Genomic DNA, 57,671 nt, shown 5'->3' on the forward strand with positions numbered 1-57,671 from the left:
CGAGAGGATAATAAAGTTTATAAATTCAATACAAAATTATTGAGTAGTTTTTCTTCGTATTTTTCTTTGTTGAAAGTATATAAGTAAGAACCTTTTCGAGAAGACTGCATGTCTTTTTCTTCCAGTTTATTTAAAATTTCCAAAGAATTTATTTTACTGATGAAATTTCTTTTGTCTAATTCTTTGCTCAAAATGGCTTCGTACAATTCTAAAAGCTGGCGCATTGTGAATTTTTCAGGAAGCAATTCAAAACCAATTGGTTTGATAGAAGTTTTGTATCGAAGTCTTTTAATAGCATTATCGACCATTTCGTTGTGGTCAAAAATTAAATTTGGCGCATCATTAATAGGGAACCATTCTGCATGATAATTCTGAATCAATTCTGCATTATGATTTTCGATATTAATTAAAGCAAAGTAAGAAACCGAAATGGTTCTTTCGACAGGATCACGATCAATTTCGCTGTAAGCATGCAACTGCTCCATATAAATATCGTTAAGACCTGTATAGGTATTTAAGATTCGGGTAGCAGCAGCATCTAAAACTTCATCTCGTTTTAGAAATCCTCCAATTAAGGACCATTTTCCTTTTTCAGGCTCAAAATCTCTTTGAATAAGAAGGATTTTAAGACCATCATTGTCGAATCCGAAAATGATGCAGTCTACTGCCAGTAAAACTTTATCAGCAGAGCTATAACTATTTAACATATATAATTAATTTGGATGGTAAATATATGAACTTCCTAAAAGCTTTCATAATTTATTAATGTAGATTTTACACTTACATAATTAACTCATCAAATGTATAGTTAAAAAGTTACTTTTTACATAAAAATAACATACAAATCCTTTTTTTAAGATTTTTTTAAGAAAAAAACAGGATACTCAAGGATAGTTTTTTATAAAAATATGTTCTGTTTGGTCAAAAACACACAAAAATAAACAATATTTTACTTACAAATATATCGTTTTCTTTGTTTCAATTCATTAAAAAACAGATTATTTATGTTTTTTTTATTCAGGCCTTTTTTTGATTAAAAAACGACTTTTTTATTAAAAGTGTATTTTTTACACAATTAAAATTAAAAAAACAGCTCTTTTTTTGAAAAAACTTTGAATTTTTAAATGTTAATTCAACACTTAATTTATGATATGTGTTTTTTTTCGGCTGTTTTTTTGTGATATTAATTTGTTTACGTGGCTTTTTTTTAGTTAAATTTACAAATGTAAGATTAACACTTATTAACTAAAACCACTAACCAATCTTAACTAAACCATTATGATTACAAAACAAAAATTACTTTTGTATTGCAATTTTCTATTGCCAAAAACAAATTGGATTTTAGCAGTATTGATGCTGTTATTGTCTGTTAATCAATTGTCTGCTCAGGGCAAAACGATAACAGGAGTTGTAACATCGGCACAAGACAATCTTCCTTTGCCGGGTGTAAACATTATAATAAAAGGAACCAAAACAGTTGCTACAACTGGATTTGACGGAGAGTATTCGATTAAAGCATCTCCAAACGATGTTTTAGTTTTTTCATTTATAGGATTTCAGAACAAAGAGGTAGTCGTAGGAGGCCAGTCTAAAATTGATGCGGCTTTAAGCGAAGACACCAATAAACTTAATGAGGTAGTTGTTATTGGTTACGGAACTCAAAAGAAATCGGACTTAACAGGTTCTGTAAGTGTTGTCAATTTAGAATCGGCTAAAAAAGTAGTTGCTTATGATGCCGCTAAAATGCTTCAAGGACAAGTGCCAGGTGTTACGGTACAATCTTCTGGAGAGCCGGGAGGCTTTGTTAATGTGAAAATTAGAGGAATAACTTCATTTAGTAACAACAATCCGCTGTTTGTAATTGATGGTATCATGGTCGATTCTCCATACGACTTTGCTCCAGGAGAAATTGAATCTATGCAGGTTTTAAAAGATGCATCTTCTGCTGCTATTTATGGTGTGCGCGGTGCGAATGGTGTTGTAATTATTACGACTAAAAAAGGCAAACAAGGCAAGATGGACATTAAATTCAAGTCGATTGTAGGTCTTCAAAACGTTGCTAAAAAATGGGATGTTACAGATCGCATTGGTTATCAGAAAATCACTAGCGAGGCTGAAAGAAACAGAGATATTAGAGCAGGTGTTCCGGTAAGTATTGCTCCAGGAAATGATCCAAATAGCTCATCATATATATCAAATGTAAATACAGATTGGCAGAAAGAATCTTTTCAGACTGGTGTGGTACAAAATCAAGCTTTGACTTTTACTGGAGGTGCAGAAAGTATTGCTTATAGTTTTAATGTTGATTACTTTAAAAACACAAGTTACATTAAAACGCCTCAGGACTATGAGAGATTGTCGACCAACTTAAATTTGAATGGTAAAAAAGGAAAATTTAAATACGGTGCAAAAATAGCCTACACACAATCTGATAAAGAAATTTTTAATGAATACAATGCTGGCCAAACTGTTGTAAGTGACATTTTAGGAGCTATCCCGACCATGCCAGTTTACGATTCAAACAGACTTGGAGGTTACGGAGGTACAGACAATCTGACTCAAAGAGCAATTTCAATGAACCCAATTGGATTTAATAATCTAATTGATAATAACGGGAAAAGAAACCGTTTCATCGGAGATGTTTGGGGAGAAGTAGAAATCGTAAAAGGTCTTAAATATAAATTGGATGTAAGTTATGATAGAACGGATTGGGAAAACAGAAAATTTATGCCGCCAAGTGATTTAGGATGGTATTACATTACCACAAATGATGAAGCATCTCTAGATGTTGAAACTGGAAATGAGTTAAGAACATTCTTGAATAACATTTTAACTTATGAAGTTACATTAGGAAAACATAAAATTGATGCTCTTGCGGGTTGGATTCAAGAAAAAAGAGACTATCACAGATATAATATGAGGGGTGTAGGTTTTACGCCAAACGATATTCCGATGCTGCAATATGCAGATGCTAGAAATGCTTCTGAGTATAAATTTACAATTACTGGAATATCTTATATCAGCAGATTAAACTATTCTTATGATGACAGATATTTAGTGCAGGCAAATTTTAGACAAGATAAAACATCGCTTTTCAGCGAAAAAAATAACTCGGCAAATTTTTACTCTTTCTCAGGAGGTTGGAAACTTAGCAACGAAAAATTCTGGACATTGCCAGAATGGATAAGCAATATTAAACTTAGAGGAGGTTACGGTACATTAGGTAACAATACTATTTCGCAATATTTCTTTGCTTCAACAGTAAACAGTTTTGCTGGTTATGATTTTAATAATGAGCTTGCTCCAGGAACAACTGTAGTGGCGGCGCTTGATCCTAATGTAAAATGGGAGAAATCTACAAACTCAAATGTTGGTATCGAATTAGGTTTCTTAAACAATGATTTACAGTTTACAGCAGAATATTTCATTAAAAAATCAAATGATTTATTATTAGGAGTTCCTCTTCCTTTTTCTACAGGAGCTTTTCCTGCGAGTGTAACAACAAATGCTGGATCAATGAAAAACTCAGGGGTAGAATTTACAGCATCTTACAGCAATCATCATCATAAATTTAAATATGATATTTCTGGAAATTTTGGAACACTGAAAAATGAAGTTACTAAAATTGGCGTAAACGGAAATCCTATCTACGGAGCGGTTTCTAAAACAGAAGTAGGAAGATCTGTTGGAGAAATGTTTGCTTGGGAAGCAATTGGAATTTTCCAAAATGCGGCTGAAGTTGCGTCTTCTCCAACTCAAACAGGAGCAGCTCCTGGAGACGTGAAATTTAAAGATGTAAACGGTGACGGAATTATTACAGACGCAGATAGAACTTTTCAAGGGGTAACAATTCCTAAATATGGCTTCGGATTAAATTTCAGTGCTTCTTATTCTAACTTTGATTTCTCAATGTTCTGGCAAGGTGCAGGTGGCAACAAAGTATTTAATGCGATGTACCGCAATTTAATGATCGGACAATATACAAACCATCATAAAGACGAACTAAATTATTGGACACCAACAAATACTAATACCAATATTCCAGCTCCAGTTATTGGAGATCCAAATGGAAATGCTAGAGATTCAAATAGATTTATTGAAAGCGGTGATTTTGTGAAACTGCAAACAATGGAAATCGGTTATAACATTCCGATAAAAGATAAATTTATTGAAAAAGCTAAGGTTTACCTAAATGGTCAAAACCTGTTGATTATTTCGAAATACAAAGGATACGATCCTGATTTTAACAGCGACGGATTACTTTCAAGAGGATATGATGCAGGATCTTTTCCAAATCCAAGAACAATTTCTTTAGGAGTAGAAGTGAGCTTCTAACCAGGTCTAACCATTAAAACGTATTAAAATGAAATCTAAATTTTTTAGCTATATAACCGTTTTCCTTTCACTAGCCTTGGTAACTACAAGTTGTGTGGATAACGAAGATCTGACTCAATTAGACCCAAATAATGATTCTGTCGATAATTTTTGGAAAACAGATGAAGATGCATTACAAGGTGTAAATGCTGCTTACGGAAGTTTACTAACAGATGGTACTTACATGAGAAGTACGCCATTATTGTTAGATGCAAGAGCCGATGATTCTCGAACAAACAGCCCTTGGGGTTCAATGTATAATGTAGGACATTTCAATTCTAATGTTGCAGATGCATCGATTTATGGATGGGCTTACGAAACCTATTATCAAGGAATTTACCGTGCGAATCAAGTATTAACAAATGTCCCTGAAATTGATTTTGAAGATGAAGCTTTAAAAAACAGAATCTTAGGACAAGCATATTTCTTAAGAGGTCTGTTCTTATTTCACGCTGTAAACCTGTTTAAAAATGTACCTCTTCCAACAGAATTGGCCGTTTATTATCCTCAAAAAACACAAGAAGAAGGCTGGGCACAAGTTATTGCAGACTTTAAAGCAGCAGCAGAATTGCTTCCAAATACTTATACAGGTATCTCCGGATTAGATGCTGGACAAAAAGGACGCGCAACAAAAGGTGCAGCTTTAGGATATTTAGGAAAAGCTTATTTGTTTATCAAAGATTTTACAAATGCAAGAGCAACTTTTAAACAAGTAATAGATTTAGGAGTTTATTCTTTGGTGCCAAATTACCGCGATAATTTCACAACAGCTAACGAAAACAATTCAGAATCTCTTTTTGAAGTACAATTCAGCCGTGATGCAGGAGGAGTTGATTTAGGTTGGGGAGGTGCTCCTGCTTCTGGATGGGGAAAAACTTCTGCAAGAGCAATTACCTATGCGCCACGTGCTTTCGGATGGACAGATGTTCAGCCAACTTGGGCATTATTCAATGAATTTAAAGAAGAAAAAACAAAAACTGGAGAAGATGATCCTCGTTTAGATGCGACTATTTTCTACAATAAACCAGGCGGAATGCAATTGTACGGAAAAGATTTTGCAACATTCTACGCTGCAAGTCCAGCCGATTTAAATGATTTATTCTGTAGAAAATACCAAAATTCTGACGGACAATTTGCAGACGAATACGATTGGCGTTCAGGAATTAATGAGCGTTTGCTAAGATACGCTGATGTTCTTTTAATGTATGCAGAATGTTTAAATGAAACAGGCGATACACCAGGAGCTTACACTTATATTCAGATGGTAAGAGACAGAGCAAATCTTCCTGATTTAGCAACTGCAAAACCAGGAATGTCTCAAGCACAAATGAGAGAACAAATTGGTCACGAAAGATTTTTAGAATTCCCTCTTGAAGGACACCGTTTTGACGATATCCGCCGTTGGGGATGGCTTCAAGATCCTGCTAAATTAGCTTGGCTAAAAGCAAGAGATGCCGAATTTAATTCTTTTACAGCAGGAAGAGAATATTTCCCAATTCCACAATTAGAAATGGATAACAACCCGGGAACTATTCAAAACGATAGTTATTAAAGTTTTTCAGTCACAGTCTCACTACATACTGTAACTGAAAACTGAGACTATGCTAGAATTTGGAATACAAGAGAAGTAATTTTTAACAGTAACTAAAATTAGAACAATGAAAACAATTACAAGTTTGGTTTTATTAGCGATATTATTAGGGAGTTGTCAAAATGAAGATATTGTCCCAACACAGGAAGAAACAGCAGCAGTTGTAAATGCAGAAGATTCACAGATTACCAATTCAACAGCAAAAACAGTCAGCGGAAATGTGCCGTCGCACGATCCGAGTACGATTGTAAAAAGCGGCGTTAATTATTATGTTTTTACTACCGGAGATAATATCCCAATGACATATTCAACAAATTTAACCAGCTGGACATGGGGAACATCAGTATTCTCATCAACGCCAAGTTGGATAACAGGATACGTTCCAGGATTCGTGAAAACGTTCTGGGCGCCAGACGTTGCTTGGTTCAATAACAGATGGAATATGTATTATTCATGCTCGACATTTGGTTCGGCAACATCAGCAATTGGATTGGTTACAACTCCAGCCATTTCGCAAAGCGCAGGAACAACTTGGACCGATAGAGGCGTTGTTGTTTCTTCTTCATCAGCAACTGACGTCAATGCAATTGATCCTTCTATTTTGGTTGACGGAAGCAATGTTTATATGGCTTACGGTTCGTGGCACGCTGGTATTGGAGTTATCCAAATTAATCCTTCGACAGGAAAAACTACAGGAAGCAGAACCATTGTTGCTGGCGGAAACAGTGCGTCTTGGGAAGCTCCTTGTTTAATTAAAGAAGGAAGCTATTATTATATGTTCGTCAACAGAGGAACTTGTTGCAATGGTGTAAATAGCACGTATTATATTGTAGTAGGACGCTCTACAAGTCCGTTTGGTCCTTTCGTTGACAAAAATGGAGTTTCTCTAAAAAGTGGCGGTGGAACAACTGTTCTGGCTACACAAGGAAATTACATTGGTCCTGGACATTTATCTAGAATCACTGGAACGCAAAAAGGAGCTGTTCATTATTATGACGGAGCCGATAGCGGAAATCCAAAACTCGAAATCGTATATTTTACTTGGTCATCTGGATGGCCGACACTTTCTTATTAAAAAATTAAAATTCAGAGGAAAGACTTCGGACTTTCCTCTAAAACAAAAAACCACTATGAAAAAAGCACTTTTAATCTCATTTCTTATTACGTTTTGTAGCCAGTTGAATTTCGCGCAGACGACCATAACCATTAAAAATTCTGCTGATGCACCAACAATTGACAAAAACATTTACGGTCATTTTGCCGAACATTTAGGCCGTTGTATTTACGGAGGATTTTTTGTCGGAGACACTTCTAAAATTCCAAATACAAAAGGAGTAAGAAATGATATTATTGCTGCTTTAAAAGATTTAAAAATTCCAAATTTAAGATGGCCGGGAGGCTGTTTTGCTGATACGTATCACTGGAAAGACGGAATCGGTCCACAGGAGCAAAGACCAACCATTGTAAACAAATGGTGGGGCGGAGTTACGGAAGACAACAGTTTTGGAACGCACGATTTTTTAAATATGTGCGAACTTCTTGGAGCAGAACCGTATTTGTCTGGAAACGTAGGAAGCGGAACAGTTCAAGAATTGGCTGATTGGGTTCAGTACACAAACTTCAGCGGTAAAAGTCCGATGAGCGATTTACGTACAAAAAACGGAAGAAAAGAACCTTGGAAAGTTAAATTCTGGGGAATTGGAAATGAAGCTTGGGGATGTGGAGGAAATATGACAGCAGAATATTATGCTGGAGAATACCGCAAATTCGCTACTTTCATGTCAGACTGGGAAAATACAGGAGGAATTACAAGAATTGCTTCTGGATCAAACAGTTCAGATTACAATTGGACAGAGGTTTTGATGAAAGGAATTCCGTTGAATATGTTAGGTGGAGTTGGAGTTCATCATTACGCTGTAATTGATTGGGGTAAAAAAGGGAGTGACAGAGAATTTACGGAAGAAGGTTATTTCAAAACCATGAAATCGGCTTTAAAAATGGAAGAATTGGTTACGAAACATTCTGCGATTATGGACAAATACGATCCAGAGAAAAAAGTAGCTATGATTGTTGACGAATGGGGAGGATGGTACGAAGTAGAAAAAGGAACAAATCCAGGATTTTTATACCAACAAAACACCATGCGTGATGCGGTTTTAGCTGGAGCAACATTGAATATTTTCAATAACCACGCAGACCGTGTTCGTATGGCAAACTTAGCGCAATGCGTTAACGTTTTGCAAGCCGTAATTCTTACTGACAAAGCTAAAATGATTGTAACGCCAACCTATCATGTAATGAAAATGTATGCTGTACATCAAGATGCTAAATTATTACCAGTAAGTTTCGAATCGCCATCATATACTTTTAATGGAGAAAAACTTCCTGCGGTTTCAGCATCAGCATCAAAAGATAAAAATGGAGCAGTTCATATTTCATTAGTGAATGTGGATGCAAAAAATAAAAATAAAATTGAAATTGATGTGAAAGATTTAGGCGTGAAAAACTTCGCAGGAACGGTTATAACATCAGCTAAATTACAAGATTACAATTCATTCGAAAACCCGAATAAAATTGTTCCAACAGCTTTTAAAGGTTTCGAAAACAAAAAAGGAAAACTTGAAATCACTATTCCTCCTTTCTCAGTAGTTGTTTTAGAAGGAAAATAAAATAGAAGCAGATGAAAAACTTCATTTTAAAAACGATTTCTTTTATCGGAGTTTTTGCAGCAGTAGTTTTAATGGCAAGCTGCTCCAAAGATGATCCGGCATTAGATCCAGAACCGCCAGTTGTAGTTGATCCGCCTGTGGTTACGCCAACATTTAACGGACCAACTTATGCAGACAATTATACGGCATTTGCAAGTTGGGCCAATAGATCGCAATGGAATTTGGCAAACGTTCACGATCCGTCAGTCGAGAAATCGGGAGAATACTATTATATGTATCAAACGGATGCTTCGTACGGAAACACGCATGAGGGCAATGGACATTTTTTCTACAGAAGATCAAAAGATTTAATCAATTGGGAATATATGGGATCTTCGATGACTCAGGCTCCAGCTTGGGTAAAAGATTCTTTAAACAATAAAAGAGCGAGAATGAATCCAGCTCTTCCTCCGATAGAAAATCCAAATTACGGATTTTGGGCGCCTTGCGTTCGTAAAGTGGGGAATGTGTTCAGAATGTATTACAGCATTGTGGTTACAAATCCAATTGTTGGAACAGACACCAATACTTCTTGGTCAGAACGCGCTTTTATTGGTTTGGCAGAAACTACAGATTTGGCATCAAATAATTGGGTCGATAAAGGAATGGTAGTTTGCTCTGAACCTGACGGTGTAAAAAGTTATGTTAGAAACGGAGGAAACGATTGGGATGCCTATTTTAAATTCAATGCCATTGATCCAAGTTTTATTGAAACTCCAGAAGGTGAACAATATTTAATTTACGGTTCTTGGCATTCTGGAATTGCGGCTCTAAAACTTAATCCGACAACTGGAAAACCAGATAAATTAAAAACAATCGACGATTACGGAGTTCGAATCGCAGGCCGTGGAAATGTAAATACAAACCGTTGGCAAGCACTTGAAGGACCAGAGATTATCTACAATCCAGACACACAATATTATTATTTGTTTTTGGCTTATGACGAATTATCGGTCGCTTATAACACACGTGTAGCTCGTTCGAAAAATATTCTTGGACCTTATGTAACCAACACGGGAATGAGTATTACAAACGGAGCAGAATGTTTTCCATTAGTAACACATCCATATCAATTTAAAAATCATACCGGTTGGGTTGGATTTGCGCATTGTGCAGTTTTTCAAAACCCTACAACTAAAGAATGGTTTTATGCTTCACAAGCACGTTTGCCGGAAGGAGTTGCGGGAATTGCGGTTTCAAATGCTGTCATGATGGGACACGTTCACGGAATTCAATGGACAGAAGACGGCTGGCCTGTTATAGAACCAGAACGTTATGCTGGAGTGCCAACAACGACTTTTGCAGAAGGAAATCTGGTAGGAACTTGGGAACAAATTACCATGAATTATCAATACAAAACCATGCAGAAAGCGGTTACGATTTTTCTAACCGCTGACAAAAAAGTAAGCGGTGATATAACAGGAACTTGGTCGTACGATCCTGCTAAAAAAATTGCAATCATAAACGGAGTTAAATGTAATGTAGTCGATGCTTGGGATTGGGAATCGGCAACCAGAAAAGTAACTTTAAGTTATACAGGAATCAATAGTGCGGGATTAGCAGTTTGGGGTAAAAAGATAAATTAGAGAAAATGCCACAGATTAATGGATTAAAAATGATTTTTAAATAAATCTGCGAGAGAAAAAATAGCCACGAATTCACGAATTAAAATGATTAAAAAATTTGTGAAATCTGCTTGAATAAAGATAACCGCAAATTTCACGAATTATGATTTGTAAAAATTCGTGAATTGCTTCGCCTATTCGCTATCGCTCGGGTCGTGGCAAAAAAAATAAAACAAGAATGAAAAACCTATTTACAAGTCTGTCGGTTTTGCTTTTATCGATTGTGGGAACAGCACAATCGGTAAAATTCAACAACCCAATTATTACAGATAAATATACGGGAGATCCTGCTGCATTGGTTTATAAAGACAAAGTGTATTTGTATGCAGGCCATGACGAAGCGCCAAACGATTTTAATTTTTATAAAATGAATGAATGGCTGGTGTATTCTTCTTCTGATATGAAAAAATGGGAATCGCATCCTGTGCCATTAAAAGTAACCGATTTTAAATGGGCGAAAAGTGATGCATGGGCTTCGCAAGTCGTAGAAAGAAACGGAAAATTTTATTGGTATGTAACGGTTGAACACGGCACAATTCCAGGAAAATCGATTGGAGTTGCTGTTGCCGATAATCCGCTTGGACCTTTTAAAGATGCATTAGGAAAAGCATTAATTACCAACGATATGACCAAATTTAGCGATATAAGCTGGGACGATATCGATCCGACAGTTTTTGTTGATACTGATGGACAAGCGTATTTATTTTGGGGAAATACCGCTTGTCATTATGCCAAATTAAAAGAAAATATGATGGAAATTGATGGAGAAATCCATCACATAAAACTGCCAAATTTCACCGAAGCTCCTTGGATTCACAAACATAACGGCTGGTATTATTTGTCATACGCTTATGAATTTCCTGAAAAAATTGCCTACGCGATGAGCAAATCAATTACAGGACCTTGGGAGTTTAAAGGAATTCTGAATGAATTAGCAGGAAACAGTAACACAAATCACCAATCGATAATTGATTTTAAAGGACAATCGTATTTCATTTATCACAACGGAGCATCAAAACCAAATGGAGGAAGTTTTAGAAGATCGGTTTGTGTCGATAAATTATTTTATAACAAAGACGGAACAATGAAACGTGTTGTAATGACCTCTGAAGGGATTCAATAGTTTTCGGTCGCAGTCGCAGTTTTCAGTTTTGATGCAGTAAACGCTTATATGCTCTGCTAAAGTTTTCAGTTGAGGTTTGAACTTAAATTTACTTACATCACTTATATGGTTTACAAAAACATAAAATATGCAATTTCGGTTTTTCTAATGCTCATAACTTCAGTGGTTATGGCGCAGGAAATTGTCGTGCACGATCCTGTTGTTATCAAACAAAAAGACACTTATTATTTGTATTGCACAGGAAACGGAATCAGTGTTTTTAGTTCGAAAGATTTAAAAAAATGGAACAAAGAACCACAAGTCTTCACAGAAAAACCAGTTTGGGCAGATGGTGTGGCAGCTGATTTTAAAAATCATATTTGGGCGCCGGATATTTCATTCCATAACAATATTTACTATCTGTATTATTCGGTTTCTGCTTTCGCTAAAAATACTTCGGCGATTGGTGTGGCGACTAATACGACTTTAGATTCAAAAGACAAAAATTACAAATGGGTCGATCAGGGAATCGTCATTCAATCACAACCAAATCGTGATATGTGGAATGCCATTGATCCGAATTTAGTTTTTGACGAAAATAACACACCTTGGCTTTCTTTCGGCTCTTTTTGGGAAGGATTGAAATTGGTAAAATTAAATCCAGATTTAAAATCAATTGCAGAACCGCAGGAATGGCATACGATTTCAAAACGTAAAAGAAGTTTCGAATTAGCCGATTCTGATCCAGGAGATGGCGCACTTGAAGCTCCTTTTATTTTCAAGAAAAACGGTTATTATTATCAATTTCTTTCTTGGGATTTATGCTGTCGCGGAGAAAAAAGCACTTATAAAGTCGTTGTTGGAAGATCTAAAAATGTAACAGGACCTTATTTGGATAAAGAAGGAAAACAGTTGGATCAAGGTGGAGGAAGTTTAGTTGTCCAAGGTGATGAAAATTATTTTGGAGTAGGACATAACAGCGCTTACACTTTCGACGGAAAAGATTATATGTTTTACCATGCTTACGAAAAGAAAACTAACGGAATACCAAAATTAGTAGTTCGAGAAATGCAATGGGACGCCGATTTGTGGCCTGTTTTAAAATAGAATAGAAGAATAATGAAGAAATACAACTTACCAATTTTAACGATTTTCATGTCATTTCTGGTTTTGGTTTCCTGTAAAGAGACCAAAAATAATGTCGTGCAAAATAAAACATCAGTTTTAAAAGCAGGTTATGAAATAGAACCCGTTAACATTCAAAATGTAAAACTAACCGATTCTTTTTGGCTTCCAATTATCAAAAGAGTGCAGGAAGTAACAATAGAATACGCTATTAAGAAATGTGACGAAGAAGGCCGTTTTGAGAATTTTTTAATTGCGGGAAAACAAAAAACGGGAACAACGAGAGGAGATATGCCTTTTGATGATACCGACGTTTACAAAATTATTGAAGGAGCGTCGAATACTTTAATTAGTGCTCCAAATCCGAAATTGGAAAGAGTTTTGGATTCTATGATTGCCATTGTAAAAATTGGACAAGAACCAGACGGATATATTACCACTTGGAGAACCATAAATCCTGCAAAACCACCAGCGCCTTGGGTTCCTGTAATTGAAGGAAAACGTTGGGAATCTTTGCAGATTAGTCACGAATTATACAATCCAGGACATTTAATCGAAGCGGCAATTGTGCATTACGAAGCAACAGGAAAAACCAATTTCTTAGATATTGCAATAAAAGCGGCCGATATGTTGGTGAGAACTTTTGGAGATAATCCGGGTCAGGTAAAAGGAGTTCCGGGTCATCAGATTGTGGAAACGGGTTTAATTAAATTGTATCAAATTACAGGAAAAGAAGATTATCTGAAATTGGCAAAATACTATTTGGACAATCGCGGAAATCCGAACAATCATAAATTATATGGAGAATATGCTCAAGATCACATACCTGTTATTGAGCAAAAAGAAGCTGTAGGACACGCCGTTCGTGCGGTTTATATGTATGCAGGAATGACGGATATTGTGGCAATGACCAAAGATAAAGCCTATGAAAATGCCGTAAATACGATATGGAATAATATGGTGAACAAAAAAATGTACATCACAGGCGGAATCGGTTCAAGACACGATGGAGAAGCTTTTGGAGCTAATTACGAATTGCCAAATCTTACGGCTTACAACGAAACTTGCGCTGCAATTGGAGATGTTTATTGGAATCACAGATTGCATAATTTATACGGAAAATCAGAATATTTTGATGTGATCGAAAGATCCATGTACAACGGATTAATTTCGGGTATTTCGCTTGACGGAAAACAATTTTTCTATCCAAATGCCTTAGAAGCAGATGGCGTTTACAAATCAAACAGAGGTTCTTGTACGCGTCAGGGTTGGTTTGACTGTTCTTGTTGTCCGACTAATTTGATTCGTTTTATTCCATCGATTCCGGGATTGATTTATTCGAAAACAAAGAATGATTTATACGTAAATTTATATGCCTCAAATAATGCAGCTTTCACATTAGGAAAAACAGATTTGCAGATTTCGCAACAGACTTCTTATCCTTGGAATGGAAAAGTTGGAATCTCGGTTAATCCTAAAAAAGAAAGCAAATTCACCATTAAACTTCGCGTTCCGGGCTGGGCTAGAAATGAAGTTCTGCCAGGAGATTTGTATACGTATAAAAAAGCTTCAACTCAAAAACCAACAATTTCTGTAAATGGAGAAACATTAGTAATTCAGCCTGAAAACGGCTATTTCAACGTAACCAGAAATTGGAAAAAAGGAGATAAAATCGCGCTTAATTTCCAAATGGAAGTTCAAGAAGTAGAGACGAATTCTAAAGTAGAAACCAATAAAAACAAAGTCTCTTTAGAATACGGTCCGTTAGTGTATGCGGTTGAAGAAATTGACAATAAAAAAAATTTTGACAAGATCGATATTTCAGCTTCAGATACTTTCAAAGTAAGAAAAGAAGCGAATTTATTACAAGGTGTAAATGTGATTGAAAATTCAAAATTAAAAGCCATTCCATATTATTCTTGGTCAAATCGCGGAGTTGGGAAAATGAAAGTGTGGATTGATTATAAAAACTGAATTCCTCACCAATAAATTAGATTCAAACAAACCAATATAACATGCAAATAACCGTATTAAAAAATTGGGCACTTTCAGCCGTTGTTTTTGTAAGTGTTTCTTCCTGTTCAGATAAAAAAGCAGAAAAAGAGCTGTCTAAAAAAGAAGTGACTGCTACAAAAACAACTTTAACGAACAAACCAATTGTGTTGCAAAGAGCAGATCCTTTTATCTACAAACATACAGATGGATACTACTATTTTACAGGATCTGTACCAACTTACGACGCGATAGAATTAAGACGTGCAAAGTCTATTAATGAACTTCAAAATGCTGAAACTTTTAGAGTGTGGGAAAAACATAAAAGCGGACCAATGAGCCGTCATGTTTGGGCTCCTGAAATTCATTATTTAGATGGAAAATGGTACGTGTATTTTGCAGCAAGCCAAGAAGATGATATTTGGAAATTAAGACCTTATGTTTTGCAGTGTACAGGTCAAGATCCTTTGCATGACAAGTGGATTGAGTTGGGGCAAATGCAAGCAGCTGAAGCAGATCCAAAAAGCTTTACTGATTTTTCTCTGGACGGAACTGTATTTGAGCATAAAAATAAACGCTATTTCTGTTGGGCAGAAAAAACAGGCGGGCAGTTCGCGGCGTCTAATTTGTATTTAGCAGAAATGGAATCACCCATAAAACTAAAAACAGTTCAATTCATGCTAACGACTCCAGATTATGATTGGGAACGCATCGGTTTTTGGGTAAATGAAGGGCCAGCATTTCTAAAACACAAAGGAAAAATTTACATTACTTTTTCGGCAAGTGCTACGGGTTCTTGTTACAGTATGGGAATGATGGAAACAGATGAAAATGCGGATTTATTAGATAGAAATTCTTGGAAAAAATCTAGATATCCAGTATTAAAAACTAATGAAGCCAAAAAAATTTATGGGCCAGGGCATAACTCATTCACCGTAGATGAAAACGGAGAACCATTGGTAATTTATCATGCAAGGGATTACGAAAAAGCGGTTGGGGATCCAAAAGTGGTGCCTGCGACAGATAAAAGACCGTTGAAAGAAATTATTGCAGATCCGCTTTATGATCCTAATCGTCATGCGAGAATGATGAAATTAAAATTTGATAAAAACGGTACACCAATATTTGAATTTAACTAATCTGATTAAGATTTCTCAGCTAACTCTGTGACTTTTTTGAAGATTAAGATGAAATAATCGCAACATTATAAATGTAACATTGACATTTATTTTTTGTTTTGAACTTAAATCTTTGTTTTGATGCATTTTTTGTAAAAATTAAGGAGCAGAATTTTATTAAGTGTTTTTTGTACACTTATAAATTTTTAATAATTATATTTGTCAATATTTTAAAAATAAAATACGAATGAAAAATTATGTAATAGGATTGGACTACGGAACAGATTCTGTTCGTGCGGTGCTTATAGATACAGAAAATGGGCAGGAGCTGGCATCGAATGTTTCTCATTACAAAAGATGGAAAAACAAACAATATTGTGACGCCTCTATAAATCAATTTCGCCAACATCCTTTGGATCATATCGAAGGATTGGAAACTACGATTCAAAATGTTGTAAAAGAAAGCAAAGTTGATCCGACATTGGTTCGCGGAATTTGTATCGACACAACTGGATCTTCTCCGGTGCCGGTTACAAAAGACGGAACGCCATTAGCATTGACTCCGGGTTTTGAAGAAAATCCAAATGCGATGATGGTTTTGTGGAAAGATCACACTTCTATAAATGAAGCAAACGAAATCAACGAACTGGCAGTAAGCTGGGGCGGAGAAGACGTAACAAAATATGTGGGTGGAATTTATTCTTCAGAATGGTTTTGGGCAAAAATACTTCACATTGCAAGACAAGAAGAAGCGGTTAGAAATGCAGCACACACTTGGATGGAGCACTGCGATTTAATGACGTATTTGTTAATCGAAGATAAAGATTTAAAAACGTTCAAAAGAAGCCGTTGCGCAGCAGGTCACAAAGCCATGTGGCACGCAGACTGGAACGGATTACCACCAGTTGAATTCTTAGAAAAATTACATCCGTATTTAGCGACTTTGCGTGGCAATTTATACGATGAAACTTATACTTCAGATTTAGCGGCTGGAAACTTAAGCAAAGAATGGGCAGACCGTTTAGGGCTTTCTACAGAAACAGTAGTTGCTGTTGGAACTTTCGACGCACATTCTGGTGCAGTTGGAGCTAAAATCGAAGAAAATACTTTAGTTCGCGTTATGGGAACTTCAACTTGTGATATTCTAGTTGGTTCTTATGATGAAGTGGGAACAAAAACCGTTCGCGGTATCTGCGGTCAAGTTGACGGATCTGTAATTCCAGGATTTATTGGTTTGGAAGCAGGACAATCAGCATTTGGTGATTTATTGGCTTGGTACAAAGAATTATTAATGTGGCCAACAGAACATTTGTTAGTTTCTTCATCAACTTTAAATGATGCTCAAAAAGAACAATTAAGAGAAGAATTCAGCGATAAATTAATTGTTGAATTGACGAAAGAAGCGGAGAAAATTCCAGTTTCTGAAAGTCTTCCAATTGCTTTGGATTGGATTAATGGTAGAAGAACTCCAGATGCAAATCAAGAAGTAAAAAGCGCGATTTCAAATTTATCTTTAGGAACAAAAGCGCCTCATATTTTCAAAGCTTTGGTAAACGCAATTTGTTTTGGAGCGAAGAAAATCGTGGATCGTTTTGAAGAAGAAGGTGTGAAAATCGACAGCGTAATCGGAATCGGTGGTGTTGCTCGTAAGTCGCCTTTCATCATGCAGACTTTGGCTAACGTTTTAAACAAGCCAATTAAAGTTGCGGCTTCAGATCAAACTCCTGCTTTAGGTGCAGCAATTTATGCAGCCGTTGCAGCTGGAATTTATCCAAACGTAATCGAAGCAAGTCAAAAAATCGGAAGTGATTTTGACGGAGAATATTTCCCTCAATTAGATCAAGTAGCAGCTTATAACAAATTGCTTGTAGGGTACGAACAATTAAGTGCTTTTGCAGATCCAACTATTAAAATTTCTCAAAATGAGTTCTCTTTATAAAGATTTAAAACAAGAATGTTACGAGGCTAATATGCAATTGAATGCATTGAATTTGGTAGTCTATACGTTCGGAAACGTAAGCGCCGTGGACAGAAAAAATGGTGTTTTTGCCATTAAACCAAGCGGTGTTCCTTACGAAGATTTAAAGCCTGAAGATATTGTAATTGTCGATTTTGACAACAACATTATCGAAGGAACCATGCGTCCGTCTTCTGACACTAAAACGCATGCTTATTTATACAAAAACTGGCCAAATATTGGAGGAGTTGCTCATACACACGCAACCTATTCTGTAGCTTGGGCACAATCACAGCAAGATATTCCGATTTTCGGAACAACACATGCTGATCACTTAACAGCTGATATTCCGTGCGCGCCGCCAATGGCAGATTATTTAATTGAAGGAAACTACGAACACAATACCGGAATTCAGATTTTGGATTGCTTCAAAGAAAAAAATCTTTCTTACGAAGAAGTAGAAATGGTTTTGATTGGAAATCACGGTCCGTTTGCGTGGGGAAAAAATGCGGCAAAAGCGGTTTACAACAGTAAAGTTTTAGAAGTTGTGGCAGAAATGGCATACCTAACTTTACAAATTAACCCGAATGCACCAAGATTAAAAGATTCATTAATAAAAAAACATTACAACCGTAAACACGGAAAAGATTCGTACTACGGACAATAGTGATTTTAGATTTTAGAGTGTAGATTTTAGATTTAGGATTGAAATCTGAAATGAACAAAATAATAAAATAACAATTTAAGATTTCGGATTCCAACAACTTGAAACCTGAAACTTGAAACAAAATAAACAAAAGACATGATAGACATTTCTCAAAAAGAAGTATGGTTTGTAGTAGGAAGCCAGGAATTATATGGTGAAGAAACACTAAGAAAAGTAGCAGAACATTCTCAAATAATTGCAAAAGGATTAGATGCTTCGTCTTCAATTCCGGTAAAAGTGGTTTATAAAGATGTGGTAAAATCTCCATCTCAAATTTTAGATGTTTGTTTGGAAGCAAATACAACTAAAAACTGTATCGGAATTATTGCTTGGATGCACACTTTCTCTCCGGCAAAAATGTGGATTGGCGGATTAAGTATTCTTAAAAAACCATTATGTCACTTACATACACAATACAATGCTGAAATTCCGTGGGGATCTATCGACATGGATTTCATGAATTTGAACCAATCGGCTCACGGAGATCGTGAATTTGGTTTCATCATGTCTCGTTTGCGTAAAAAACGTAAAGTTGTTGTAGGACACTGGGAAGATCAAAGAGTTCAAAAACAGTTGGGAATTTGGTCAAGAGTTGTCTTAGGATGGGATGAACTTCAAAACTTAAAAGTGGCTCGTATTGGAGACAATATGCGTGAAGTTGCCGTTACAGAAGGTGACAAAGTTGAGGCACAAATTCGTTTCGGAATGTCGGTAAATGGGTATGATTCTTCGGACGTTACAAAGCATATCGAGAAAGTAACAGACAAACAACTAGCTGATTTATTAGCCGTTTATGAGTCTTCTTACAACTTAACCGATTCTTTGAAAGAAGGTGGAGCGCAAAGAAGTTCATTGGTTGAAGCAGCAAAAATTGAATTAGGATTAAGAGCTTTCCTTGAAGAAGGAGGATTTGGCGCTTTTACAGATACATTTGAAAACCTTGGAGTTTGGAAACAATTGCCTGGAATTGCAACACAAAGATTAATGGCCGATGGTTATGGTTTTGGTGGAGAAGGAGACTGGAAAACCGCTGCAATGGTTAGAGCTTTAAAAGTAATGTGTATTGGTTTGGAAGGCGGAACTTCTTTCATGGAAGATTACACGTACCATTTTACACCACAAAAATCGTATGTTTTAGGATCGCACATGTTGGAAATCTGTCCATCTATTGCTGACGGAAAACCTTCTTGCGAAGTACATCCATTAGGAATTGGAGGAAAAGAAGATCCAGCTCGTTTGGTGTTCAACTCACCTGCAGGTGACGCTATCAATGTTTCTTTGGTTGATATGGGAACTCGTTTCCGTTTAATCGTGAACGAAGTTGAAGCAGTAAAACCAATGGCAGAATTACCAAAACTTCCTGTTGCACGTGTTCTTTGGGATTGTAAACCAAACTTAGAAGTGGCAGCAACAGCTTGGATTTTAGCTGGTGGAGCGCATCATACAGTTTACAGCCAATCTATCACAACAGAGTATATGGAAGATTTTGCAGATATCGCGGGTATCGAATTATTGGTTATTGATGAGAAAACGACTGTAAGAGAGTTCAAAGATAAAATCAATGCAAACGAAGCGTATTTTCATTTGTTTCAACATGGACTTTAATTCAAGGTACTGAGGTTCTAAGTTGCTAAGATTCTAAGATTTTTTCTTATTTTTAGCTTTTGACATCTAACATTTAACTTTTCACAAAACCAAAAAATATTTTTTATGAATGTATTAAAACGTTGTGTTTTCGGAATTGGCCTTTTGAGTTTGGCTGTAGTTTCAGTTCAGTGTAAAGGCGATAAAAAAGCCGATACAGAAAAAGTTGCAACTGATGAAAAAGCTTTAGTTACCATCGATAAATCGGAATACGGAACTACTGCCAAAGGCGAAAAAGTAGAGAGCTATAAACTGAAAAACCAAAATGGGATGGAGGTTGATATCATCACTTTTGGAGGAAGAATTACAGATTTAAAAGTTCCGAATAAAGAAGGTGTTTCTGAAAATGTAGTAATCGGATTCAGTTCTTTGGCGCAATACGAAAAAGAAAATCCATTTTTTGGAGCTTTAATCGGAAGATACGGAAACAGAATTGCAAAAGGAAAATTTTCACTTGACGAAAAAGAATATCAATTGGCAATTAACAACGCGCCAAATGCTTTGCACGGCGGTCCGCAGGGATTTTTTAACGTAGTTTGGAAAGCCGATGAGGTTAAATCTGGCGATACAGCTTCTTTAAAATTATCTTATTTAAGTAAAGATATGGAAGAAGGTTATCCTGGAAATTTGAAAGTTATTGTAACGTATACATTGACAAACGATAATCAGTTGGAGGTTCTTTACGAAGCAACGACAGACAAAAAAACGGTTGTTAATTTGACACAACATTCATATTTCAATTTATCTGGAGATTTCACAAAAACAATCTTAGATTACGAATTGACTTTAAATGCAGATAAATTAGTTCCGGTTGATGCGACTTTAATTCCGACAGGAAAATTAGATGATGTTGCTGGTACTCCTTTCGATTTCAGAACGCCGAAATTAATTGGAAAAGATATCAATGCTAAAAACGAACAATTAGAAAGAGGAAAAGGTTACGATCACTGCTGGGTATTGAACAATCCTGAAAAAGGAAAAACAATCATTGCAAAAGTATACCACGCGGCAAGCGGAAGAGTTATGGAAATGACTACAGACGAACCTGGAATTCAGTTTTACTCTGGAAATTTCCTTGACGGAACTTTGCCAATGCCAAACGGCGGAACTTTTGCCCACAGAACAGGATTATGTCTGGAAACAGAACATTATCCGGATTCTCCAAACCAGAAAAACTTCCCAACAACGGTTTTGAACCCGGGAGAAAATTATAAAACTAAAACTACTTTTAAATTTTCAGTTCAAAAATAGTTTTAGAATTTGTTTAATTAGTTAGTATAATTCTCTCAAAAACCTCGAAAGCGCTCCTTTCGAGGTTTTTTTATTTTAGATCAAATTTATATTGTTTCCTTCTTATATTTGACAATCATTATTGAGAGTTTCTTTTGATAATATTTCAAATTTTAAGAGAGGATAAACTCTAATTGCTAAATCTGCTAATCTCTTTAAATTATACGATTTTAGAATAAAATAAGTTGAAAATAAATAAATCAGAATGACAATAACTCAAAAAAATGGATTAAAAAAAGCGTTTTTAGGTCTTATTTTTCTCTCTTTTCAATATATTAATGCCCAAATAACTTTAACTCATAATGTTGGAACAACACTTGTAAAGACAGATATGTATTCTTGCGAGAGAGATGAAGGTTGGTCACGATTGTTTACATTGTCAGATTTTGGTGTAGCTCCAAATGAACAATTTGTTATTAAATCTGGAGAGGTCGGAATTAGTAAATCTGAGGAAGGTTCAAATTTATTTTTTTCAGTTTATAGTATCGACGACAACTTCCCTGTTTTCTTTTATTCTTCCTACCCAAGAACTGTACTTGGAAGTCGCAGTCTTAAACCAACGACATTGATTAATGGTGCTCCGCAAATTTTGCGGTTTGATTTTGATGAACCAATAATTGTTCCGGCCGGAACTAAAAGAATAATGGTCACGGTACATAAGCAAAGAGACATTTATAATCCGAAGTCAGGAGAAGTTTTTATAGCTGGAACTGCACAAGATAACGGTGAATCCTGGTATTTAGGCTGTGATTTAGCTCATGGTCTTGCGCGTACTACAGATTTGACTATTCCTGTTCCAAATGCGAATTTTTATATAAATGTAACAGGTGAAGTATTTAATACAAAAAGTTTAGGACCAATCACCAGATTATCACATAATTTAAATGACCAATTAATAGATACCGGTATCCATTCGTGCACATCGTCATACATTTATTGGGCCAGAGCTTTTAACTTAAAAGACTTTGGTATATCAAATAACGAAGAATTTGTAATTAATTCAGGACAAGTTGGAATTAATAAAACGGGTTGGCTGCCCGAAATTAGTTTTAATATCTATGAGATAGATGATAGTTTCCCCTGTTCTTTTTCTGAAAAAAAATTAATAGGAAGTAGTCAATACCAACAACTCAGGCCCAGTATTGATGAGAATTCTCAGATTGTACAAGTAGATTTTAAAACACCAATAAAAATTCCGGCTGGAGTAAAAAAAATTCTGGTAGAAGTTCATAAAGGGATTGTTTATGGAGATGGAGTTGCTTTTATAGCTGGGACAACACAAAGTGAGGATGTATCATGGCAACGAGGTTGTACGGCTTTGCCAGGGTATCTTAATCTTGGAAGCGGCTATGGGTCCACTGCTGATTTTGGAAAACCACAAGCTAATTTTTACATTAATGTAACAGGAAATGTAAATCAGGTTAGAAATAATGTCTTTGAAATGAATGTTTCAAATATTTGTACTGAATTTTTAAAAGAGTTTAGTATTAGCGATCAGTCAAAAATTGCTTCAATTGCATGGAATTTTGGTGATCCGGATTCAGGAGTAACAAATACTTCTACAGATTTATCTCCTTTTCATGATTTTTCAGTAGATGGCAAATATACTGTTACTGCAATAGTTACTGCAAAAGATGGAACTGTTGAAACATTAACAGAAACAATTGACGCAAAGGAGCCTCCAAAAGCATATGGAATTAATGATATTTATGGTTGTGAAAATAATTTTAGTACAGGATTTTCCACCTCTTTTGATACTTCAACGGTAACAAAGCAGGTTTTAGGATCACAAACTGAAAAAACAGTTACTTTCACAGATAGTAAGGGTAAAAAATATGATTTATTACCAAATCCTTTTACGAATACGGTTAAAGATAGAGAAACGATAACAGTAAGAGTAAGTCATAAAGACAATTTATGTTGTTACTCTGAAACTACATTCGATTTAATTGTAAATCCATTGCCGAAATTATCAGCTATTAAAGATTTAGTTGTTTGTGATAATGGAAATGGTTTTGCTCAATTTGATTTAAAACCAACAGAAACAACAATTTTAGGAACTTCAACGAACTTAAAAGTTGAGTTTTATCATCAAAACAGACAGAAGATTCAAGGTTCGCTAAATGCAGTTGCAAATCTAATCGCCAAAGAAGAGACAATTACAGTTAAGGCTGTCAATACTAGTACGAATTGTTATAATGAATCGACATTTAAACTAATAGTAAGTCCGGTTCCTGTTGCAAATCCTTTGCAAGAACTTATTGGTTGTGATGATAACAATGATGGGATTTCGGAATATTTTGACATCTCAAATGTTGAATCTAGTGTTTTAGGAAATCAACAAGGCATGAAGGTTTCTTATTTTTACAGTAACGGAAACCAATTAGCTAGTCCGTTGCCAAATCCTTATACAAATGCAACTAAAAATCAAGAAATTATAACTGTTAGGGTAACTAATATTTTGACCAATTGCTATAAGGAAACCCCATTAGTTTTAAAAACAGCGTCACAACCTCAGATTAACAAACCATCCAATAAATATGCTTGTGACGAAGGAAATGGTTTTGCCACTTTTGATATGTCTAACATCGAAACCGAAATTATAGGAAATCAATCAGGGCTTAGAGTAATGTATTTTGATAATGTTGGAAACCAATTGTCAAGTCCATTTCCAACCTTATTTCGAAATACGCAGCCAAAATCGCAAACAATAAAAGTAAAAGTAGAAAACCAAGTAAACAGTCTTTGCAATTCTGAAACAAGTTTTGATTTATTGGTGAATGAATTGCCCACTGTAAAGATTGAAAAAACATATTTTCTATGTAATTTGGAAGCTTCGCTGCATGTAAATGTTGAAAATAATTTGGATAGTTACAGCTGGAAATTTGGAGAAGGAGATGTTATTTCAAATACTAACAAAGCAGATTTAGTAAATGCAGGAAAATATACTCTTATAGTTGGACAAATTCAAAATGACATTTATTGTGAAAACAAATTTGAATTCGAATTAATAAGGTCGGTACTTCCAACTATCAAAGAAATAAAATATAAAGAATTATCAGAAAGCAATTTTATAGAAATTATTCCAAAAATTGATGGAAATCTTGAATATTCCATTGATGGTATAAATTATCAGGAAAGTAATTATTTTTCTGACGTTGAAGGAGGAACTTACATTGTTTATCTAAGAGACAAAGAAGGTTGTGGTGAAGATTCAAAAGAAGTTACAGTTATTGATTACCCAAAATTTTTCACACCAAATAATGATGGTTATAATGATCTTTGGCAAATAAAAAGCATAAATAAATTTCCAAATTCTAAAATATCAATATTTGATAGATATGGTAAATTATTGAAAGAACTTCATACAAATGATTCGGGATGGGATGGTTCATATAATGGAACAGAATTGCCTTCTGATGATTATTGGTTTAAAGCCAATTTTAATGGTAAAGGTATTTTTTCAGGACACTTCTCACTAAAAAGATAAAAAAAGCAATTCAAAATTTTTTGAATCAAAGTGACAGATAACACAGAAAAATAATAATAAGTTTTTGTTAATTAAGTAAATTCTTTCTTACATTTGAAGGATGACTATTATAAAAAAACCTCTTTATTTATGAAAAAACCAATTAAATTATTACTTCTGTTTTTAACGTCTTTATCGTTTGGAATTGCAAATGCTCAGGTTCAGATGAATTTTAAATTTGACACGCCGTATGGTAAAAATACCGCTGTTGGAAAATTTGCGAAAATCAATGGGGCTAAAATCTATTACGAAGAATACGGAAAAGGTGAACCTTTGTTGTTGATTCATGGAAATGGGGGAAGTATTGAATCGATGGGAAATCAGATTGATTATTTTAAAAGTAAATACAGAGTTATTGTTGCCGATAACAGAGGGCAAGGCAAATCGGAATTGAAAACAGATTCTTTAACTTATGTCCAAATCACAAAAGATATGGAAGCATTAGTTAATCATTTAAAATTAGATTCAATCAGTATTATGGGATGGAGTGATGGAGGACTCGTTGGTTTGCAGATGGGTATTTCTGGAAAGTCGAAAATAAAGAAAATCGTGGCGATGGGCGCCAATTTAAGACCTGATTCTACAGCAGTTAACTCATGGGCTACAAAAGATGTTCAGAACATGAAAAAAATGATTGAATCAAAAATTAAAGCAAAAGACACGAGTGAGAATTGGAATCTACAAAAACAACTTGCCGGACTTCTGGTAGATCAACCTAATATTCCAACTAAAGATTTATCAAAAATAAAATCAAAAGTACTTGTCGTAGCTGGAGATAAAGACATTATTAAAAATGAGCATACGGTTGAAATTTTCGAAAATATATCTAAAGCACAGCTGTGTATTTTGCCTGGAGAAACGCATTTTGCACCAGCTTCAAGTCCGGAAGTATTTAATGCTTTAGCAAATAAGTTTTTAACAGAACCTTTTAAAAGACCGGATTCAGACTGGACGAAATGGGGTAAATAAAATTAAATAAACAGAATTGTGTTTTATTAAACATATATTCAAAAATAGTTTTGAATCTCACAAAGTCGCGAAAACGCCAAGAAAATAAAACTTTGCGACTTTGCGAGATTTATTCATTTACAGCTTAAAATCTTAACTTAGCGAAATGAAACATCTATTTAAAGCACAATTAAACTGGACTTCAAAACAAAATTCATCAGATTCTTCCAAAAGATTCTACAGTAAAAGTCATCAAATTCATATTGAAGGAAAACCTGTTTTATATGTTTCTGCAGCAAAAGCTTTCAAAGGCGATCCGGAATTGTACAATCCAGAAGATTTATTGTTGAGCAGCTTAGTTTCCTGCCATATGATGTCATATTTATATGTCTGTTCTCAAAACGGAATAGAAGTCATCAATTATTCAGACAACGCTGAGGCAACTTTAGAAGTAAATCCAGACGGAAGCGGACGTTTTACAGAAGTTCGTTTAAATCCAAAAGTTACAATCACAGATTCAAATAAAGTAGAATTGGCTGTAGAACTTCATAAAAAAGCCAATCAATTGTGTTTTATTGCTAACTCGTGTAATTTTCCTGTTTTGCATGATGCGAGTTGTGAGGTTTTCACCATATAAGGGATTGTAAGTTCATTTAATAAAAAGAGACTTAAACGTAAAGTTATATTTTCTTATATGACTTATATGGTTCAAAAAAAGACATAAAAAAACCTCTTCCGTTAAGAAGAGGTTTTACGTACCCGGAGCCGGAGTCGAACCGGCACGGTTTCCCACAGGTGTTTGAGACCAGCGCGTCTACCAATTCCGCCATCCGGGCTTAGCAGACGAAAAAACAATCAAAAGTGATTATTTTAACGCAATAGAACGAAGTCATAAATGATGTCGTTCCTTTAACACGGTGCAAATGTAAAAAATAAATTTAAACGAACTACTAAAAATACTTAAATTTTTTACTTTCGGTGTCAATAAATTTTATAAATTTGCAGCTCGTTAAAACGAAGCACACACAACTAACTACATCCGAGATATTTAAGCGTATTGAGCTTTACAGAAATGTTAAAGTTAAATTCTAATAAATTTAGCGGAATAAAACAAACACATATAATGTCGCACCTAGAACCAGAAGCTAAAATTTTTGCTTGTTCACAAAGTGTTTATCTTGCAGAAAAAATTGCAAAAGACTACGGAATTCCGTTAGGAAAAGTAACGATGTCAACGTATAGCGATGGAGAATTTCAGCCGTCTTACGAAGAGTCAATTAGAGGATTACGAGTTTTCATCGTATGTTCAACTTTTCCAAGTGCAGATAATCTGATGGAATTGTTGTTAATGATTGATGCGGCAAAACGTGCATCAGCAAGACACATTACAGCTGTTATGCCTTATTTTGGTTGGGCAAGACAAGATAGAAAAGACAAACCAAGAGTTCCGATTGGAGCAAAGTTAGTAGCAAACCTATTAACAGCTGCAGGAGCAACAAGAATCATGACAATGGATTTGCACGCAGATCAAATTCAAGGATTCTTTGAAAAACCAGTAGATCATTTATTTGCATCTACAATCTTTTTACCATACGTAGAAAGTTTAAAGTTAGAAAATCTAACAATTGCATCTCCAGATATGGGAGGTTCAAAAAGAGCATATGCTTACTCTAAGTTTTTAGAATCAGATGTAGTAATCTGTTACAAGCAAAGAAAAGCAGCCAACGTTATCGACACTATGGAGCTTATTGGTGAAGTAAAAGGACGTAACGTAATCTTAGTAGACGATATGATCGATACAGGAGGAACTTTAGCGAAAGCGGCAGACCTAATGATCGAAAAGGGAGCACTAAGTGTAAGAGCAATTTGTACACACGCTATTTTATCTGGCGGTGCGTACGAGAAAATTGAAAATTCGAAACTAACAGAATTAATCGTAACCGATTCAATTCCGTTAAAGAAAGAATCAAAGAAAATAAAAGTGGTAAGCTGTGCGCCTTTATTTGCTGAGGTAATGCAAATGGTTCACCACAACAATTCCATCAGTGGAAAATTTATAATGTAAGAAGCAATAAGCTGTAGGCCTTAGGCTGTAAGCTTTATTACTTTGTGCAGAAAGCCTAAAGCCTATTGCTTAAAGCTTATAGCAAACAAGAATATTTATTTAATAACTATATTTTTTTACAATGAAATCAATTACAATTAAAGGATCAGAAAGAGAAAGCGTGGGCAAAGTGTCAACTAAAGCCTTACGTAATGCTGGAGCGGTTCCTTGCGTGTTATACGGAGGAAATCAAGCAGTACACTTCTCAGCAGACGCTGCAGCGTTCAAAAACTTGGTTTACACTCCAAACGCACACACAGTTGTGATTGAGCTTGGAAAAGGAAAATCATTCAATGCAATTTTGCAAGATATCCAAGTTCACCCAGTATCAGACAAAATTTTACACATTGACTTCTTCCAATTATTTGATGATAAAGAAATCACAATGGAAGTTCCTGTGAAAATCGTTGGTACATCTAAAGGTGTTCTTGCAGGAGGTGTTTTACGTTTGAACCAACGTAAATTAAAAGTTAAAGCTTTACCAGCAAATCTTCCAGATTTCGTTGAAGCTGACATCACTCCACTTGAAATGGGTAACAAATTATACGTTACTAAAGTTGGAAAACCAGAGTACAAAATTATGCACCCAGAGAACACAGTTGTTGCTCAGGTAAGAATTTCTCGTGCTGCTATGAAAGCTGCTCAAGAAGCAGCAAAAGCTGCAAAAGCTCCTGCAAAAGGAAAGAAAAAATAATTTTTTCAACTCAATACAAAAAGCCTCAATCTTACGATTGGGGCTTTTTTTCTTTAGAGCTGCTGAGGTTCTAAGATGCTAAGGTTCTGAGTTTTTCTTCGCCTAATTTTTATGCGTAAAAGAATTATTTAATTTTCTAATTGCCCCATTTTCTAATTGTTAATTTTTTTTTTAGAAGCAGAAACATCCGTTTTCATAAGAAGTGACATTCCTGCCATCCGCTAAATCTTTTCCTGGTTAAAGAAACCAGAAAAAGGATACCGCTCCTGTCAGGGCTAGCGAGAAAGAGTCTTTTTTTTTAAGTTTTTTAGTGTCGGGCTGAGCGAAGTCGAAGCCCTTACAATATTTAAGATCAAGATTGTCGAGCTTCTTGTGTTCCTTCGACTTCGCTCAGGATGACAATAATTGTATACAAAATAAAATCCGTATCATCAGCGCGCTATTCTCACCAATTCTCTCACAAATCCTCAGCGAACAAAGAGGTTAAACTACAACCAGCAGATAATTGTCTAATTTCCACATTCTCAAATTATCTAATTATTCAATTGGCACATTTTCTAATTCCCTAATTAACCTTACTTTTGCCAAATGATAAAATGGATAACAAAACTGTTTTCATCAACACCAAAAGAAGAGAACATAGACAATATGAAAAAATATTTAATCGTCGGATTAGGAAATATCGGAGCCGAATACGTAAACACCAGACATAACATCGGATTTAAAGTGCTTGATTTTTTAGCTAAAAAAGAAAGCCTTTCATTTGAAACTGTAAAATTAGGTTCAATGGCAGAATACAAATTTAAAGGAAGAACCTTTTTTCTTTTAAAGCCAAACACTTACATGAATTTAAGCGGAAAAGCGGTAAAGTATTGGATGGATAAAGAAAACATTCCATTAGAGAATATTTTGGTCATTACAGACGATTTAAACCTTTCATTCGGAACCATTAGAATTAAACCAAAAGGAAGCGACGGAGGCCACAACGGACTTAAAAACATCAATTTGGTTCTGAATACACAAAACTATACTCGTTACAGATTTGGTATTAGCGATCAATTTAAAAAAGGACAGCAGGTAGATTATGTTTTAGGAGAATGGAATGCCGAAGAAGAAGCAAAGCTGACTGAACGCTTAGAAATTTCTGCGGAAATAATTAGAACATTTGGGACTGCTGGTTTAGAAAATACAATGACTACCTTTAATGGAAAATAAAGATTTTCAGTTATTTATGTAGTAAAAACATAAATTATCAGTTAATTAAATTCAATTATAACGAAATAGTATTTTCAATTCCAAAGTTAAATGTCTAAATTTGGGATAAATTATTTATAAACCATAAAAATCATAATACCATGGCTTTTGAATTACCACAATTACCTTATGCATACGATGCATTAGAACCACATATTGATGCACGTACAATGGAAATCCATCATACAAAGCACCACAATGCATATACTACAAATCTTAACGCAGCAATCGCTGGAACAGATTTAGAAGGAAAAACAATTGAGAATATCTTAATCAACTTAGATAAATCAAACGCAGCAGTTCGTAATAATGGTGGAGGTTTTTACAACCACAATTTATTCTGGACAGTAATGTCTCCAAACGGAGGAGGTTTGCCAACAGGAGATTTATTAGCAGCTATTGAAGCTTCTTTTGGAACTTTTGAAGAGTTTAAAGCAAAATTTGCTAAAGCTGGAGCAACTCAATTTGGTTCAGGATGGGCTTGGTTAACAGTACAAAAAGGTGGAAAATTAGAAGTCGTAGGAACTCCAAATCAAGATAATCCATTAATGCCAGAAGTTGCTGGTAACGGTGGAACTCCAATCTTAGGAATGGATGTTTGGGAACACGCTTACTACTTAAACTACCAAAACAGAAGACCAGATTATATTGAAGCTTTCTTCAGTGTAATCAACTGGACAGAAGTTGCTAGAAGATTTGCTTTAGACAAATAAGAAAATAGAGTAAAGAATATAGAGAAAAGACGAGTATCGAAAGATGCTCGTCTTTTTTTATTTTTAGAATTTGTCTATTTTCTTTGATCTTTTCTCTATTTCTAAAAAAGAGAAAATAAAAAAGGTGGAATTTCTTCCACCTTTTTTGCCCCAAATCTACCATAAACTTAACCTACTATTGTTATGGTCTTATAAAGATACAGCACTTGTTGTTTTCAAAGAAACTTTTCGGATAAAATGCAATAATATCCGATTAAAGACTTGTATTGATGTTTTTTGGATATTTCTAAATTTATTTCAATAAAAAAGGCGGAATTTCTCCCACCTTTTTTGCCCCAAATCTACCATAAACTAACCTGCTAATGTTATGGTTCAGTAAATGTATGACGGGTATTATTATAAAGAAAATTTTTCAGATGAAGCGCAATTAAATTCGATAAAAAGAAGTTAACTAACTGTTTGTTAGGTGGTTGATTGGATTAAATAAAAAAGGCGGAATTTCTTCCACCTTTTTTGCCCCAAATCTACCATAAACTAACCTGCTAATGTTATGGTCTAGTAAATGTATGGCAGTTATTATTGTGAAGAAAAAAAATTAGTTGAAAGGTAAGTATATCCAATTAAAAGGTATAATTGGCTGTTTATAAATAGATTGGGTTTGTTCCAATAAAAAAGGCGGAATTTCTTCCGCCCTTTTTGCCCCAAATCTACCATAAACTTAACCTACTAATGTTATGGTATCTCAAAAGTATCATAGCTTTTCAATTTCACCAAAGAAATAGGATGAACGGCAAAAAAAACCGATGAAATGCACAATTTAACCTTTTGTTAGTATTTTATTAATAAGCTCGAGCATCTTTTCCTTCATAAAAATTCATGAAGGCACGATTCACAACTCTATTTCCACCAGGAGTTGGGTAGTCTCCAGTGAAGTACCAATCACCTAAATTTTTAGGACACGCTTTGTGTAGATCATCTACAGTTTGGAAGATGATTTTTACTTCGGCATTGATTTCTGGTGAGCTCAACATTTCTGCAATTTTATCTGAAATCTCCTCTTGCGTAAATTGATCGTAAATTTCTGTTACATAGTTTACAACATCTTTATCAAGAAAGTTTTCTTGTGCTTTACATTTAGCATAAACTTCATCTACAATATGATATAAGTTTCTTTCTTTCAATAAAGCAAGTGCTGCTCTAAAGGCAACTAAACCTTCTAGTTTCGCCATATCGATTCCGTAACAGTCTGGATAACGAATTTGTGGAGCAGATGAAACGATTACAATACGTTTTGGTTTTAAACGATCCATCATTTTAATGATACTCATTTTTAATGTAGTACCACGAACAATACTGTCGTCAATAATAACTAAGTTATCTTCTGGTTTAATTACGCCATAAGTAACGTCGTAAACGTGAGCTACTAAATCGTCACGGCTGCTGTCTTCGGTAATAAAAGTTCTAAGTTTAGCATCTTTAATTGCTACTTTCTCTGTACGTATTTTTACAGATAAAAGTTCCTGAAGCGTTTCGGCTGTAAGTGTATTTCTGTTTTCCAGAATATAATTGTTTTTTCTCTGATTTAAGAAATCTTGAGCAGCTTCTACTAAACCATAAAATGATGTTTCGGCTGTATTTGGAATATAAGAGAAAACAGCGTTGTCTGTGTCGCTATCAATTGCTTTAAGAACCGCAGGTAAAATTAATTTACCTAGATCTTTACGTTCTTGGTAAATTTCAGCATCGCTTCCTCTTGAGAAATAAATTCTTTCGAATGAACAAGCTTTTTTTACTGTAGGTTCAAGGATTTGCTCCATTGATACTTTACCGCTTTTTTTGATGATTAAAGCATTTCCTGGATCGATTTCCTGAACGCTTTCAAAAGGAACATTAAATACCGTTTGAATAACAGGTCTTTCAGAAGCTACAACTACTACTTCATCATCTTGATAGAAGTAAGCTGGACGAATTCCCGCTGGATCTCTAAATACGAAAGCATCACCATGACCTAATAAACCAGCCATTGCATAACCTCCATCTAAGTTTTTAGCCGAACGGCCTAAGATTTTAGCAATGTCCAAACGCTCAGCAATTACCGGAGAAGCCTCTCTTTTTGAGTAACCTTCAGCTTTACAATCTTGGTATAACTGCATAACTTCTTTATCTAAGAAATGGCCAATTTTTTCCATTACTGTGACAGTATCAGCCATTTCCTTAGGATGTTGTCCTAACTCAACCAGATTTTCGAAAAGTTCTTTAACATTCGTCATATTAAAGTTTCCTGCCAAAATCAAGTTACGGTGCATCCAGTTACTTTGACGTAAAAATGGGTGAACACTCTCGATGCTATTTTTTCCGAAAGTTCCGTAACGTACGTGACCTAAAAACAATTCTCCAACATAAGGAATGTTTGCTTTTAACTCTTTCATATCGTCACCCAATTCTGGATTCGCTTTTAACTCTTCGCTAATGCGTTCGTTAATTTGTTTAAAAACATCTTGTATTGGTTGTGCGTGATTTGAACGAACTCTGCTGATATAGCGCTGTCCAGGATCAACATCAAACTTGATACTTGCAAAACCAGCCCCGTCTTGTCCGCGGTTGTGCTGTTTTTCCATCATTAAATACATCTTCTGAATTCCGTAGAACGCAGTTCCGTATTTTTCTTTATAATATTCAAGCGGTTTAAGCAGTCTAACTAAAGCTATCCCACATTCGTGTTTTAAAGCGTCGCTCATTTTTTTTGTTTTTTTGTGTGTTGTGTAAGTTGTGTGTATTAACGTAATAAAAAAGCCCCGTTTTACCGAGGCTCTTAGGCATTATATTTCTATGTCAAACTGAGTTAACGACTTAAATTGCTGTAATCGAATCGCTACCTCGGCTTTGCTTAATGTTTCCATCCTTTCAGTTCCAAATTTCTCTACGCAGAATGAAGCTAAATTTGAACCATAAATAATTGCATTTTTCATATTGCCAAACGAAATGTTTTCGCTTTGCGCAATAAATCCAGAGAAACCACCTGCGAAAGTGTCTCCTGCTCCAGTCGGGTCAAAAACATCTTCTAATGGTAAAGCCGGTGCAAAGAATACTTCTCTGTTGTGGAATAAAAGCGCTCCGTGTTCTCCTTTTTTGATGACCACATATTTTGGTCCCATATCTTGGATTTTCGCAGCTGCTTTTACTAATGAATATTCACCAGAAAGTTGTCTTGCCTCTTCGTCATTGATTGTAATAACATCTACACGTTTGATAACGTCTAATAATTCTGGAAGAGCGCAATCCATCCAAAAGTTCATTGTATCTAAAACAACTAATTTTGGTTTTTTCTCCATTTGATCTAAAACACTGCTTTGTACCAACGGGTGTAAGTTTCCTAACATTACAACATCAGCATCTTTATAGTTTTGAGGAACTTTCGGCTGAAAATCAGCTAAAACGTTCAATTCAGTAACTAAAGTATCTCTAGAATTTAGGTCATTGTGGTATAAACCGCTCCAGAAAAAGGTTTTTCCTCCTTTTACAATTTCGATGCCAGAGATATCGATATTTTTTGAAGTTAATAAATCTAAATGTTCTTGAGGAAAATCGTCTCCAACTACAGAAACAATAGCCGATTGCAAGTTAAAAAATGACGCTGATAATCCGATGTAGGTTGCAGCACCACCTAATATTTTATCTGTTTTTCCGAAAGGAGTTTCAATTGCGTCGAAAGCAACTGTTCCAACAATCAATAGTTTATTCATTTTATGAATTTCGAATTAGGGTGCAAAGATACTCTATAAGTTACAATATTGCAATGGTTTAGGTTCTCAAAATTTTCTTAAAAAAATGACAACGATTTCGAAGTAAAACTATTGTAAATGAATTGATTAAAATGGGTTTGATTGAAAGCTTAAAATATGTTTTCTAGAGTTAAGTTGCAACTTTTTCGAAAAAAAATGCGATTATTTTACAACTCATACTTCTTATCAAAATAATTTTTTAAAACCCCAATCTGAATCAGCATCATAAAAGGAACAATTAAAAATGCATACAATGTACTTTTTGAAATATGTATTCCTGAAAAGATGTTTGCAATTTTATCTGTGTATGTTTTTCCTATTTCTACATTATTTTCTGCTCCCGCAAAAAGAATATTGTAAGCAACTAGCAGCATTGCCACTAAACCTATAAAAATCCATGTCGATGTTGAAATTAAAGGCTTGTATGGTTTTATTTTTGCTTTTTCGGCAACAAAAATTTGCGACATTAAGTTCGAAGTAAAGTCGGCAGATGGCGATTGCAGTGTGTTTTCAGCCATCATTTTGTCAATAAGATTTTCTAAGTTTTTATCGCTCTCTTTCATAATACTCAACTATTTCGGGTTCTAACTGCTTTTTTAAAATAACTGCTAATTTTTGTCTGCTTCTAAATAATTTTACTTTGACATTATTAGCATTTATATTCATGATTTTTCCAATTTCCTCCAAACTCTGATCTTCAAAATAAAATAAAGTCAGCAGGAAATTTTCTTCACTTGGTAACAAATTTAAACATTTTTGAATTGCCTGCTTGCGTTCTTTATCTTCTAAAGCGCTCAAGGCATTATCCATTGTTTTAATTAAATGAGAAGAAAATTCATCGATTGAAATGTTATTATCTTCTTTTTTGTTTTTCTTCAAACGATCTAAACAGGTATTGTAGGCAATTTTATAAATCCAGGTAGAAAATTTCGAATCTCCTTTAAATTTATTCAAAGAATTATATGTCTTTATAAAAGTATCTTGCGCAACTTCTTCTGCTTCTTCCCTATTTTTAACCATTTTGAGTGCCAATGTAAAAATCATATCCTTATAACGATCGACCAGCACAGCAAAAACATTCGTTTCTCCATGCAGAATTTTATCGATATAATGCTGATCATTTAAAGTACTCATATTATATAAGACGACGTGTCTTTTGTTTAGGTTACAGAAATTTTAAAATAAATTCCAAACTAATAAAATTCCAATTTTTAAATCCCCAATTCCAATTGATGGAACTATATATAGGTGAACTTTGTTAAAGCTTAAAACTTTTACAAGGTTTCAAGGATTAAAATTAATTGATTATCAGTAAGTTTTGATCTCGAAGTTTCGGAAGAAATTTAAAATTTGAATTTTTTTTCAAATTCTTGTAACCTCAATTTAAAAGGTGTCGTCATATGGAGTATCAATCAATTAAAAAATATAAAATCATGGGACCAGAAATTTTAGTACCACTTAGTTTTTTTGCAATGATCTTTGGGATCGTTTATTTAGTTTACTCAACAAGAAACAGAGAACGTTTAGCACTTATAGAAAAAGGTGTTGATGCCAGTATCTTTTTTCAATCAAAAACAAATAGAGTTTCGGTATGGAAAATTCTTGTAGTAAACCTGGCATTTTTATTAATCGGTAGTGGTGTTGGAATTTTCCTTGCTTTGGTAATTACAACTTACACTTCTCTTAATGATGGCGCTGTTTATCCTTCAATTATTTTCATAATGGCAGGTATCGGACTTTTGGTTGGGTTTAAAACGGCAAAAGATCTGGACAAAGAATAAAGATTTTAGTTAGTAATGAAAAACGCATCAATTAATTGATGCGTTTTTTTTATTCTTTAGATCCGATAGTTTCGTAATATTCATCAACAGAAAGTTTCGGTTGCATTGAAGCCATTACGGCCAATTGATCGCAACGTTCGTTTTGCGGATGATTGTTGTGGCCTTTTATCCATTTAAAATCTACTTGGTGTTTGCGGTATGCAATTAAAAAACGTTTCCATAAATCTGGATTTTTACGGCCGGCAAATTTCTTTTTTTCCCAACCCATAACCCATTTCTTTTCAACAGAATCTACCACATATTTAGAATCGGAAATTACTAAAACTTTCATGTTCGGTTTTTTTAGCTTTTCTAAACCAACAATTACGGCTAGAAGTTCCATTCTATTATTGGTAGTCAAACGAAAACCTTCGTAAAATTCTTTTTTATGTGGAGTTCCGACTAATTCCATTACGACTCCGTAACCTCCATTTCCTGGATTTCCTTTTGCAGCGCCGTCTGTATATATATGTACTTCGTGAGACATTTAATTATTTTAGATTGTAGATTTCAGATTTTAGATTGATCTAAGATTGAGTCCAATTATTGTTTTGTGTTTTAAACCATATAAGTCATATAAGGGCATATAACCTACTTGAATGATTTCTAAGCTAGTCAAAGCGCATATAAGTTATATAGGGATATGAATTTTTGGAATAATTTCGTAGCTATTAAAAGCATATATAGGTTTGCTTTTAAATGAACTTATATGACTTATATGGTTTAAAATTAATTTTAGTTTTTAGAATTTTCCTCAAGGATTTTATGAATAATCTCAGGAAAATGTTTTTGTTCCAATTCATGAATCTTCTCTGCAACTGTTTCTGGAGTATCTTCATCTGTTAAGGCAACATTCGCTTGAAAGATAATTCCGCCCTCGTCATAGTTTTCATTTACATAATGAATAGATATTCCAGTTTCTTTTTCCTTATTGTTTACAATTGCTCTGTGTATGTGCATTCCATACATTCCTTTGCCTCCATAATTAGGTAAAAGGGCAGGATGAATATTAATTATTTTGTTTGGATACTGTTCGATTATGTTTTCTGGGAACTTTAGTAAAAAGCCAGCCAAGATTATCAAATCCGGGTCGATTTCCCGTACTTTTTGCAGTACTTTTCTTTCTAAAAGTTCGTTTTTTGAGAAGATTTCGACAGGAATTTGATGATTTTTTGCTCTTTCGATCACTTTTGCCGAAGCATTATTTGTAAAGACCGAAACGACCTTTGCAATTTCAGTGTTCGAAAAATATTTTATAATGTTCTCTGCATTAGTTCCTGATCCTGAGGCGAAAACGATAATTTTTTTCATAAAGTTGTGTGTTTTGAGAGTGCAAAAAACGGAATAAAAATCGAAAATAAATAGCTTTAAAAGACCTTTCTTGAAATTAATTTTATAAATTAGTGTTACATTTATTAACTAAATCATGGTTTTAAAATAAAGTTTTTTATTTTTGCCAACAAATTAAATTCTAAAATTAAAGATTATGTCAGACATTGCATCAAGAGTAAAAGCGATTATCGTAGACAAATTAGGTGTTGACGAAAACGAAGTTGTAACAGAAGCAAGCTTCACTAATGATTTAGGAGCTGACTCATTAGACACTGTTGAGCTTATTATGGAATTCGAAAAAGAATTTGATATTCAAATTCCAGACGATCAAGCAGAAAACATTGCTACTGTAGGTCAAGCTATTTCTTATATCGAAGAAGCAAAAAAATAATAATACCACACCCGATTTCTAAAAATCCCAATTTTTGAAATTCCAAGTTCCAATTGGAATTTGATTTTTGATTTTTGAAATTTTTAAGAGTCGGGTGTTATTATTTTTTTTAATTTTAAATTTCGATTGATTTTCAATCAAACAAGATATAATTTTATTGTAATACCCATGGCTCTTAAGTAACAATAAGTTAAGAAAGCGTGGGTTTTATTTGTTTAAAGTACAAAAAACATATTTATGGCATTAAGGCGAGTTGTTGTAACAGGATTAGGTGCACTTACTCCTATTGGGAATAATATCCAGGATTATTGGAATGCACTTGTGAATGGGGTTAGCGGAGCCGCTCCGATCACATATTATGATACAGAGAAGCATAAAACGAAATTTGCCTGCGAAGTGAAAAACTTCAATATTGAAGATTACATGGATCGCAAGGAATCTCGTAGACTAGATAAATTTGCACAATATGCTGTTGCTGCCAGTGATGAAGCTATTAAAGATGCTGGAATCACAAATGATAACGTTAACAAACAAAGAGTTGGTGTTATCTGGGGAGCAGGAATTGGAGGTTTAGAAACTTTCCAAGATGAAGTATTGTATTATGCAAAAGGGGACGGAACTCCAAAGTTCAATCCTTTCTTTATTCCTAAAATGATTGCTGATATCGCTCCTGCGCATATTTCTATGCGTAACGGATATATGGGACCAAATTACACAACGGTTTCTGCTTGTGCATCTTCTGCAAACGCATTAATCGATGCTTTCAACTACATTCGTTTAGGAATGTGCGATGTTATTGTTTCTGGTGGTTCTGAAGCTGCTGTTACAATTGCTGGTATGGGAGGGTTTAGCTCAATGCACGCTTTATCTACAAGAAACGAAAGTCCAGAAACGGCTTCAAGACCTTTTGATGCAACCAGAGATGGTTTCGTTTTAGGAGAAGGAGCAGGAGCATTAGTTCTTGAAGATTATGAGCATGCTAAAGCTAGAGGTGCAAAAATCTACTGCGAAATCGGTGGTGGAGGTATGTCATCTGATGCTTACCACTTAACTGCACCACATCCAGAAGGAATTGGAGTTATTGCTGTAATGGAAAACACATTGAGAGATGCTGGAATGACACCTGACCAAGTTGATCACATTAATACTCACGGAACTTCAACTCCATTAGGAGACGTTGCAGAGTTAAAAGCGATTAGTAAAGTTTTTGGAGATCATGCTAAAAACATCAATATCAACTCTACAAAATCAATGACAGGACATTTACTTGGTGCTGCTGGAGCTATCGAAGCTATTGCTTCTATCTTGGCAATGAAACACGGAATTGTTCCTCCAACGATTAACCATACAGTTGTTGACGAAAACATTGACCCATCTTTAAACCTTACTCTAAACAAACCTCAAAAAAGAGAAGTAAATGTTGCGATGAGTAATACATTTGGTTTTGGTGGACATAATGCTTGCGTATTGTTTAAAAAATTAGTTGACTAATTTCTGTATATGAATATTATCAAGAAAATATTTTCTAAATCCCGTTCTCTAGAAGACGGGATTTTTTTTGACACTATTCAGAAAATTCTTGGTTTTCCGCCTACAAATGTTGATTTTTATCGGAGAGCTTTCACACATCGCTCATCTAATAAATTAGACCAAAATGGACATCCTATTAATTATGAACGTTTAGAATTTTTAGGAGATGCTATGTTAAGTGCCGTTATTGCTGCGCATTTATTTAATAAAGCTCCAAATGGCGACGAAGGTTACTTAACCAAAATGCGTTCTAAAATTGTGAGCCGAGAACATTTGAACGAATTAGGAAAAGATTTAAATTTAGTACAGTTTGTAGAAAGCAAAGTGCCAATTCAGCATTTTGGAGAAAACATTCATGGTAATATTTTTGAATCTTTAGTTGGAGCAATTTATTTAGATAAAGGCTATGCTTTTTGCGAGAAATTTATTCAAAAGAGAGTAGTTACTCCTTATGTCGATATTGCTCGACTAGAAGGAAAAGTTATAAGTTATAAAAGCCTTGTTATCGAATGGTGCCAGAAAGAAAAAAGAGTTTTTCATTATGACATTTTTGAAGATAACGGTATAGACGGCCAGCGTTTATTTGGTGTCAAATTGAGTATTGATGATAAAGTTGTCGCAAGAGCGCGAGCAACTTCAAAAAAGAAAGCAGAAGAAAAAGCATCGCAAAGGGCTTATTTTGCATTTCAAGAGAAAATTGACAAGAAATAGCTGCAAAAATGTTGTAATTATCACAAGGCTACAACGTTTTCGTTTATAATTTAACAAAACAAGCATGTCATAACTGTTGATGCTCCGTTTAGAAATAGTATATTTACAACTTGATTTTTCAAGACATGGCTATTCATAAATTGGATTTAGACGAATTTGACGAAATTGATTATTATTTAATGGCAATTCATACTTCATTAGAAGATTATAGATTGGCTTATTTTATTAATAAAATCCTTCCGATTAACTTAAGTAAGAGCAAAAACGAGATCCATGCTCAAACTAAGGAAGGTGAAGCAAATTTTTCAAGATTCTATTATTATGATGAAGAAAAAGCTGTTTCCTGGAATTTAATTCAGAATAAAAATGAAATCATTTCTGTGAGTACGAATGATTTCCAGAATTTGTTTTCTAACGAAACAAGTGAGGTTTCGACAACAATTCATTTACTTCCTGAATTTAAAAAAGTCGATTTTTTCCTGAAGATTGATAATAGCGAAGAGGCGCTTAATTTTTCAGAAATTCAACAAAAATTAAACACAATAGAAAGTATTGCGGCTATTTATGTCGTTGATACAGACAAAATAAAATCAAAAAACAATCTAATTTTTTAAAAAAAATGTTAACAAACAAGAAAACCAAAATTGTTGCTACACTTGGGCCCGCTTGTAGTACAAGAGAGATCATTAAAGATATGATCGATGCAGGGGTTAATGTGTTTAGAATCAATTTTTCGCATGCAGATTACGAAGGAGTAAAAGAGAAAATCGATATCATTAGAGGATTAAACGAAGAGTTTGGTTACACAACTGCAATCTTAGGAGATTTGCAAGGGCCAAAACTTAGAGTTGGTGTAATGGAAGAAGGAACTGTTGTACATGATGGAGACGAAATCACTTTTACAACAGCAGAAGATATTGTCGGAAATGCTAAAAAAGCATTCATGAAATATCAAAATTTCCCAAATGATGTAAATGTTGGAGAGCGCATTTTGCTTGACGACGGTAAACTTATTTTCGAAATTGTTTCTACAGATAAAAAAACAGAGGTTGTTGCCAGAGTTATTCAAGGTGGAGAATTAAAATCTAAAAAAGGGGTTAATCTTCCAAATACAAAAATTTCTTTGCCAGCTTTAACAGAAAAAGATATTGCTGATGCTATTTTTGCAATTGAGCAAAAAGTAGACTGGATCGCACTTTCATTTGTGAAAACACCTCGCGATTTGCAAGATTTGCAAGAATTAATTGCGAAGCATTCAGAAGTTAAAATTCCAATTATTGCTAAAATTGAAATGCCAGAAGCTCTTGAGAACATGGATAAAATTGTAGCATATTGTGATGGTTTAATGGTTGCTCGTGGAGATCTTGGTGTTGAGCTTCCTGCTCACGAAGTTCCATTGGTACAAAAAGATTTGATTAGAAGAGCTAAAACAGCTAGAATTCCGGTTATCGTTGCTACTCAAATGATGGAAACAATGATTACAAGTTTAACTCCAACAAGAGCAGAAGTAAACGACGTTGCAAACTCTGTAATGGATGGTGCAGATGCTGTAATGTTATCTGGAGAAACTGCAACAGGAAACTATCCAGTACAAGTTATTCAGAGAATGACACAAATTTGTGAGGCTGTTGAAGATTCTCCGCTAATTCATGTTCCTCAAAATACGCCACAAATTAAAACAAAACGTTTTGTTACTAAAACAGTTTGTCACCAAGCGGCATTATTGGCAAATGAAATTGAAGCTAAAGCAATTTGTACTTTAACAAATAGTGGTTATACAGCTTTCCAAATTTCAGCTTGGAGACCATCTTCGGCGCATATTTTAGTATTTACTTCAAACAGAAGAATCTTAACACAATTGAATTTATTATGGGGAGTTAAATCTTTCTATTATGATAATGAAGAAAGTACTGATGATACTGTAACTGACGTAAACAAAATTGCAGTTGATAAAGGATATGCAACAAAAGGAGATTATTTAATCAACCTTGCTGCAATGCCAATTAAAGATAAAGGAATGGTTAACACGATGAGAGTTTCTGAAATCGAGTAACTTTACTTTCGAAATACTTAAAAAAGCCGCTTATATAAGCGGCTTTTTTTATGATTTTTTTTCAAAAATCAATCTACTTTCATAATCCGATATTTTATTTTTTCAGAGATGTTTCCTTGTTCAATTTTCTAAATTTCAGGTAAAAATTCAAACAACTTGAAAAATATCCACGTTACAAGGGAATTCAACCCATCATTTACTTCTTTTACTCTTTTGATTGATTTTTGATGTTTTGGCTTGTTTCATTTTATAATATGAAACAATTTGGTGCAAATTTCAAATTATGTTGTTTCATATTATAAAATGAAACAAGCTCCTGCCTTATAAATGTAATTCTTCGCTTATTTATTGGTTAATTTTGAGACACTTAAGAAGAAGTTAAAAATATTTTGTTTCAAATAAAATGAATTTGAAACAAATCAAAAAGTTGAAACCTCAATTGAGGCATTTTTTGAAACTTATAATTTTCCCATTTGTTTTTTTGGATTTTCAAACCCATATAATAAGAATTATTAACGAATTTTTTTATCATGAAACAAATCAAATTAAAATGCGGATTTATAAATGCCATACAGGTATTGGCAGTATTGTTTTTATCTGGTGTTTCTGTTACGGCACAAAACAAAAAACCAAACATCTTGGTGCTTTGGGGAGATGATATTGGAATTACTAATATTAGCGCTTATAGTGACGGACTTATGGGGTATACTACACCCAATATTGATCGTTTAGCAAATGAAGGAATAAGATTTCTACATTATTATGGAGAACAAAGCTGTACCGCTGGACGAGCAGCATTTTTAACAGGACAGCACGGTATTCGTACTGGACTTACTAAAGTAGGTTTCCCTGGGGCACCAATGGGAATGAGCCAATTAGACCCATCAGTTGGAGGTATCATGAAAAGTCTTGGTTATGTAACAGGACAATTTGGAAAAAACCACGTAGGAGATAGAAACGAAAGTTTGCCAACAGTAAATGGTTTTGATGAATTTTTTGGAAATCTATATCACTTAAATGCTGAAGAAGAACCAGAATTGCCAGATTATCCTAAAGATCCAGAATATCTGAAAAAATTTGGACCAAGAGGAGTCTTAAAATGTACTGCAACAAATGTTGATGATGCAACAACAGATTCTCGTTTTGGAAGAGTTGGAAAACAAAAAATAGAAGATACTGGAGCGCTTACTAAAAAAAGAATGGAAACTGTTGACGATGAAACTTCTGCCGCTGCAATTGATTTCATAAAAAGACAAAGCGGCTCTGGAAAACCATTTTTCTGCTGGTTTAATGCTACACGTATGCACCTTCGCACGCACGTAAGAAAAGAGCATAGAGGAAAGTATACGCACGGAGACAGCGAATATATTGATGGTATGATCGAACACGATGAAACTATCGGAAGCATTATAAAAGCGCTTGATGATTTAGGAATTGCTGATAATACTATCGTAATATATTCTACAGATAATGGTCCCCACATGAACACATGGCCTGATGGAGCAATGACATCTTTCCGTTCTGAGAAAAATACAAACTGGGAAGGAGCTTTCCGTGTACCTTGTATTGTAAGATGGCCAGGTCACATCAAACCAGGAACAGTTACAAATGAATTAATGAGTCACAACGACTGGATTCCAACTTTTGCTTCTATTGCAGGAGAACCAGATATCGTAAATAAACTTTTAAAAGGATACAGCGCAAACGGCAAAAACTACAAAGTGCATTTAGACGGATTTGATCAAACCAAATTATTAGAAGGTGGAAAAAGCGTAAGAGATAAATTCTTTTATTCTGATGATGATGGCTTGCTTGTAGGTATGCGAGTGGGAGATTATAAATATGTATTTGCAGAGCAGCGTTTAGCTGGAACAATGGGGGTTTGGGCAGAGCCTTTTACAGAACTTCGTTTGCAAAAGATATTTAATTTGTATCAAGATCCATATGAGCGAGCTGATTTTACTTCAAACACTTATTGGGATTGGTTAATTAATCATGTAGGATCTGTTTATGGTGCAATGAATGATGTATTCGTTTTTGCAGAAACATTCAAAGAATATCCACCACGTTCATTCCCGCCAAGTTTTAATCCAACAGTGATACTTCAACAGACTATTCAAGGTATTAAAACGCAACAGTATGTTGAGAAAAACATTTTACCTAAAATGAAAGAAGAAGAGACAGCTTCAAAAAAGAAAAAATAAATCAAACTAAAAGGGATTCAGATTCAAGAGTCTGAATCTCTTTATTAAAGCAAGAACATCATGAGAAAAAATATATACATTTTGTCTCTAGTAGTTTTGTTTTTCTTTTCCTGTAAAAAATCTGAGACGGTAACTTCCCCAACAACAGAAAGTAAAAAAACAGAAACTACTGAAGGCGGCGATCCTTTGCCGAGCTGGAATGACGGAGCTTTAAAAAGCGATATTATTGCTTATGTCGAAAAAGTGACCAAAGAAGGAAGTCCAGACTTTATTCCAGAGCAAGATAGAATTGCAACTTTTGATAATGATGGAACTTTATGGGCCGAAAAACCTTATGTACAAGAACTTTTTGCTTTTTATAAAGTGCAAAAAATGGTCGAAGCCAATCCTGAATTGGCAAAAAAACAGCCTTTTAAAGCAGTTGTAGAAAAAGATAAAACTTTCTTTGAAAAGGGAGGCGATAAAGCGCTTATAGAACTCGTTGCGGCAACGCATACTGGAATGACAGAAGATGAATTTGAAGCTTCGGTTGCAGATTTTTATAAAAATGCAAAATATCCAGGCAAAAATGTTCCAGTAAAGCAAATACGCTATCAGCCGCAATTGGAACTGCTGAATTACCTCCGAGCCAACGGATTCAAAACCTTTATTGTAACCGGAGGAACAATAGAAGTTGTGAGAGGAATATCTCAGGATTTTTACGGAATTCCGAAAGATCAGGTTGTGGGTACTTCTTTCAAATATAAATATGATGGAGCTAAAAATGTAGTTCAGAGAGAAGCTGCTTTAGATCATTTTAATGATAAAGAAGGAAAGCCTGTCAGTATTCAGTTGCATATTGGGCAGCGACCTGTTTTTGCTTGCGGAAATGAGGGTGGAGCGGGAGATATTGCGATGCTTACCTATTCGCAAGGCAATAAGTATCCGTCCTTTCAATTACTTGTAAACCATAATGATTCTATAAGAGAGTATAGCTATCAAGAAAAAGATAATGCATCATTAAACGCTGCTGCTAAAAACAAATGGCATGTTGTTGATATGCAAAAAGACTGGAAAAAAGTTTTTTCCGATAATTAGATTGAGTTAGTTAGAATTGAAGTGAAACAGTTTATTGGTTGGCTGTTTCATTTTGATTTTAAAAAACAGCATTTATAAATTTTGAAAAGAGCAATTCTATGGGGTTTTATAAAGTCATCCGATCATTGTTATACACTGTCTCTTTCATTTTAAGTCTTACGGCTTATGCTCAGGAAGAAGAGCAGAAATCAGGAAGTAGTCCTCAGGAACTTGCAGATAAATTGGCAAATCCGGTAGCGAGTTTAATAAGTGTGCCGCTTCAGAATAATTTGAATTACGGAATCGGGCCGTACAATGGTGTGAAGTATACCATCAATGTACAACCTGTTATTCCGTTTAAATTGAGCGACAACTTAAACTTAATAAGCCGATGGATTCTTCCGGTTGTTGACCAAAGAAATATTACAGGATTAAATACCCACGAGTTTGGTTTAAGTGACGCTACAGTGACGGCATTTTTTGCTCCAAAAAGTGAAAAAATAATATATGGAGTTGGACCTGCATTTTTAGTGCCGACAGCTACAGATAAATTATTAGGGACAGAAAAATTTGGAATTGGGCCTAGTGTTTTGATGATGCATCAAGGAAAAGGGCTTTCAGTTGGGTTTATTGCCAATCAGATTTGGTCAGTTGCTGGAGCAAATGATCGCTCAGATTTTAATCAGTTCTATACTCAGATATTTCTTTCTCATAGTTATAAAAGTGGAGCATCTTGGGGTATGAATGCTGAAATTACTCAAAATTGGGAAGGCAATACAACATTAATTTCTCTAAATCCTACGATGGGTGGAATTACAAAATTCGGAAAACAAGTGGTTCAGTTTTCAGTCCAACCACTTATTCCGATTGTTGGCCATCAAAATATAAAACCCGATTGGGGATTAAGAGCTGTAATTGCTTTTGTATTTCCTGAATAATTAAGCATGAGCAAAGATGACTGAAAAAGCGAAACATATAGATAAAAATATATTTGACCCATTGATATCAAAGGCAGAACGTTATGAAAGAGGAGCTTCTATCAGAAACAAAACTCCTTTGGCAAAACACCAGGAATGGAATTCTTTTAAAAATCGAAAAGATCCTGTAGACATTTTGATTCAGACGAGTATAGGAAGAGTTGAAAGTCTATTGCCAATTCGATATAGAAGAATGATGGAATCGCCGTTTTCATTTTATCGAGGAGCCGCCGCTATTATGGCTGCAGATTTGGCTCATACTTCGGTGTCGGGAATAAATCTTCAGCTTTGTGGAGATTGTCATTTAATGAATTGTGGTTTTGCAACTCCAGAACGTAAATTGGTTTTTGATATTAATGATTTTGACGAAACATTTCCAGGGCCTTGGGAATGGGACATAAAAAGGTTAGCTGCCAGTTTTATTATTGCGGGACAATGGCGAAAATTCTCTAAAAAAAGTTGTAGAGAATTTGCATGGCAAATTGCCGATAGTTACAAAAGGCATATGATAGAGTACAGCAAATTATCGGCTCTTCAGATTTGGTATGCCGATATTGATTTTGCAGAATTGATTGATTTAGGTCATGATAAAGAACTCAAAGAATTTGATCAGAAGAGAATAAAAAAAGCATCGGAGTATACTGCTCACGAAAAGGATTTTGCAAAGATGACTTATTTTGACGGAGCCAGAGCACGCATAAAAGATGATCCGCCACTGATATTTCATCCTAGCGGAGAGCTGGAAAAACAAATTGCTATAGAAGGCGAAATCATTCATAAAAGATATGTCGAATCTCTTTCAGAAGACAAACAGGTTTTGTTAAGCAGATATATGATGCACGATGTGGCCATGAAAGTAGTAGGCGTAGGAAGCGTTGGAACGCTTTGCGGAATTAGTTTGCTAATGTCTGCTACTGGCGAACCTATTTTTTTACAATTTAAAGAAGCCAGAAAAAGTGTACTCGAAGAAAATGTAAAAAGCAAAGGAAAATACACCCATCAGGGCGAGCGCATTGTTATGGGGCAAAAGCTAATGCAGTCTGCTTCTGATATGTTTTTGGGCTGGACAAATGACAGCAGAAATAAGTTCTTCTACATTCGTCAGCTTAGAGATGCCAAAATAAAACCAGTTTTAGAAGTTATGAAACCCAAAAATATGGCGGATTATGCCAAAGCCTGCGGTTGGGCGCTTGCAAGGGCTCACGCGCGTTCGGGAGATCCTTCGATAATTTCGGGTTATATTGGAGATACAGACGAGTTTGCCGATGCAATTGTTGAGTTTTCTATTTTATACGCTGCTCAAAATGAATCGGATTACAATAAAATGTTAGAAGCAATAAAACATGGAAAACTTCCTATTTCGGCTGAAATTTAATTTCTTTTTCGAAAAAGGCTGAGAATAATTTAATGAGCTTTATAAAGACATTTTCAAAAGATCAGCAGAAAAGCTTTATAATTATAAAGGGGTAAATAGATTTAAAAAAATCTAGTCAATTTTAGATTAAAAAAGGAGAGGGAAAATAAAGTAAGATTTTATTTGTTTAATACTGTTAATTAAATAAAATGATTTATCTTTGATAGTTATCTAAGTAATTGTATAATAGTGGTTTGTGTTGTGTGAAACGATTATTGATATGTTACGCCCCTTTCATTCAAGATTTTTATGATTTTAATACATTCGAGTTAAACTGATTTAATTATTAATTTAATAAATACCACAACATGAATATTAAAAGAACAAGTCTTCGTATAATCCCAATTTTATTTTTGGGTCTTTTTTACAGCTGCTCTCCAACTGTAAAAGTTACAACCGATTATGATCATGCTGCTAATTTCAGTGAATACAAAACTTTTGCAGTATACGATTTAAAAGCGCAGCAAGGTCAAGTGAATCAGCTTAATGTTGATCGTGTTGCAAAAGCAATCAGAAACGAAATGCTAGCAAAAGGATTTATAGAATCTAGCACTCCAGATTTAAAAGTAAATGCAGTTTCTATTTTAAAAAATAAAACTCAAGTGACAGCCGATACTAATTTTTATGGCTATGGCGGAATGTACCGTCCGTACGGATATTGGGGCGGTGGAGCCATGATGGGTGGCGGTAGCACAACATTCAATACTTACGATTATGTTGACGGCTCGTTGGTTATAGATATCGTGTCTACAAAAACAGACAAATTGCTTTGGCAAGGAATTGGAAATGCTGAAATTGACAGTAAGCCAGATAATCCGGAACAATTTATTAATGATGCTATCAAAAAAATATTAGCTGGTTTCCCTCCAGGAGCAGTTAAAAAATAACTTTATAAAATAGAGTTTTTGTACTTGCCAATCTAAGGCAAGTACAATGCTTTGTATCTACACGCCATTTCTCGCATTCTATTTTTAAGATTTTAAGAAAACCATACACTAATTAAACTTAAAAAAATGATCGATATTTTGCTCTCTCTTTTCTTTTTCATAGCCACAATTGCAGGCCTGGCAACTTCAATTATGGTTTTATTTTCCAGAAAAAACTATTCGAAGAGTTTCTTTTTGGGAATGTTTTTATTGAGTCTTGCGTTGGTAAGTATCTACAATTTTTATCTGTCTGCCAATTTATTTAAAAATTTTCCAGATCTATTTACCATTACAAAAGCATTTATATTTTTAACAGCTCCATGCTCATTTTTGTATGTTAGAAATATTTTATCATTAAATAAAAGTTTCAGAAAATACGATTGGCTGCATTTTGTGCCATTTGTTATTTATTTCTTTTTAACTCTGGTTGTTTACGTTGGAAGTTACACTAATATAAAAGCAGTTGATTATATCGAAGCATTAATCAAGAATCCATTTTCTGTTTTAACATTGACGATTTGGCTTTTCTATGTCTTTTTTCAAACCATGTTGATTTTAAACTATGATCTGAAAAAATTTACAGGAAACCAATTTCATCATAATAAAGTAATTAACTGGATTAGAGTATATAATCTCATGATTTTGTTCTTGTTTTCGGCACTTTTTGTACATCATTTTTTATTGCGAAGAGTAGACGCAACAGATCTTTCTTGTTATGTCCTCATTTCTTCCGTATTGTTTTTTACGGTGGGTTGGCTTTATTTCAAACCGCAAATCTTTCATGATGAAGAAGAAACATTCGATTTTGTTGTCGAAAATACTGTGGTAAAAACAAAAGAAACAAAGAATACCCTTCCAATTGCAAACGAACTGACTCTTGAAAAAAGAGAAGAATATCTTTTAAAACTGGATTACGAGTTAAACTCTAAAAATCTATTCTTAAAAAAAGATTTCGTAATCAGAGATTTAGCTGAAGAAACAGGAATATCAGTACACCATTTATCTAATTTAATTAACTCTGAATTTAGTCTTCATTTTCAGGATTACGTGAATCTTAAAAGGATTGAATATTTTAAAGATAAAATAAACGATCCCGAATGGAAAGATCTATCATTAGAAGGCATGGCTTGGGGTTCTGGTTTTAAATCTCGAACTACTTGTTTCAGAGCGTTTATAAAACACACAGGAAAATCTCCTTCAGAATATTTTAAAACGATTAGAATAAATTCTGATCGTTCAGGAGCGTATTATTTTAAGTAAAATTCTTTCTGCTATAAATAATTTTATATCAGTATTTCTATTTTTTGGAGATGAGGTGAGATTTTAAGTATAAACGATAAAAATCTTATATGAAAAACAAAAAACCGACACAAAAAAACATCTTGTTTTTATTTTGGATTATCTTATCATTTAATTTTTTAAGCGCACAGAAACACCATACAGTTTTAAAAGATTCTCTAGACGGAGCTTTTGATTTAAGTGATTTTCTAATTTACGCCAATGGGTTCATTGTAGTGCCAACCATTATTACAGAACCTGCAGTTGGTGGATTTGGAGGTGCTGTTGCTCCTGTTTTTCTAAAAAAACGTCCGCCTGTTATTGAAGAAGACGGAACTACACGTCTTGTAAATCCAGATATTACGGGAGGTTTAGGAATGTATACCGCAAATAAAAGCTGGATGGCAGGGGCTTTCCGTTCGGCAACATTGGTAAAATCTAAAATCTTATATCGTGGTTTTGCTGCTTATGGCGACATGAATTTATCATTTTATGCCAACAATCTGCCCAATCAGTCAGATCAGGAATTTAAGCTTAATTTTAAATCGACTATATTTTATACTCAGTGGCTCAAGCAATTTAAAAATGCAAAATGGAGTGCAGGACCGCAATATTTATTTTTAAATTCGAAAATAAACCTGCCCGATTTTAATCTTCCGCCACCATTTGTAGATCCAAAAGATATTAAAAGTACCATAAGTCAGTTGGGAGCTGCGCTGCAGTTTGACGGGCGTGATAATATATTTACGCCAGATAAAGGAATACGAATTCAATCCGATTTTTTCTGGTCAGATAAGGCACTTGGAAGCGATTACCAAGCTTGGCGAATAAATTTATCGGCAATAGGATATTATCCGTTGGCGAAAACCTTAATTGGCGGACTAAGGATTGAAGGGGAGCAGGCGTTGGGGAGTCCGCCTTTTTATTTAAAACCAGGAATCAATTTGCGAGGTATTCCGGCAGCAAGATACATGGGAAATACCAGTATAGTTTCTGAAGCCGAACTAAGATGGGATGTCTACAGACGATGGAGTGTCATGGGATTTGGAGGTCTCGCAAGTGCTTTTGACGACTGGGACAAAGCTTTTGCCAAACCTGTTGTTTACAGCTACGGAACTGGTTTTAGATACCTCTTAGCTAGAAAATTTAAACTTAGAATGGGTGTAGACGTTGCTAAAGGGCCAGAAGAGTGGGCGTATTATATTGTTTTTGGAAGCAATTGGATGCGATGATTTTTTAGCAACAGTTTTTTTTAGTCTCAGTCGCAGTTTTCAGTCTCAGTTGAGTTAGAACTTTGTCAAAGTTCTACACTTTGACAAAGTTGAATATTTTGAACCTTTATTTCTTCCAATAAGGTTTTATTATTTTATTTTGTCTGGCATTTAAAACCAACAGAATAACAGTTGCTATTAAACAAATTACAGTCGCCTGGATACTGCCTTCTGGACCAAATTCGCCACCTGTAATAAATTCTGGACCTTGTATTTTTGCTTCTAATAAGCCAGTTGTTTTTTCGTTTCCAGAGGTAATTGCTCCAAAAATTCCAGATTGAGTAAAATTCCAAGCAAAGTGCAAAGCGATTGGAAGCCATAAATTTCGGCTGTAAATAAAAGCAGCACCAAATAAAAATCCTGCCATTGTGATACATAAGCTAGAAAGAATGGTACTGTGCGCATTAGCAAGATGTAAAATTCCAAATAAAAGACCAGAAATAAGAAGTGCAATGTAGCTTCCTAGTTTTTCTTCGATGATTCTAAAGATAATACCACGAACTAATATTTCTTCAATAATTGCCACGGTAAACATGATAGCAAACGGAATCAGAATAAATGAAATTGGGTTTATAGCAACCACACTGTAACTTCCGTTAAGGTAAATTACTAAAATTGTTAACGCTTGTAACGTAAAACCAATTAGAGTTCCGATAGCAACATTTTTTAGAAATCCTTTTGCAGCGAATTCCGTAATACTTCTTTTTTCAAATTTTTGAAAGAAAAGAATGTAGCTTAAAATGCAGGCAGAAGAAACAAAAAGTCCTTTTAGCAGGTTTCTGAAATTTTTGTCAAGCGGAGTCAGTGACAATAATTTTGAAGCAATCTGCTGTCCAATTACAACAACTGCCATAAAGATAAGTAAAGCCAAAACAGCCTTAATTATGGATGAATTTGATATTTTTTGTTTGAAGGTAAGGGTTTCCATTTGAATTTGGTTTAAGTATTAATTTGAAGCAAATGTAGAGTGCCCTTAAACCAAAAAATAGAATGAAATTTGCCTCGCCTATAATTTTTGAAATTGTTTTGGCAGAAATCCCGTCTGACTTTTAAAAGTTCTTATAAAATGGCTTTGATCTGAAAATCCACAGTGAAGTGCTATTTCTGTTAGGTTTTCTGGACTGGATTGTATTAGCGAAAGCGAACGGTTAATTTTAATTCTGCGCATATATTCGCCCAAAGTACAGCCAAAATATTTCGGAAAATGTTTAGAAATCGTAATCGGATTTAAATGTAAAACTTGCGCCAAATCGTTCAAGTTTGGGTTTTCGTTCCAACAGTCATTCAGTAGTTCATTTAGACTTTTAACCCAAAACGGACTTTTATCAAATCGTTCTAAATGATCTGTAGAATTGGAAAGTTGCGAAAATAACATTCGAATATTGTCATTAGAAAAAGAATCAGAAGATTGTGTTTCTTTAAAAATCTTTAGAATTAAAAACTTGGTAAAAACGCTATTCTGCACGGATTTTTCTAAAACAGCTTCATTCATTTCAAGCTCTTTCAGCAGATTTTCTTCAATTTCGATATTGATATTTCTGGAAGGAAAAAGCGTGTTTTGGTTCAAATGCAACTCATCACTATGATAAAAAAGTAACGAACCTGGACCAACTGTTTCGCTAAAGTTTTTACGTTTTTCGGTTGTTCCTCCGTTTAGAAAAAGAGTGATGTGCGCATTATTATGCGAATGCCAGCCTTCGTAAACCTTATTTTGATATTCGGTTTCTACGACTGCAAGACCATCTGTATGGAAGATATTTTTGGTATTACCCAGATATTTTTCTTTTTCCAGTTCGTACATTTCCAAATTCTTGCGTGGCGTTTATAGACAACCAAAATACTATTTTATTTGCGAGCTAAAAATATAATCTGAATAGGATTCAAAATACACATTCACTTTTGCATATTTTGTAATCTTTTACATCTCAAAAGAAAGATTATGAAAAAATTAACCGCTAGAAAGCAATAAATTACAAAAAAATTAATTGTTTTGTAACAAATTAGAAACATTGAAGACTAATTTTGTTAAATCTTAAACATAAATTATGAATACATTTTCATTCAAATCAGTGTTTGCTGCTTCAGTATTTTTCGTTGGAACTGCAGGCTGTTTTGCGCAAGACATTTTAGTAAATTCACTTAAACTAAACGCTAGCGACAAAAGTAAAGAGAACTTCAAATTTACAGAAGTAATTAACCTAGGAACAACATCAGTAAAATCTCAAGGATCATCAGGAACTTGTTGGAGTTACTCAACAAATTCATTCTTAGAGTCAGAAATGATTCGTTTAGGAAAACAGCCGGTTGAGTTATCTCAAATTTATTCTGCCAGAAACGTATATGTTGAAAAAGGAGTAAACTATGTTCGTATGCACGGAGCCATTACTCTTGGAGACGGAGGAGCTTTGCACGATGTAATTAATATGTATAAAAAATACGGAACTGTACCGAGAGAAGTTTATACAGGATTAAACTACGGAACAGACAAAAACAAATTTGCTGAAATGGGCGCTCTTATTGAAGGAGTTTTGGCAGCAGTGGTGAAAAACCCGAATGGTGAATTAACTCCAAACTGGCAAAAAGCTTACGCAGCTGTTATTGATTCTTACTTAGGAAAAGTGCCAGATAACTTTACTTACAAAGGAAAAAACTATACACCACAAACTTTTGCTAAAGAAGTAGTAGGAATTAACCCAGATGAGTATGTAGAAATGTCATCTTTCACAAATGCTCCATACTATCAAAAAACAACTATGATGGTGCCAGACAACTGGTCATTGGATCAAGTTTACAATGTAAAAGTGAACGATATGACAGATGTTATCGACAACGCTTTGAAAAAAGGATACACTGTAGCTTGGGCAACAGATGTGAGCGAGAAAAGCTTTAGTTGGAAAAACGGAGTAGCTTACGTAACGTCTAAAAAATTTGACGATATGACTGCGGAAGAAAAAGCAGACATGTTTAACGGGCCAAAAGCAGAACCAGAAATTACTCCAGAAATGCGTCAAGCAGCGTTTGATAACTACACAACAACAGACGACCACGGAATGCACATTATTGGTTTAGCAAAAGATCAAACGGGAAAAGAATATTATATCGTAAAAAATTCTTGGGGAGAAACAAACGACTACAAAGGTTTCTTATTTGTAACTAAGAACTTCGTAAAATATAAAACTACTGCATTGCTAGTAAACAAAGGAGGAATTCCTGCTGAAATTGCTAAGAAGTTAGGGGTTTAATTACCATAGAGTTTTAAAGAAACTTAAAAGCGCCGTAATCCAAAGATTACGGCGCTTTTTTTATCTATCGTAATCATTTTCTAAATTATAAAAGTTAATAAATTGGAAATCATTTGAAAAGCAAAGAAATTAAAAGTTAAATTTTTTAAATTTTTGCCGTTCAGATATAAAATTAAGGAATAATCTTATAAATTTGTCATCGATTTTAATTGCAAAGTAAGACAGAATGTATAAAACGAATTACTTAGAGAAATAAAACAGATGAAAATCTTTTGAAAATTTTCAGGAAATAATTATTAGTTCATAAACAATTAAATGAAGAGTAAAAACAATCTTAATATAAACCTACGTTCAAATTTATAAACCCACAAAAAATCAGTACTTTATCGGTTTTCTAGGTCGTTGACAGGAGAATAAAAGTTAAGGGAAAGAAAATGAGTAACTTTATGTGAGTTTTTTAATTGGAGCATTAATTTTATTCAAAAATCATGAAAAAGTATGAAGCACTTATCGGTACACTTGCGTTTGTGTTTTCTCTCGGTTGTTTTGCCCAGCGCGCAAACAATACCTCTGCTTCTCCGGAAGCGGGAAAAACGACACTATTGACGGATAGTCTTTCTAATGATGATTTGGTAATCCAATCTTATTATGTAGAAGAGAGAATTAATAAGCTTTTTGGAGGTAGAATTATTACCTACCAAGTTTCAAAATTGGACATGGTCGACACTTACGACCTTGGACCTAATAATACTAGAACTGTAATTCCTAATTACGTAAAAAGAAAACCTAAAGTAGCTCCAAACACAATAGAGGCAAAAACAACTGTTTCAAGTTCGTCTGCTATTGTAGAACCTGTTAAAGTAGAAATTACAGTTCCTGCTCCAACAACTTCAAAATACGTAACCGTTAATATGGTCGACACATACACAAAAGTGGTAGACAAAGGTTATAAATCTGTTGACATGCTTAAAAAAGTAGCTGATCGGTTTTATTTTGAAGGAAATCTAAGCGTAGCAGTTGGTTATTACGCACAATTATTTGAAGAAGCCAAAGATTTGGAAGTCATATATTATTACAGATACGCCCAGTCTTTAAAAGCAATCAATGAAAATGAGAAAGCAAATGCTCTAATGAAAAGGTTTAAGAGCGAAACTTTGACAATGAAATAGGTTTTTCAAAGGTTCAAAGGGGCAAAGGCTCAAAGTTTTTAAGGTAATTTATTTGTGATATCTCCCTATCGGTCGAAATGACAAACTTTGCGAGCTTTGCTGTTAAAAAAACGTCCTTGAATATTGGAATTTTTAGAGTTGGGATTTGAGCAAAAAAAAAAAAGACGATCAATTTGATCGTCTTTTTTTTAAGCTCCCCCTCTTGGGCTCGAACCAAGGACCCTCTGATTAACAGTCAGATGCTCTAACCAACTGAGCTAAGGAGGAATCACCTTAAAGGTAAATATGTTTGCTAAAAAAAGTTGCTCCCCCTCTTGGGCTCGAACCAAGGACCCTCTGATTAACAGTCAGATGCTCTAACCAACTGAGCTAAGGAGGAAGTTGTTGCTCTTTTTAGCGAGTGCAAATATAAAACTATTTTTAGTTTCTCAAAAACATTTTCACTCTTTTTTTTACTTTTTTTTACTTGCCGACAATCGCCTTGTAAATGTCGTTACCATTAGCAAACAGTAGTAGTGAAATAAGTAAAACAAAACCAACCATTTGCGCATTCTCTAGGAATTTATCGCTTGGTTTTTTGCCACTAATTATTTCGTACAATAAAAACATCACATGTCCGCCATCAAGAGCAGGAATTGGCAATAAATTCATAACTCCAAGCATAATCGACAATAAAGCTGTGATTGACCAAAATACTTCCCAACTCCAAGAACTTGGAAAAATGTTGTAAATCGCAGCAAAACCACCTACTTGTTTGTAAGCTTTAGTTTCTGGATTAAAAATCATTTTCAATTGTTTTCCGTAACCTACTAATTGATCTTTTCCTTTTTCAAGTCCAATCGGAATAGATTCGAAGAAACCGTATTCTTTTGTGCTTATTTTATAGTATCCTAGTTTTTCTAATGATTTCATGTCTAAACCACCAGCAAAGACTCCCAAAGTTCCTTCTTTAGAAACTTTCACATTAAGAGTTGTTTCTTTTAAGTCGCGTAAAACAACTGCAGAAATTTCTTTTCCTTTATTAGCAGCTAAAATTGCTTTTGCTTCGTCAAAATATTTAACTTTTTGTCCATTAAGAGAAAGAATCAAATCTTTTGCTTTTAAGTTTTGGTTAAGAGACTCTTCTGTAACTTTTCCAATTGCAAAAGGTCTGCGGATATCGATAAGCATTCCTTTTTCTGTTTTAGAAAGCTGATCAACAAAATCTGTTGGCATTGTAATCGTTTGCTGCTGTCCGTTTCTTTCAATCAAAACGTGTTTTGCCATGATCACATTCATGTTCATGTCACTATCAAAATTTTCTACAGCTTTTCCATCAATAGAAATAATTTTGTCACCCGTTTTGAAACCAGCTTTAAGCATAGCAGGATTTTCAATTGCAACACCATCTTTTAAGTCAGTATTAGCAATATAAGTATCTCCGTAAGCAAATGCCATACCGATATAGATAATAAAAGCTAGAATAAAGTTTACCGTAACACCGCCAAGCATGATAATTAAACGTTGCCAAGCTGGTTTACTGCGAAATTCCCAAGGTTGAGGAGGAAGAGCCATTTGCTCTTTGTCCATACTTTCATCAATCATTCCAGAAATTTTCACATAACCACCAAGCGGCAGCCATCCGATACCATATTCTGTTTCTCCGATTTTCTTTTTGAAAAGTGAATATTTAACATCAAAAAACAAGTAAAATTTTTCGACTCTGGTTTTAAATAATTTAGCAGGGATAAAATGCCCTAATTCATGAAGAATAATAAGTAAAGATAAACTCAATAGAAATTGAGAGAGTTTGATAACTATATCCATTTTTTGTTTTTAATTCGTATTTAACGCACAAAAGTAGCGTTTTCTATTTTAATTTAAGTGTGCAAGATAGTGTTTAAGGTTTTAAATGTTTGTTAATTAATAAACATTTCGATTTCTCTTTTTAACAAGATGCCGTAACTTTACTTTTTGAACACTGCCTTACTCAATTGGTAGTAAAAAATCATTAAAAGTTACATGTCTATGGCAACGAAATTATTTTCTCCGCTCACCATAA

General features: G+C 34.5%; 46 protein-coding genes and 3 tRNA genes (1 of these 49 only partly in view). 36 read left to right on the plus strand and 13 right to left on the minus strand.

Annotated features, from left to right (window positions below; all coding sequences use genetic code 11):
- Positions 1-17: 17 nt before the first annotated feature.
- A complete protein-coding gene (locus QLQ96_RS05540) occupies positions 18-707 on the minus strand; it encodes an NUDIX hydrolase (RefSeq protein WP_482495366.1) in 690 nt (229 codons plus the stop codon).
- Positions 708-1,278: 571 nt separating this feature from the next.
- Here QLQ96_RS05540 and QLQ96_RS05545 point away from each other — a divergent pair.
- The 16 genes from QLQ96_RS05545 to QLQ96_RS05620 all read left to right on the plus strand — a co-directional run bounded on the left by QLQ96_RS05545 (position 1,279) and on the right by QLQ96_RS05620 (position 26,346).
- Entirely contained in the window at positions 1,279-4,335 is a 3,057-nt protein-coding gene (locus tag QLQ96_RS05545; RefSeq protein ID WP_482495368.1) for a SusC/RagA family TonB-linked outer membrane protein, read from the plus strand.
- Between the two features lie 28 nt (positions 4,336-4,363).
- Positions 4,364-5,926 (plus strand): RagB/SusD family nutrient uptake outer membrane protein, encoded by a 1,563-nt coding sequence (locus tag QLQ96_RS05550; protein ID WP_482495370.1) that lies wholly within the window; start codon positions 4,364-4,366, stop codon positions 5,924-5,926.
- A 106-nt stretch (positions 5,927-6,032) separates the two neighbouring features.
- On the plus strand, positions 6,033-7,040 hold the full coding sequence (locus tag QLQ96_RS05555; RefSeq protein WP_482495372.1) for an arabinan endo-1,5-alpha-L-arabinosidase: 1,008 nt from the start codon (positions 6,033-6,035) through the stop codon (positions 7,038-7,040).
- 55 nt (positions 7,041-7,095) lie between these two features.
- A complete protein-coding gene (locus tag QLQ96_RS05560; RefSeq protein ID WP_482495373.1) occupies positions 7,096-8,634 on the plus strand; it encodes an alpha-N-arabinofuranosidase in 1,539 nt (512 codons plus the stop codon).
- Positions 8,635-8,645: 11 nt separating this feature from the next.
- Positions 8,646-10,259: an arabinan endo-1,5-alpha-L-arabinosidase gene (locus tag QLQ96_RS05565; RefSeq protein WP_482495375.1), complete on the plus strand. Its 1,614-nt coding sequence runs from the start codon at positions 8,646-8,648 to the stop codon at positions 10,257-10,259.
- Between the two features lie 217 nt (positions 10,260-10,476).
- Positions 10,477-11,421 (plus strand): glycoside hydrolase family 43 protein, encoded by a 945-nt coding sequence (locus tag QLQ96_RS05570; protein ID WP_482495376.1) that lies wholly within the window; start codon positions 10,477-10,479, stop codon positions 11,419-11,421.
- A 105-nt stretch (positions 11,422-11,526) separates the two neighbouring features.
- The gene (locus QLQ96_RS05575) at positions 11,527-12,507 is read left to right on the plus strand and encodes a family 43 glycosylhydrolase (protein ID WP_482495378.1); all 981 of its coding nucleotides are present in this window, start codon (positions 11,527-11,529) and stop codon (positions 12,505-12,507) included.
- A gap of 12 nt (positions 12,508-12,519) precedes the next feature.
- Positions 12,520-14,499 carry a glycoside hydrolase family 127 protein gene (locus tag QLQ96_RS05580; protein WP_482495379.1) on the plus strand — a complete coding sequence of 660 codons (1,980 nt, stop codon included), beginning with the start codon at positions 12,520-12,522 and terminating at the stop codon, positions 14,497-14,499.
- Between the two features lie 41 nt (positions 14,500-14,540).
- Complete coding sequence (locus QLQ96_RS05585) at positions 14,541-15,656, plus strand: glycoside hydrolase family 43 protein (RefSeq protein WP_482495381.1); 1,116 nt, start codon at positions 14,541-14,543, stop codon at positions 15,654-15,656.
- A 226-nt stretch (positions 15,657-15,882) separates the two neighbouring features.
- Complete coding sequence (locus QLQ96_RS05590) at positions 15,883-17,574, plus strand: ribulokinase (protein ID WP_482495383.1); 1,692 nt, start codon at positions 15,883-15,885, stop codon at positions 17,572-17,574.
- The gene (locus tag QLQ96_RS05595; protein ID WP_482495384.1) at positions 17,558-18,259 is read left to right on the plus strand and encodes an L-ribulose-5-phosphate 4-epimerase; all 702 of its coding nucleotides are present in this window, start codon (positions 17,558-17,560) and stop codon (positions 18,257-18,259) included. The genes QLQ96_RS05590 and QLQ96_RS05595 overlap by 17 nt, the downstream gene beginning before the upstream one ends.
- A 135-nt stretch (positions 18,260-18,394) precedes the next feature.
- The gene (gene araA / locus QLQ96_RS05600; RefSeq protein WP_482495386.1) at positions 18,395-19,903 is read left to right on the plus strand and encodes an L-arabinose isomerase; all 1,509 of its coding nucleotides are present in this window, start codon (positions 18,395-18,397) and stop codon (positions 19,901-19,903) included.
- Positions 19,904-20,008: 105 nt separating this feature from the next.
- A complete protein-coding gene (locus QLQ96_RS05605) occupies positions 20,009-21,193 on the plus strand; it encodes an aldose epimerase family protein (RefSeq protein WP_482495388.1) in 1,185 nt (394 codons plus the stop codon).
- Between the two features lie 244 nt (positions 21,194-21,437).
- The gene (locus QLQ96_RS05610; RefSeq protein ID WP_482495389.1) at positions 21,438-24,722 is read left to right on the plus strand and encodes a T9SS type B sorting domain-containing protein; all 3,285 of its coding nucleotides are present in this window, start codon (positions 21,438-21,440) and stop codon (positions 24,720-24,722) included.
- Positions 24,723-24,851: 129 nt separating this feature from the next.
- The gene (locus QLQ96_RS05615; RefSeq protein ID WP_482495391.1) at positions 24,852-25,730 is read left to right on the plus strand and encodes an alpha/beta fold hydrolase; all 879 of its coding nucleotides are present in this window, start codon (positions 24,852-24,854) and stop codon (positions 25,728-25,730) included.
- A 145-nt stretch (positions 25,731-25,875) separates the two neighbouring features.
- Positions 25,876-26,346, plus strand: a complete 471-nt coding sequence (locus tag QLQ96_RS05620) for an OsmC family protein (RefSeq protein WP_482495393.1) — start codon at positions 25,876-25,878, stop codon at positions 26,344-26,346.
- Between the two features lie 119 nt (positions 26,347-26,465).
- Here the strand turns inward: QLQ96_RS05620 and QLQ96_RS05625 are convergent.
- Positions 26,466-26,545 (minus strand) — tRNA-Leu (locus tag QLQ96_RS05625).
- Between the two features lie 287 nt (positions 26,546-26,832).
- On the opposite strand from QLQ96_RS05625, the gene QLQ96_RS05630 reads away from it, so the two are divergent.
- The 4 genes from QLQ96_RS05630 to QLQ96_RS05645 all read left to right on the plus strand — a co-directional run bounded on the left by QLQ96_RS05630 (position 26,833) and on the right by QLQ96_RS05645 (position 30,474).
- On the plus strand, positions 26,833-27,774 hold the full coding sequence (locus tag QLQ96_RS05630; RefSeq protein WP_177211423.1) for a ribose-phosphate pyrophosphokinase: 942 nt from the start codon (positions 26,833-26,835) through the stop codon (positions 27,772-27,774).
- Positions 27,775-27,895: 121 nt separating this feature from the next.
- On the plus strand, positions 27,896-28,507 hold the full coding sequence (locus tag QLQ96_RS05635) for a 50S ribosomal protein L25/general stress protein Ctc (RefSeq protein ID WP_482495395.1): 612 nt from the start codon (positions 27,896-27,898) through the stop codon (positions 28,505-28,507).
- 588 nt (positions 28,508-29,095) lie between these two features.
- A complete protein-coding gene (gene pth, locus QLQ96_RS05640; protein WP_482495397.1) occupies positions 29,096-29,722 on the plus strand; it encodes an aminoacyl-tRNA hydrolase in 627 nt (208 codons plus the stop codon).
- A gap of 140 nt (positions 29,723-29,862) precedes the next feature.
- Positions 29,863-30,474 carry a superoxide dismutase gene (locus tag QLQ96_RS05645; protein ID WP_035646435.1) on the plus strand — a complete coding sequence of 204 codons (612 nt, stop codon included), beginning with the start codon at positions 29,863-29,865 and terminating at the stop codon, positions 30,472-30,474.
- Positions 30,475-31,313: 839 nt separating this feature from the next.
- Here QLQ96_RS05645 and QLQ96_RS05650 read toward each other — a convergent pair.
- The 4 genes from QLQ96_RS05650 to QLQ96_RS05665 form a co-directional block, all read right to left on the minus strand.
- Entirely contained in the window at positions 31,314-33,212 is a 1,899-nt protein-coding gene (locus QLQ96_RS05650) for an amidophosphoribosyltransferase (protein ID WP_482495399.1), read from the minus strand.
- A gap of 81 nt (positions 33,213-33,293) precedes the next feature.
- The gene (locus QLQ96_RS05655) at positions 33,294-34,217 is read right to left on the minus strand and encodes a PfkB family carbohydrate kinase (protein ID WP_426483343.1); all 924 of its coding nucleotides are present in this window, start codon (positions 34,215-34,217) and stop codon (positions 33,294-33,296) included.
- Positions 34,218-34,423: 206 nt separating this feature from the next.
- Complete coding sequence (locus QLQ96_RS05660; RefSeq protein ID WP_482495401.1) at positions 34,424-34,819, minus strand: hypothetical protein; 396 nt, start codon at positions 34,817-34,819, stop codon at positions 34,424-34,426.
- Positions 34,803-35,390, minus strand: a complete 588-nt coding sequence (locus QLQ96_RS05665) for an RNA polymerase sigma factor (protein ID WP_482495403.1) — start codon at positions 35,388-35,390, stop codon at positions 34,803-34,805. Before QLQ96_RS05665 ends, QLQ96_RS05660 begins: the two co-directional genes overlap by 17 nt.
- Positions 35,391-35,689: 299 nt before the next feature.
- Between QLQ96_RS05665 and QLQ96_RS05670 the strand changes: the two genes are divergently transcribed.
- The gene (locus QLQ96_RS05670; protein ID WP_379695722.1) at positions 35,690-36,037 is read left to right on the plus strand and encodes a DUF6249 domain-containing protein; all 348 of its coding nucleotides are present in this window, start codon (positions 35,690-35,692) and stop codon (positions 36,035-36,037) included.
- 49 nt (positions 36,038-36,086) lie between these two features.
- Here QLQ96_RS05670 and rnhA read toward each other — a convergent pair whose 3' ends face one another.
- On the minus strand, positions 36,087-36,563 hold the full coding sequence (gene rnhA, locus QLQ96_RS05675) for a ribonuclease HI (protein WP_482495405.1): 477 nt from the start codon (positions 36,561-36,563) through the stop codon (positions 36,087-36,089).
- 248 nt (positions 36,564-36,811) lie between these two features.
- Positions 36,812-37,387 (minus strand): phosphoribosylglycinamide formyltransferase, encoded by a 576-nt coding sequence (gene purN, locus QLQ96_RS05680; RefSeq protein ID WP_482495407.1) that lies wholly within the window; start codon positions 37,385-37,387, stop codon positions 36,812-36,814.
- A 175-nt stretch (positions 37,388-37,562) separates the two neighbouring features.
- On the opposite strand from purN, the gene QLQ96_RS05685 reads away from it, so the two are divergent.
- The 12 genes from QLQ96_RS05685 (at position 37,563) to QLQ96_RS05740 (ending at position 51,180) form a co-directional block, all read left to right on the plus strand.
- Positions 37,563-37,799, plus strand: coding sequence for an acyl carrier protein (locus QLQ96_RS05685; RefSeq protein WP_007137004.1), 237 nt, complete (start codon positions 37,563-37,565; stop codon positions 37,797-37,799).
- Between the two features lie 237 nt (positions 37,800-38,036).
- The gene (gene fabF / locus QLQ96_RS05690) at positions 38,037-39,290 is read left to right on the plus strand and encodes a beta-ketoacyl-ACP synthase II (protein WP_482495409.1); all 1,254 of its coding nucleotides are present in this window, start codon (positions 38,037-38,039) and stop codon (positions 39,288-39,290) included.
- 9 nt (positions 39,291-39,299) lie between these two features.
- Positions 39,300-40,040 carry a ribonuclease III gene (gene rnc / locus QLQ96_RS05695; protein WP_482495411.1) on the plus strand — a complete coding sequence of 247 codons (741 nt, stop codon included), beginning with the start codon at positions 39,300-39,302 and terminating at the stop codon, positions 40,038-40,040.
- 125 nt (positions 40,041-40,165) lie between these two features.
- A complete protein-coding gene (locus tag QLQ96_RS05700; RefSeq protein WP_482495412.1) occupies positions 40,166-40,654 on the plus strand; it encodes an IPExxxVDY family protein in 489 nt (162 codons plus the stop codon).
- A 5-nt stretch (positions 40,655-40,659) separates the two neighbouring features.
- The gene (pyk, locus tag QLQ96_RS05705; protein ID WP_482495414.1) at positions 40,660-42,093 is read left to right on the plus strand and encodes a pyruvate kinase; all 1,434 of its coding nucleotides are present in this window, start codon (positions 40,660-40,662) and stop codon (positions 42,091-42,093) included.
- A gap of 530 nt (positions 42,094-42,623) precedes the next feature.
- Complete coding sequence (locus QLQ96_RS05710; protein ID WP_482495415.1) at positions 42,624-44,297, plus strand: arylsulfatase; 1,674 nt, start codon at positions 42,624-42,626, stop codon at positions 44,295-44,297.
- A 60-nt stretch (positions 44,298-44,357) separates the two neighbouring features.
- Positions 44,358-45,374 carry an HAD family hydrolase gene (locus QLQ96_RS05715; protein ID WP_482495417.1) on the plus strand — a complete coding sequence of 339 codons (1,017 nt, stop codon included), beginning with the start codon at positions 44,358-44,360 and terminating at the stop codon, positions 45,372-45,374.
- Positions 45,375-45,472: 98 nt separating this feature from the next.
- Positions 45,473-46,291, plus strand: a complete 819-nt coding sequence (locus QLQ96_RS05720; protein ID WP_482495419.1) for a hypothetical protein — start codon at positions 45,473-45,475, stop codon at positions 46,289-46,291.
- 16 nt (positions 46,292-46,307) lie between these two features.
- Complete coding sequence (locus tag QLQ96_RS05725) at positions 46,308-47,705, plus strand: DUF2252 domain-containing protein (protein WP_482495421.1); 1,398 nt, start codon at positions 46,308-46,310, stop codon at positions 47,703-47,705.
- A 347-nt stretch (positions 47,706-48,052) separates the two neighbouring features.
- On the plus strand, positions 48,053-48,631 hold the full coding sequence (locus QLQ96_RS05730) for a DUF4136 domain-containing protein (RefSeq protein WP_482495423.1): 579 nt from the start codon (positions 48,053-48,055) through the stop codon (positions 48,629-48,631).
- A 126-nt stretch (positions 48,632-48,757) separates the two neighbouring features.
- The gene (locus tag QLQ96_RS05735) at positions 48,758-49,930 is read left to right on the plus strand and encodes a helix-turn-helix domain-containing protein (RefSeq protein WP_482495424.1); all 1,173 of its coding nucleotides are present in this window, start codon (positions 48,758-48,760) and stop codon (positions 49,928-49,930) included.
- An 89-nt stretch (positions 49,931-50,019) separates the two neighbouring features.
- On the plus strand, positions 50,020-51,180 hold the full coding sequence (locus QLQ96_RS05740) for a BamA/TamA family outer membrane protein (RefSeq protein ID WP_482495426.1): 1,161 nt from the start codon (positions 50,020-50,022) through the stop codon (positions 51,178-51,180).
- A 106-nt stretch (positions 51,181-51,286) separates the two neighbouring features.
- Here the strand turns inward: QLQ96_RS05740 and QLQ96_RS05745 are convergent, their stop codons facing one another.
- Together QLQ96_RS05745 and QLQ96_RS05750 are read right to left on the minus strand one after the other, a co-directional pair.
- Positions 51,287-52,147, minus strand: a complete 861-nt coding sequence (locus QLQ96_RS05745; RefSeq protein WP_482495428.1) for a CPBP family intramembrane glutamic endopeptidase — start codon at positions 52,145-52,147, stop codon at positions 51,287-51,289.
- A 78-nt stretch (positions 52,148-52,225) separates the two neighbouring features.
- Positions 52,226-53,020, minus strand: coding sequence for an AraC family transcriptional regulator (locus QLQ96_RS05750; protein ID WP_482495430.1), 795 nt, complete (start codon positions 53,018-53,020; stop codon positions 52,226-52,228).
- 244 nt (positions 53,021-53,264) lie between these two features.
- Between QLQ96_RS05750 and QLQ96_RS05755 the strand changes: the two genes are divergently transcribed.
- Both QLQ96_RS05755 and QLQ96_RS05760 read left to right on the plus strand, forming a co-directional pair.
- Positions 53,265-54,461 carry a C1 family peptidase gene (locus QLQ96_RS05755; protein WP_482495432.1) on the plus strand — a complete coding sequence of 399 codons (1,197 nt, stop codon included), beginning with the start codon at positions 53,265-53,267 and terminating at the stop codon, positions 54,459-54,461.
- A gap of 488 nt (positions 54,462-54,949) precedes the next feature.
- Entirely contained in the window at positions 54,950-55,630 is a 681-nt protein-coding gene (locus QLQ96_RS05760; RefSeq protein WP_482495434.1) for a hypothetical protein, read from the plus strand.
- A 193-nt stretch (positions 55,631-55,823) separates the two neighbouring features.
- On the opposite strand, the gene QLQ96_RS05765 is transcribed toward QLQ96_RS05760, so the two are convergent.
- The 3 genes from QLQ96_RS05765 to rseP all read right to left on the minus strand — a co-directional run bounded on the left by QLQ96_RS05765 (position 55,824) and on the right by rseP (position 57,436).
- Positions 55,824-55,897, minus strand: a tRNA-Asn gene (locus tag QLQ96_RS05765).
- A gap of 38 nt (positions 55,898-55,935) precedes the next feature.
- Positions 55,936-56,009 (minus strand) — tRNA-Asn (locus QLQ96_RS05770).
- 83 nt (positions 56,010-56,092) lie between these two features.
- Positions 56,093-57,436 carry an RIP metalloprotease RseP gene (gene rseP / locus QLQ96_RS05775; protein WP_482495436.1) on the minus strand — a complete coding sequence of 448 codons (1,344 nt, stop codon included), beginning with the start codon at positions 57,434-57,436 and terminating at the stop codon, positions 56,093-56,095.
- A gap of 201 nt (positions 57,437-57,637) precedes the next feature.
- On the opposite strand from rseP, the gene QLQ96_RS05780 reads away from it, so the two are divergent.
- Positions 57,638-57,671, plus strand: the beginning of a protein-coding gene (locus QLQ96_RS05780) for an NADH:flavin oxidoreductase/NADH oxidase (RefSeq protein WP_482495438.1). The gene runs 1,037 nt beyond the window's last position; 34 of the gene's 1,071 nt are visible here — the first part of the coding sequence; it begins with the start codon at positions 57,638-57,640; its stop codon lies beyond the right edge, outside the window.

The organism is Flavobacterium sp. B167r, assembly GCF_056824315.1.

Bases quoted from the DNA above. Each gene is read 5' to 3' on its own strand.
- QLQ96_RS05540 (WP_482495366.1), bottom strand. From the start codon at position 707: ATGTTAAATAGTTATAGCTCTGCTGATAAAGTTTTACTGGCAGTAGAC.
- QLQ96_RS05545 (WP_482495368.1), top strand. From the start codon at position 1,279: ATGATTACAAAACAAAAATTACTTTTGTATTGCAATTTTCTATTGCCA.
- QLQ96_RS05550 (WP_482495370.1), top strand. From the start codon at position 4,364: ATGAAATCTAAATTTTTTAGCTATATAACCGTTTTCCTTTCACTAGCC.
- QLQ96_RS05555 (WP_482495372.1), top strand. From the start codon at position 6,033: ATGAAAACAATTACAAGTTTGGTTTTATTAGCGATATTATTAGGGAGT.
- QLQ96_RS05560 (WP_482495373.1), top strand. From the start codon at position 7,096: ATGAAAAAAGCACTTTTAATCTCATTTCTTATTACGTTTTGTAGCCAG.
- QLQ96_RS05565 (WP_482495375.1), top strand. From the start codon at position 8,646: ATGAAAAACTTCATTTTAAAAACGATTTCTTTTATCGGAGTTTTTGCA.
- QLQ96_RS05570 (WP_482495376.1), top strand. From the start codon at position 10,477: ATGAAAAACCTATTTACAAGTCTGTCGGTTTTGCTTTTATCGATTGTG.
- QLQ96_RS05575 (WP_482495378.1), top strand. From the start codon at position 11,527: ATGGTTTACAAAAACATAAAATATGCAATTTCGGTTTTTCTAATGCTC.
- QLQ96_RS05580 (WP_482495379.1), top strand. From the start codon at position 12,520: ATGAAGAAATACAACTTACCAATTTTAACGATTTTCATGTCATTTCTG.
- QLQ96_RS05585 (WP_482495381.1), top strand. From the start codon at position 14,541: ATGCAAATAACCGTATTAAAAAATTGGGCACTTTCAGCCGTTGTTTTT.
- QLQ96_RS05590 (WP_482495383.1), top strand. From the start codon at position 15,883: ATGAAAAATTATGTAATAGGATTGGACTACGGAACAGATTCTGTTCGT.
- QLQ96_RS05595 (WP_482495384.1), top strand. From the start codon at position 17,558: ATGAGTTCTCTTTATAAAGATTTAAAACAAGAATGTTACGAGGCTAAT.
- araA (WP_482495386.1), top strand. From the start codon at position 18,395: ATGATAGACATTTCTCAAAAAGAAGTATGGTTTGTAGTAGGAAGCCAG.
- QLQ96_RS05605 (WP_482495388.1), top strand. From the start codon at position 20,009: ATGAATGTATTAAAACGTTGTGTTTTCGGAATTGGCCTTTTGAGTTTG.
- QLQ96_RS05610 (WP_482495389.1), top strand. From the start codon at position 21,438: ATGACAATAACTCAAAAAAATGGATTAAAAAAAGCGTTTTTAGGTCTT.
- QLQ96_RS05615 (WP_482495391.1), top strand. From the start codon at position 24,852: ATGAAAAAACCAATTAAATTATTACTTCTGTTTTTAACGTCTTTATCG.
- QLQ96_RS05620 (WP_482495393.1), top strand. From the start codon at position 25,876: ATGAAACATCTATTTAAAGCACAATTAAACTGGACTTCAAAACAAAAT.
- QLQ96_RS05630 (WP_177211423.1), top strand. From the start codon at position 26,833: ATGTCGCACCTAGAACCAGAAGCTAAAATTTTTGCTTGTTCACAAAGT.
- QLQ96_RS05635 (WP_482495395.1), top strand. From the start codon at position 27,896: ATGAAATCAATTACAATTAAAGGATCAGAAAGAGAAAGCGTGGGCAAA.
- pth (WP_482495397.1), top strand. From the start codon at position 29,096: ATGATAAAATGGATAACAAAACTGTTTTCATCAACACCAAAAGAAGAG.
- QLQ96_RS05645 (WP_035646435.1), top strand. From the start codon at position 29,863: ATGGCTTTTGAATTACCACAATTACCTTATGCATACGATGCATTAGAA.
- QLQ96_RS05650 (WP_482495399.1), bottom strand. From the start codon at position 33,212: ATGAGCGACGCTTTAAAACACGAATGTGGGATAGCTTTAGTTAGACTG.
- QLQ96_RS05655 (WP_426483343.1), bottom strand. From the start codon at position 34,217: ATGAATAAACTATTGATTGTTGGAACAGTTGCTTTCGACGCAATTGAA.
- QLQ96_RS05660 (WP_482495401.1), bottom strand. From the start codon at position 34,819: ATGAAAGAGAGCGATAAAAACTTAGAAAATCTTATTGACAAAATGATG.
- QLQ96_RS05665 (WP_482495403.1), bottom strand. From the start codon at position 35,390: ATGAGTACTTTAAATGATCAGCATTATATCGATAAAATTCTGCATGGA.
- QLQ96_RS05670 (WP_379695722.1), top strand. From the start codon at position 35,690: ATGGGACCAGAAATTTTAGTACCACTTAGTTTTTTTGCAATGATCTTT.
- rnhA (WP_482495405.1), bottom strand. From the start codon at position 36,563: ATGTCTCACGAAGTACATATATATACAGACGGCGCTGCAAAAGGAAAT.
- purN (WP_482495407.1), bottom strand. From the start codon at position 37,387: ATGAAAAAAATTATCGTTTTCGCCTCAGGATCAGGAACTAATGCAGAG.
- QLQ96_RS05685 (WP_007137004.1), top strand. From the start codon at position 37,563: ATGTCAGACATTGCATCAAGAGTAAAAGCGATTATCGTAGACAAATTA.
- fabF (WP_482495409.1), top strand. From the start codon at position 38,037: ATGGCATTAAGGCGAGTTGTTGTAACAGGATTAGGTGCACTTACTCCT.
- rnc (WP_482495411.1), top strand. From the start codon at position 39,300: ATGAATATTATCAAGAAAATATTTTCTAAATCCCGTTCTCTAGAAGAC.
- QLQ96_RS05700 (WP_482495412.1), top strand. From the start codon at position 40,166: ATGGCTATTCATAAATTGGATTTAGACGAATTTGACGAAATTGATTAT.
- pyk (WP_482495414.1), top strand. From the start codon at position 40,660: ATGTTAACAAACAAGAAAACCAAAATTGTTGCTACACTTGGGCCCGCT.
- QLQ96_RS05710 (WP_482495415.1), top strand. From the start codon at position 42,624: ATGAAACAAATCAAATTAAAATGCGGATTTATAAATGCCATACAGGTA.
- QLQ96_RS05715 (WP_482495417.1), top strand. From the start codon at position 44,358: ATGAGAAAAAATATATACATTTTGTCTCTAGTAGTTTTGTTTTTCTTT.
- QLQ96_RS05720 (WP_482495419.1), top strand. From the start codon at position 45,473: ATGGGGTTTTATAAAGTCATCCGATCATTGTTATACACTGTCTCTTTC.
- QLQ96_RS05725 (WP_482495421.1), top strand. From the start codon at position 46,308: ATGACTGAAAAAGCGAAACATATAGATAAAAATATATTTGACCCATTG.
- QLQ96_RS05730 (WP_482495423.1), top strand. From the start codon at position 48,053: ATGAATATTAAAAGAACAAGTCTTCGTATAATCCCAATTTTATTTTTG.
- QLQ96_RS05735 (WP_482495424.1), top strand. From the start codon at position 48,758: ATGATCGATATTTTGCTCTCTCTTTTCTTTTTCATAGCCACAATTGCA.
- QLQ96_RS05740 (WP_482495426.1), top strand. From the start codon at position 50,020: ATGAAAAACAAAAAACCGACACAAAAAAACATCTTGTTTTTATTTTGG.
- QLQ96_RS05745 (WP_482495428.1), bottom strand. From the start codon at position 52,147: ATGGAAACCCTTACCTTCAAACAAAAAATATCAAATTCATCCATAATT.
- QLQ96_RS05750 (WP_482495430.1), bottom strand. From the start codon at position 53,020: ATGTACGAACTGGAAAAAGAAAAATATCTGGGTAATACCAAAAATATC.
- QLQ96_RS05755 (WP_482495432.1), top strand. From the start codon at position 53,265: ATGAATACATTTTCATTCAAATCAGTGTTTGCTGCTTCAGTATTTTTC.
- QLQ96_RS05760 (WP_482495434.1), top strand. From the start codon at position 54,950: ATGAAAAAGTATGAAGCACTTATCGGTACACTTGCGTTTGTGTTTTCT.
- rseP (WP_482495436.1), bottom strand. From the start codon at position 57,436: ATGGATATAGTTATCAAACTCTCTCAATTTCTATTGAGTTTATCTTTA.